This is a genomic window from Sphingomonas floccifaciens, assembly GCF_042681125.1.
In the GTDB taxonomy this organism is placed as follows: domain Bacteria; phylum Pseudomonadota; class Alphaproteobacteria; order Sphingomonadales; family Sphingomonadaceae; genus Sphingomonas; species Sphingomonas floccifaciens.
Window position 1 is genome coordinate 1 of record NZ_JBHUFC010000002.1, and the last position, 57,671, is coordinate 57,671.

Annotated in this window: 47 protein-coding genes and 1 pseudogene; 32 read left to right on the plus strand and 16 right to left on the minus strand. The window is 64.1% G+C overall.

The annotated features are described in order from the left end of the window. Nucleotides 1–122: 122 nt before the first annotated feature. The 3 genes from ACFSC3_RS02875 (at nt 123) to ACFSC3_RS02885 (ending at nt 3,369) form a co-directional block, all read left to right on the plus strand. Complete coding sequence (locus ACFSC3_RS02875) at nt 123–701, plus strand: TetR/AcrR family transcriptional regulator (protein ID WP_198382195.1); 579 nt, start codon at nt 123–125, stop codon at nt 699–701. Nucleotides 702–962: 261 nt separating this feature from the next. Continuing rightward, nucleotides 963–1,720 (plus strand): IS5 family transposase gene (locus ACFSC3_RS02880; RefSeq protein WP_380938576.1). Its coding sequence is split into 2 segments (ribosomal slippage): nt 963–1,296 and nt 1,296–1,720, totalling 759 coding nucleotides; the frame shifts between segments, so codons are not numbered across the junction. A gap of 134 nt (nt 1,721–1,854) precedes the next feature. After that, complete coding sequence (locus ACFSC3_RS02885) at nt 1,855–3,369, plus strand: tryptophan halogenase family protein (RefSeq protein ID WP_380938578.1); 1,515 nt, start codon at nt 1,855–1,857, stop codon at nt 3,367–3,369. On the opposite strand, the gene ACFSC3_RS02890 is transcribed toward ACFSC3_RS02885, so the two are convergent. Beyond that, the gene (locus tag ACFSC3_RS02890) at nt 3,333–4,607 is read right to left on the minus strand and encodes an MFS transporter (RefSeq protein WP_380938580.1); all 1,275 of its coding nucleotides are present in this window, start codon (nt 4,605–4,607) and stop codon (nt 3,333–3,335) included. The two genes, ACFSC3_RS02885 and ACFSC3_RS02890, sit on opposite strands and share 37 nt — an antisense overlap. 106 nt (nt 4,608–4,713) lie before the next feature. On the opposite strand from ACFSC3_RS02890, the gene ACFSC3_RS02895 reads away from it, so the two are divergent. After that, entirely contained in the window at nt 4,714–6,882 is a 2,169-nt protein-coding gene (locus tag ACFSC3_RS02895) for a glycoside hydrolase family 65 protein (RefSeq protein WP_380938582.1), read from the plus strand. Next, nucleotides 6,879–7,526, plus strand: coding sequence for a beta-phosphoglucomutase (gene pgmB / locus ACFSC3_RS02900; RefSeq protein ID WP_380938584.1), 648 nt, complete (start codon nt 6,879–6,881; stop codon nt 7,524–7,526). Before ACFSC3_RS02895 ends, pgmB begins: the two co-directional genes overlap by 4 nt. Before the next feature lie 3 nt (nt 7,527–7,529). Here the strand turns inward: pgmB and ACFSC3_RS02905 are convergent, their stop codons facing one another. Beyond that, a complete protein-coding gene (locus ACFSC3_RS02905; RefSeq protein ID WP_205498065.1) occupies nt 7,530–8,555 on the minus strand; it encodes a LacI family DNA-binding transcriptional regulator in 1,026 nt (341 codons plus the stop codon). Between the two features lie 160 nt (nt 8,556–8,715). Here ACFSC3_RS02905 and ACFSC3_RS02910 point away from each other — a divergent pair, with 160 nt between their 5' ends. From ACFSC3_RS02910 to ACFSC3_RS02920, 3 genes are all read left to right on the plus strand, one after another. Further along, nucleotides 8,716–11,334 (plus strand): TonB-dependent siderophore receptor, encoded by a 2,619-nt coding sequence (locus ACFSC3_RS02910; protein WP_380938586.1) that lies wholly within the window; start codon nt 8,716–8,718, stop codon nt 11,332–11,334. Nucleotides 11,335–11,399: 65 nt separating this feature from the next. After that, nucleotides 11,400–13,418 (plus strand): hypothetical protein, encoded by a 2,019-nt coding sequence (locus tag ACFSC3_RS02915; RefSeq protein ID WP_380938588.1) that lies wholly within the window; start codon nt 11,400–11,402, stop codon nt 13,416–13,418. Continuing rightward, nucleotides 13,408–15,651: a glycoside hydrolase family 3 N-terminal domain-containing protein gene (locus tag ACFSC3_RS02920; protein WP_380938590.1), complete on the plus strand. Its 2,244-nt coding sequence runs from the start codon at nt 13,408–13,410 to the stop codon at nt 15,649–15,651. The genes ACFSC3_RS02915 and ACFSC3_RS02920 overlap by 11 nt, the downstream gene beginning before the upstream one ends. Nucleotides 15,652–15,705: 54 nt before the next feature. On the opposite strand, the pseudogene ACFSC3_RS02925 reads toward ACFSC3_RS02920, so the two are convergent. Next, nucleotides 15,706–15,879: pseudogene (locus tag ACFSC3_RS02925) on the minus strand (IS630 family transposase); the annotation flags it as partial. A gap of 57 nt (nt 15,880–15,936) precedes the next feature. On the opposite strand from ACFSC3_RS02925, the gene ACFSC3_RS02930 reads away from it, so the two are divergent. The 9 genes from ACFSC3_RS02930 (at nt 15,937) to ACFSC3_RS02970 (ending at nt 25,353) form a co-directional block, all read left to right on the plus strand. Beyond that, nucleotides 15,937–17,057 (plus strand): IS3 family transposase gene (locus ACFSC3_RS02930; RefSeq protein ID WP_380938592.1). Its coding sequence is split into 2 segments (ribosomal slippage): nt 15,937–16,186 and nt 16,186–17,057, totalling 1,122 coding nucleotides; the frame shifts between segments, so codons are not numbered across the junction. 293 nt (nt 17,058–17,350) lie between these two features. Next, the gene (locus tag ACFSC3_RS02935; protein ID WP_380938594.1) at nt 17,351–18,547 is read left to right on the plus strand and encodes a tyrosine-type recombinase/integrase; all 1,197 of its coding nucleotides are present in this window, start codon (nt 17,351–17,353) and stop codon (nt 18,545–18,547) included. Between the two features lie 147 nt (nt 18,548–18,694). After that, nucleotides 18,695–18,916 (plus strand): helix-turn-helix transcriptional regulator, encoded by a 222-nt coding sequence (locus ACFSC3_RS02940; RefSeq protein ID WP_380938596.1) that lies wholly within the window; start codon nt 18,695–18,697, stop codon nt 18,914–18,916. Between the two features lie 301 nt (nt 18,917–19,217). Next, complete coding sequence (locus tag ACFSC3_RS02945; protein WP_380938598.1) at nt 19,218–20,591, plus strand: hypothetical protein; 1,374 nt, start codon at nt 19,218–19,220, stop codon at nt 20,589–20,591. A gap of 755 nt (nt 20,592–21,346) precedes the next feature. Continuing rightward, nucleotides 21,347–21,955 (plus strand): PEPxxWA-CTERM sorting domain-containing protein, encoded by a 609-nt coding sequence (locus ACFSC3_RS02950; protein WP_380938600.1) that lies wholly within the window; start codon nt 21,347–21,349, stop codon nt 21,953–21,955. Between the two features lie 391 nt (nt 21,956–22,346). After that, complete coding sequence (locus tag ACFSC3_RS02955) at nt 22,347–22,889, plus strand: Ros/MucR family transcriptional regulator (protein WP_380938602.1); 543 nt, start codon at nt 22,347–22,349, stop codon at nt 22,887–22,889. 37 nt (nt 22,890–22,926) lie between these two features. Then, nucleotides 22,927–23,463, plus strand: a complete 537-nt coding sequence (locus tag ACFSC3_RS02960; protein ID WP_380938604.1) for a hypothetical protein — start codon at nt 22,927–22,929, stop codon at nt 23,461–23,463. Between the two features lie 570 nt (nt 23,464–24,033). After that, on the plus strand, nt 24,034–24,225 hold the full coding sequence (locus ACFSC3_RS02965) for a DUF6771 family protein (protein ID WP_380939652.1): 192 nt from the start codon (nt 24,034–24,036) through the stop codon (nt 24,223–24,225). Nucleotides 24,226–24,762: 537 nt separating this feature from the next. Further along, nucleotides 24,763–25,353 (plus strand): zinc ribbon domain-containing protein, encoded by a 591-nt coding sequence (locus ACFSC3_RS02970; protein WP_380938606.1) that lies wholly within the window; start codon nt 24,763–24,765, stop codon nt 25,351–25,353. 3 nt (nt 25,354–25,356) lie between these two features. Here ACFSC3_RS02970 and ACFSC3_RS02975 read toward each other — a convergent pair whose 3' ends face one another. Next, nucleotides 25,357–26,055: a recombinase family protein gene (locus ACFSC3_RS02975; RefSeq protein WP_380938608.1), complete on the minus strand. Its 699-nt coding sequence runs from the start codon at nt 26,053–26,055 to the stop codon at nt 25,357–25,359. A gap of 46 nt (nt 26,056–26,101) precedes the next feature. On the opposite strand from ACFSC3_RS02975, the gene ACFSC3_RS02980 reads away from it, so the two are divergent. Both ACFSC3_RS02980 and ACFSC3_RS02985 read left to right on the plus strand, forming a co-directional pair. Beyond that, entirely contained in the window at nt 26,102–27,085 is a 984-nt protein-coding gene (locus tag ACFSC3_RS02980; protein WP_380938610.1) for a DUF4238 domain-containing protein, read from the plus strand. 277 nt (nt 27,086–27,362) lie between these two features. Next, nucleotides 27,363–28,424 (plus strand): GTP pyrophosphokinase, encoded by a 1,062-nt coding sequence (locus ACFSC3_RS02985; RefSeq protein WP_380938612.1) that lies wholly within the window; start codon nt 27,363–27,365, stop codon nt 28,422–28,424. Nucleotides 28,425–28,549: 125 nt separating this feature from the next. On the opposite strand, the gene ACFSC3_RS02990 is transcribed toward ACFSC3_RS02985, so the two are convergent. Then, on the minus strand, nt 28,550–28,936 hold the full coding sequence (locus ACFSC3_RS02990) for a DUF6998 domain-containing protein (protein WP_380938614.1): 387 nt from the start codon (nt 28,934–28,936) through the stop codon (nt 28,550–28,552). A 949-nt stretch (nt 28,937–29,885) separates the two neighbouring features. Between ACFSC3_RS02990 and ACFSC3_RS02995 the strand changes: the two genes are divergently transcribed. Continuing rightward, entirely contained in the window at nt 29,886–30,338 is a 453-nt protein-coding gene (locus tag ACFSC3_RS02995; RefSeq protein WP_380939653.1) for a DNA/RNA non-specific endonuclease, read from the plus strand. Continuing rightward, on the plus strand, nt 30,325–30,744 hold the full coding sequence (locus ACFSC3_RS03000; RefSeq protein ID WP_380938616.1) for a hypothetical protein: 420 nt from the start codon (nt 30,325–30,327) through the stop codon (nt 30,742–30,744). Before ACFSC3_RS02995 ends, ACFSC3_RS03000 begins: the two co-directional genes overlap by 14 nt. 253 nt (nt 30,745–30,997) lie before the next feature. Here the strand turns inward: ACFSC3_RS03000 and ACFSC3_RS03005 are convergent, their stop codons facing one another. From ACFSC3_RS03005 to ACFSC3_RS03025, 5 genes are all read right to left on the minus strand, one after another. Continuing rightward, the gene (locus ACFSC3_RS03005) at nt 30,998–32,227 is read right to left on the minus strand and encodes an NAD(P)/FAD-dependent oxidoreductase (RefSeq protein WP_380939654.1); all 1,230 of its coding nucleotides are present in this window, start codon (nt 32,225–32,227) and stop codon (nt 30,998–31,000) included. A 217-nt stretch (nt 32,228–32,444) separates the two neighbouring features. Then, the gene (locus tag ACFSC3_RS03010; RefSeq protein WP_380938618.1) at nt 32,445–33,437 is read right to left on the minus strand and encodes a DUF2891 domain-containing protein; all 993 of its coding nucleotides are present in this window, start codon (nt 33,435–33,437) and stop codon (nt 32,445–32,447) included. Beyond that, nucleotides 33,434–34,339 (minus strand): DUF979 domain-containing protein, encoded by a 906-nt coding sequence (locus ACFSC3_RS03015; protein WP_380938619.1) that lies wholly within the window; start codon nt 34,337–34,339, stop codon nt 33,434–33,436. Before ACFSC3_RS03015 ends, ACFSC3_RS03010 begins: the two co-directional genes overlap by 4 nt. After that, on the minus strand, nt 34,336–35,004 hold the full coding sequence (locus tag ACFSC3_RS03020) for a DUF969 domain-containing protein (protein WP_380938621.1): 669 nt from the start codon (nt 35,002–35,004) through the stop codon (nt 34,336–34,338). The genes ACFSC3_RS03015 and ACFSC3_RS03020 overlap by 4 nt, the downstream gene beginning before the upstream one ends. Further along, entirely contained in the window at nt 35,004–38,558 is a 3,555-nt protein-coding gene (locus tag ACFSC3_RS03025; RefSeq protein ID WP_380938623.1) for a hydantoinase B/oxoprolinase family protein, read from the minus strand. The genes ACFSC3_RS03020 and ACFSC3_RS03025 overlap by 1 nt, the downstream gene beginning before the upstream one ends. A gap of 83 nt (nt 38,559–38,641) precedes the next feature. Here ACFSC3_RS03025 and uvrC point away from each other — a divergent pair, with 83 nt between their 5' ends. Then, nucleotides 38,642–40,558, plus strand: coding sequence for an excinuclease ABC subunit UvrC (gene uvrC, locus ACFSC3_RS03030; protein WP_380938625.1), 1,917 nt, complete (start codon nt 38,642–38,644; stop codon nt 40,556–40,558). Nucleotides 40,559–40,798: 240 nt separating this feature from the next. Here uvrC and ACFSC3_RS03035 read toward each other — a convergent pair whose 3' ends face one another. Continuing rightward, a complete protein-coding gene (locus ACFSC3_RS03035) occupies nt 40,799–41,050 on the minus strand; it encodes a hypothetical protein (protein ID WP_380938627.1) in 252 nt (83 codons plus the stop codon). Here ACFSC3_RS03035 and ACFSC3_RS03040 point away from each other — a divergent pair. From ACFSC3_RS03040 to ACFSC3_RS03055, 4 genes are all read left to right on the plus strand, one after another. Then, nucleotides 41,049–42,002, plus strand: a complete 954-nt coding sequence (locus ACFSC3_RS03040; protein WP_380938629.1) for a polysaccharide deacetylase family protein — start codon at nt 41,049–41,051, stop codon at nt 42,000–42,002. The genes ACFSC3_RS03035 and ACFSC3_RS03040 overlap by 2 nt on opposite strands. A 164-nt stretch (nt 42,003–42,166) precedes the next feature. Further along, complete coding sequence (gene recO / locus ACFSC3_RS03045; RefSeq protein WP_380938631.1) at nt 42,167–42,898, plus strand: DNA repair protein RecO; 732 nt, start codon at nt 42,167–42,169, stop codon at nt 42,896–42,898. Nucleotides 42,899–42,951: 53 nt separating this feature from the next. Continuing rightward, nucleotides 42,952–43,995 carry a 3-isopropylmalate dehydrogenase gene (gene leuB / locus ACFSC3_RS03050; RefSeq protein ID WP_380938633.1) on the plus strand — a complete coding sequence of 348 codons (1,044 nt, stop codon included), beginning with the start codon at nt 42,952–42,954 and terminating at the stop codon, nt 43,993–43,995. After that, on the plus strand, nt 43,992–45,095 hold the full coding sequence (locus ACFSC3_RS03055) for a glycosyltransferase (protein WP_380938635.1): 1,104 nt from the start codon (nt 43,992–43,994) through the stop codon (nt 45,093–45,095). Before leuB ends, ACFSC3_RS03055 begins: the two co-directional genes overlap by 4 nt. 258 nt (nt 45,096–45,353) lie before the next feature. Here ACFSC3_RS03055 and ACFSC3_RS03060 read toward each other — a convergent pair whose 3' ends face one another. Continuing rightward, nucleotides 45,354–48,083, minus strand: coding sequence for a TonB-dependent receptor (locus ACFSC3_RS03060; RefSeq protein ID WP_380938637.1), 2,730 nt, complete (start codon nt 48,081–48,083; stop codon nt 45,354–45,356). 307 nt (nt 48,084–48,390) lie between these two features. Beyond that, a complete protein-coding gene (locus tag ACFSC3_RS03065; RefSeq protein WP_380938639.1) occupies nt 48,391–49,620 on the minus strand; it encodes a glycosyltransferase family 39 protein in 1,230 nt (409 codons plus the stop codon). Between the two features lie 46 nt (nt 49,621–49,666). Here ACFSC3_RS03065 and ACFSC3_RS03070 point away from each other — a divergent pair, with 46 nt between their 5' ends. The 6 genes from ACFSC3_RS03070 (at nt 49,667) to ACFSC3_RS03095 (ending at nt 53,987) form a co-directional block, all read left to right on the plus strand. Further along, on the plus strand, nt 49,667–50,875 hold the full coding sequence (locus ACFSC3_RS03070) for a trans-sulfuration enzyme family protein (RefSeq protein ID WP_380938641.1): 1,209 nt from the start codon (nt 49,667–49,669) through the stop codon (nt 50,873–50,875). A gap of 16 nt (nt 50,876–50,891) precedes the next feature. Next, on the plus strand, nt 50,892–51,290 hold the full coding sequence (gene apaG, locus ACFSC3_RS03075) for a Co2+/Mg2+ efflux protein ApaG (RefSeq protein WP_380939655.1): 399 nt from the start codon (nt 50,892–50,894) through the stop codon (nt 51,288–51,290). A gap of 114 nt (nt 51,291–51,404) precedes the next feature. Further along, complete coding sequence (locus tag ACFSC3_RS03080; RefSeq protein ID WP_380938643.1) at nt 51,405–52,193, plus strand: LysR family transcriptional regulator; 789 nt, start codon at nt 51,405–51,407, stop codon at nt 52,191–52,193. Beyond that, nucleotides 52,190–52,726, plus strand: a complete 537-nt coding sequence (locus ACFSC3_RS03085) for a GNAT family N-acetyltransferase (RefSeq protein ID WP_380938645.1) — start codon at nt 52,190–52,192, stop codon at nt 52,724–52,726. Before ACFSC3_RS03080 ends, ACFSC3_RS03085 begins: the two co-directional genes overlap by 4 nt. Continuing rightward, nucleotides 52,723–52,974 (plus strand): hypothetical protein, encoded by a 252-nt coding sequence (locus ACFSC3_RS03090; protein ID WP_380938647.1) that lies wholly within the window; start codon nt 52,723–52,725, stop codon nt 52,972–52,974. The genes ACFSC3_RS03085 and ACFSC3_RS03090 overlap by 4 nt, the downstream gene beginning before the upstream one ends. A gap of 179 nt (nt 52,975–53,153) precedes the next feature. Then, nucleotides 53,154–53,987: a TIGR00266 family protein gene (locus ACFSC3_RS03095; RefSeq protein WP_380938649.1), complete on the plus strand. Its 834-nt coding sequence runs from the start codon at nt 53,154–53,156 to the stop codon at nt 53,985–53,987. A gap of 173 nt (nt 53,988–54,160) precedes the next feature. Here ACFSC3_RS03095 and ACFSC3_RS03100 read toward each other — a convergent pair whose 3' ends face one another. The 3 genes from ACFSC3_RS03100 to parE form a co-directional block, all read right to left on the minus strand. Then, entirely contained in the window at nt 54,161–54,628 is a 468-nt protein-coding gene (locus ACFSC3_RS03100; RefSeq protein ID WP_380938651.1) for a hypothetical protein, read from the minus strand. A gap of 165 nt (nt 54,629–54,793) precedes the next feature. Next, entirely contained in the window at nt 54,794–55,489 is a 696-nt protein-coding gene (locus ACFSC3_RS03105) for an aspartate/glutamate racemase family protein (protein ID WP_380938653.1), read from the minus strand. 107 nt (nt 55,490–55,596) lie between these two features. Next, entirely contained in the window at nt 55,597–57,573 is a 1,977-nt protein-coding gene (parE, locus tag ACFSC3_RS03110; protein ID WP_380938655.1) for a DNA topoisomerase IV subunit B, read from the minus strand. Nucleotides 57,574–57,671: the final 98 nt, after the last annotated feature.

Here is a 57,671-nt window from a genome sequence, read left to right on the forward strand (position 1 = left end):
ATTGAATGATCGTTCTGTAAGGGAGAAGACCACCCGTTTCAAGATATTATTTATCGATCGTTCCATATCGTGCACCAGAGATGACAGAGACGAAAGCCCGTCGCCGCGCAGGCCGCCCTCGTGTGTTCGACACTGACGCTGCGCTCGACAAGGCGGTGCGGCTGTTCTGGCAGCGCGGCTACGAGGCGACATCGATGGCCGATCTGGTGGCGGAGACTGGCGTCGCCGCTGCCAGTCTCTATGCAGCGTTTGACAACAAGGCGGGGCTGTTTGCGGCGGTGATCGAGCGCTACGCCGCGACATTCAGCGTCCACCTCTATGCACCCATCAACGATCCGGCGTTGTCCACCTACGAGGCCGTCAAAGGCCTGCTGGAACGAGCGGCGTCATCATTCTCGGAACCTGGAACGCCGGCCGGCTGCTTCATGTATTCGGCAGCGGCAGCCGTTTCGCCGGCGTCCGCCGCCATCGAATGCCTGCTGCGCGACAAGCGTATCGCGGCGGAGGCCCTCCTGATCGAGCGTCTGCAACGCGGCGCCGCGCAGGGCGAGCTTGCGGCCAACACCGATCCGGCCGTGCTAGGCAAATTCATCAATACGGTCATGGAAGGCATGTCCGTTCAGGCGCGCGACGGCGCTACGATCAACGAACTGCTCTCCATCGCCAAAATGGCACTCGATCGATGGCCGGCCGCGATATGATCGTTACATGGTGGTCATCTGCCAATCCGCCTCCCGCGACCGAACAGTCGAACTCATCTCATTGGACGAAAGCACATGAAACACGTGACATTGCTCGGCGGGGAAGTGGTTCCTTCAATGGGTCAAGGCACCTGGAAGATGGGTGAACGTGCTGAGCGGCGATCCGATGAAATCGCCGCGCTACGCGCCGGTGTCGAGCTAGGGTCAGGACCCATTGATGTGAGTGCCGCGATCTGATTCAGACTCCGTGAGGAGACTGCAATGAGCGACCTGCTTTGGCTGACGGACGAGCAAATGGAGCGGCTGCGTCCGTTCTTTCCCAAGAGCCATGGCAAGCCTCGGGTGGACGACCGGCGGGTGCTGAGCGGCATCGTGTTCGTCAACAAGAATGGGCTGCGCTGGCGTGATGCGCCGAGCGCTTACGGTCCGCCCAAGACGCTCTACAATCGGTGGAAGCGCTGGGGGGCGGCAGGCGTGTTCACGCGCATGATGGAGGGGTTGGCGACCGCGGGCGCGGAGCCAGCAACGGTCATGATCGACGCTACCTATTTGAAGGCGCACCGCACGGCATCGAGCCTGCGGGTTAAAAAGGGGATCTCGGCCGCCTGATCGGGCGCACGAAGGGCGGCATGAATACCAAGCTCCATGCCCTCGCCGATGCGAACGGACGCCCGCTGAGCTTCTTCATGACCGCGGGCCAGGTCAGCGACTACACGGGCGCGGCAGCACTGCTGGATGACCTGCCCAAGGCACAGTGGCTGCTTGGCGACCGCGGCTACGACGCCGACTGGTTCAGGGACGCCCTGCAGGCCAAGGGCATCCAGCCCTGCATCCCGGGCCGCAAATCGCGCAATGAGCCCGCCAGGTACGACAAGCGCCGCTATCGCCGTCGCAGCCGCATCGAGATCATGTTCGGCCGCCTCAAAGACTGGCGACGCGTCGCTACCCGCTACGATCGCTGCCCAACCGCCTTCTTCTCTGCCATCGCCTTGGCAGCAACCGTCATCTTCTGGCTGTGATCAACGAGTCCTGACCCTAGCCATGAATAAACTTCAGGTCCAATGGCCCGTTGGAGCAGCCATGGAAGACGTCGGGTTTTTCCCCGCTTACGAATGATTGATCCAGCCTGCGCGCTGCGACACAATCGCCTGCCATGACAACCGAACCTCGCCCGACCGGACCCGACTCCACAGCAGATGCACTTCGCCGGATCGTCATCGTCGGTGGCGGAACGGCGGGGTGGATGGCGGCGGCGGCGTTTGCACGGTTTCTGGGGCCACGGATGACGATCACGCTCGTCGAATCAGACGCGATCGGCACGGTCGGGGTCGGCGAGGCGACGATCCCCGGCATCCGAACGTTCAACGCCGGGCTCGGGATCGACGAAGCCGATTTCCTGCGCGCGACCGGCGGCAGCTACAAATTGGGGATCGAATTCGTCGACTGGGGCGTGCCGGGCGAGCGCTATGTCCATGCGTTCGGCGAGATCGGCCCGTCGCTCGGCCTGATCGGCTTCGTCCCCTATTGGCAGCGCTGGCGGGCGGCGGGCGGGGCGCTCGACCTGTGGGACTTCTCGGCCGCGGCACTGGCGGCTCGCGCCGGGCGGTTTGCCCCACCGCAGGGCGCGACGCCGTTGGCCTGGGCCTATCATTTCGATGCCTCACTCTACGCCGCCTATCTGCGTCGGCGGGCCGAAGGACAGGGCGTAGTGCGCCGCGAGGGGCGGATCGTCGAAGTCCTGCGGGACGGCGAGGGCGGCGACATCACGGCGGTCCGGCTGGACGGCGGGGATACGGTCGCCGGCGACCTGTTCGTCGACTGCTCGGGCTTCGTCGGGTTGCTGATCGAACGTTCGCTCGCCAGCGGATACGAGGATTGGACGCACTGGCTGCCTTGCGACCGCGCGCTGGCGGTGCCGAGTGAACGCGCCGCGCAGATCATCCCGCTAACCCGATCGACGGCGAAGGTGGCCGGGTGGCAGTGGCGCATCCCGCTGCAGCATCGCACCGGCAACGGGCTGGTCTATGCGAGCGCCCATCTGTCCGACGAGTGTGCGGCCGACACGCTGATGGCCGGGCTCGACACGCCGGCGATCGGCGATCCGCGGCCGATCCGCTTCACGACGGGCATGCGGCGGACACAGTGGTCGCGCAATTGCGTCGCGCTGGGGCTGGCGGCGGGGTTCGTCGAACCGCTCGAATCGACCAGCATCCACCTGATCCAGCAAGGCATCGCCGAATTGCTGCGGCTGATGCCGGCGACGCGCGACTGGGCGGCCGAGCGTGCGCAGTTCAACCGCCGGATGCGGTTCGAATTCGAAAGCGTCCGCGATTTCGTGATGCTGCACTACCACGCCACCCGGCGCGAAGGGCCGCTGTGGGAGGCGTGCCGGTCGATGACGCTGCCGGATACGCTCGCCGCCCGCCTGGACCTGTATCGATCGGGCGGCCGCGTGATCCGGTTCGACGAGGAACTGTTCAGCCCGGTCGCCTGGACGCAGGTGCTGCACGGGCAGGGGATCGCGCCCCGCGGCTGGCATCCGATCGCCAATGCCGCGAGCGATGCCGAAGTGTCAGCGGCGATGACCCGCGCCGCGCGCGAGGCGGCGGCGCTGGCGGCATCGCTACCCGATCACACGGCGTGGCTGGAGCGGCTGTCGGTGTCCTGATCGCGTGTGCGCAGCCGGCCCAGCAGGCCGACGAGAACCAGCAACGCCGCGATCGGCACCAGCATGGCGTAGATCGCCTGGATGCCGCCGACCGCGGCGAAGGCCCGCCCGACGATGAACGACCCGGTCGTGCCGCCGAGCGCGGAGAAGACGACGATCAGCCCCACGACCGACGCCTGCGTTCGCTTCGGCATCGCCGACAGGATTGCCGAATTGAGTGTGGGATAGATCGGCGCCATGCACAGCCCGATCAGCGGTAGCAAATACGCGACCGGCGGCGCATCGGCCCAGCTCGTCACGGTCCGGCCCCCTTCTGCCTCCGCCAGCGGGAGGACGAGGACCAGCAGCATCGCCATCGCGACGAGGCATCCGATCAGCAGCGCCTGCCAGCCCGTCCGACGGACGACGACGCCCGCACCCAGGCGTCCCGCCGCCAGGCCCGCGGCGAAGATCGACGCCGCCTGCACACTCATCGGCGCGGACAGGCCGAGCACTTCGCGGTTGATCGTTGGCAACCACGTGCCGACGCCCTGTTCGACCAGGACGTAGAGGAAGGCGCTGGCGACGAAGACCAGGATCAGCGGCGTCGCGACGAGCCGGAGCATGGCGACGAACTCGCCGGACGGTGTCGCGGGTCGGGCGTCGGCGTCATCGGCGGCGAACGCGGCGCGCTCGTCGAAGCGGACGGTCAGCAGCAGCAGGATCGCCGCACCCGCGATGCCGGCCAGCCACCAATAGACGCGAAGCCAGCCCGCCCCGGCGGGGTCGGCGGGGTCGATGAACAGCGCGAACAGCCAGTAGCCCGCCAGCACGCCGAGCATGAACACGCCTTCGATCGCGTTGAGCAGGGCGGCATGCGCGTGTGGGGTATCGGTCAGCAGGCCGACGAACGAGTATATCGCGACCTTGACCAGCGCGAACGACACGCCGGTCGCCAGGAACAGCAGCCGGGTCGCCGCGAAGCTGTCGAGCATCGGCATCGCCAGACAGGCTACCGACACCAATGCGAGCCCGGCGATCATTCCGCGGCGCAGGCCGATGCACGGCAGGAACGATGCGACCAGGAAGCTGACCACCGCGATCGGCAGGTCCTTGAACGCCTCCAGCGTGCTGGCCGCGACCTTGTCGACGCCGAAATGCGCGATCGATTGCAGTATGACCGTGCCGACGCTGTTCAGCAGGATCGCGAACACCGCGTAGGTCAGGAACAGTGCGAGCTTCAGCCGTGCGTGCGTCACCAGACACTCCCCTCCCAAGCTCGGCACATCGCGTTTGCCGGGTTGCGCCTCTCGCATCAGCTATTATGAAACGGATTTCAAAGCAACGTCGCGCGAGGGAGGGGTAATGATGGAGGCACGGCCGCTGCCGGTACCGGACCCGGATGCCTCGCCCTATGGTGGCGACAGCTGGCGGCTGACGGCGGATGCGGCGGCCCTCGCGTTCGAGCAGACGCCTCCGCTGCTGTCGCTTGGCAACGGCTTCATCGGCCTGCGGGGGCCTGGCGGGCGGGACGAGCCGACGCTCTATTTGAACGGCGTCTACGAAGAACAGCCGATCCCCTATCACGAGGCAGCGCACGGCTATGCCCGGTCGAGCGACACGCGGTTGGCGACCGCCGATCCGACGCGTTTGAGAATCCTGGTCGACGGCCGTCCGCTGCGGGCGTGGGACGAGGCCGAGCTAGACATGGCTGCGGGACGCCTCCGACTGTCGGCGTCGCTGGGCGCGGTGCGGGTCACGCTCGACCGACTGGTGGCGATGGACCGCGATGCGGTGTTTACCCGGATCCGCGCGGAGGGGCCGGTCGGAACGCCGCTGTCGGTCGTGCCGCACATCCTGCCGCCGCCCGGTCCCGAAGCGCCCGACGCCGACGCACCGTATGACCCCCGCGTCGGTCCCGCACTCGCCCGATCGCCGTGGCAGGCGCTACTGACCGCCGACCACCACCGCGTCGATCGCCTGCCCGTGAGCGGATGGCAGGTCGCGGTCTGCGTCTCCGGCGGCGGCGCGATCGATATCGGGGCGGCCGGCATCGCGCAGATCGATGTCGTCGCAGGCATTGCCGCGGCCCGCGATGCGTCGCCCGACACGCTGATCGCGACCGCGCGCGCGGTGACCGCGATCGATTTCGATACGGCCTGTACCGCACAATGCGCGTGGTTCGACGCGATCTGGCGCGTCGTGGGGATCGACCTGCCCGACACGGTCGGCGGCACCCGCGCGATGCGACATGCGCTGTTCCAGCTCATACAGGCGGCCGGACGGGACGGGCGCACGTCGCTCGCCGCGAAGGGGCAGACGGGCGAAGGCTATGAAGGCCATGTGTTCTGGGATGCCGACAGCTATGCGCTGCCCGTCCTGGCCTTGGTCGCGCCCGACATTGCGCGGGCGATGCTGCGTTGGCGGATCGCAGGCCTCGACGACGCGCGCGCCAATGCACGGGCGATGGGGCAGACGCGCGGCGCGCTGTACCCGTGGCGCACGATCGGCGGACGCGAATGTTCGTCCTTCTTCCCGGCGGGATCGGCGCAATATCACATCAACGCCGACATCGCGCACGCGCTGCGCCTCTATGTCGCGACGACCGGCGATACCGCGATCTTCGACGAGGGCGGGGCGGAGATGCTGGCGGAGACCGCGCGCATCTGGCTGCAGATCGGCTGGCACGATCCGGCCCGCGGCGACGCCTTCGTCATCAACCGGGTGACCGGGCCGGACGAATATTCGGCGATCGTCGACAACAACCTCTATACCAACCTGATGGCGGCCGAGCATCTGCGCTTCGCCGCGACAGTCGCCGGCGCACATCTGTCCGCGGACGAAGTGGCGGCGATGCGGCGAGCGGCCGATGCGATGGCGGTACCGTTCGATGCGGAGCGCAACATCCCCGCGCAGGACGACCGGTTCTTCGCACTCGAACCCTGGCCGTTTGCCGCGACGCTGCCCGACAAATACCCGCTGCTGATCCATTACCACCCGCTGACGATCTACCGCCACCGCGTCGCCAAACAGGCCGATGCGGTGCTGGCGGCCGCGATCCTGCCGAGGCGGTTCGATCGCGACACGCGGACGCGGATGCTCGACGTCTATGAAGCGGTCACCGTCCACGATTCGACCCTGTCGGCCGCACCGTTCGCGATGCTGGCGGCGTCGGTCGGAGATGCCGATCGCGCGCTGGCCTATTGGCGCCGGTCGGTGATGACCGACCTGTCCAACCTGTTCGCGAACAGCGGGCACGGGCTGCACATGGCCGCACTGGCCGGGGCGTGGAGCGCACTCGTCTATGGGTTCGCCGGGATGACGGTGCTCGACGGCCTCGGCTTCGCGCCGATCGCAATGCCCGCCTTGGGCGGCTACGCGTTCGGTATCCTCTGGCACGGCAGCGCGCTGAAGGTGACGGTGTCGGACACGCGGGTGCGATACACGCTCGACAGCGGCGGGCCGGTCGCCTTCCGTCACAGTGACGAGGCGCTAACGATCGCATGTGGCGAAACGATCGAGCGCGCGCTGTGAATGGCCCATTCCAGCTCGCGGTCTTCGACCTGGACGGCGTCCTCGCCGACAGCGCGCGGCTCCATTTCGTCGCCTGGAAGGCGATCGCCGACGAGCTTGGCATCCCATTCGGCGAACGCGCGAACGAGGCGCTGAAGGGCGTCGACCGCATGGGCTCGCTCCGTGCGATCCTGGCGATCGGGGGCGTGAACCTGCCGCCGGACGAGATGGAGCGGTTGGCGACGCGAAAGAACGTCGCCTATCTCGACGTGGTCGAGACGATGGGGCCGCAGGACCTGTTGCCGGGCGCGCGGCGGCTGCTCGACGCGGTCCGCGCCCGCGGGATGCCTGCGACGTTGGCGTCCGCCAGTCGCAATGCGCCGCGCGTGCTCGAACGGCTGGGGATCGCAGACGTCTTCGCGCATGTCGCCGACCCCGCGCGGCTGGCGCCGAAACCCGCGCCCGACCTGTTTCTCGATGGCGCACGCTTCCTGGGTATCGATCCGCAGGCATGCGTCGGGTTCGAGGATGCCGGAGCCGGGGTCGTCGCGATCAAGGCGGCGCGCATGCGCGCGATCGGCATTGGCGCGGCGACCGACTTGCCGGGCGCCGATCAGGTCTATCCGACGACTGACGCCATCGACATCGACCGCGCGTTCGGCTGATCCTCAGGTATCCCGGACTATCAGCCGGGTCGGCAGCATCGTCGATTTCGCGCGGCTGCCTTCGATCTGCTGCATCAGCTTTTCGACCAGGATCGCGCCCGCCAAATGCGTCTCCTGCTCAATCGTCGTGATCGCCGGTGTGAAGTCGGCGGCGGGGGGAATATTGTTGTATCCGACCAGCGCATAATCGTCGGGGGCGCTAAGCCCAGCGTCGCGGAACGCCGCGATGACCGCCATCGCCGCGGTGTCCGAAAAGGCGAAGACGGCATCTGGGGCGGGGTGGCGCGTCAGCCAGGCGGCGGCCCCGGCATAGACCGCGGAATAGGCCATATGCTCGACCAGTAGCAGGTCGATGCTGGCGTCGGCGGCATCGCCCGCCTGCCGCAACCCTTCGTGTCGCAGGCGGATTTCCTCATGCTCGACATTGCCGACGAACAGCCAGCGCCGCGCGCCGCGCGTGACGAACAGGTCGCCCGCCAGCCGTCCGCCCAGGCGATTGTCGCTGCCGACGGCGCAATAGCTGTTCTCCGGGTTCACCGCGCCCCACACGACAAACGGCGTCGCGCTGCGGGAGAGGTCGCGCAGCATCGGTTCGCGTCCGCCTTGGCCCAGGAAGATGAAACCGTCCGCCGCCCGCCCGGCGATTAGGTCGATGCACGCCTGCGCGTCGCTCAGCCCGGGGGGCGACAGCAGCAGGTCCTGGTTGCGGACCGACAGCGCCTCCGACACGCCCGCCAGCAGTTCGAACACGAACGGATCGGCGATGCGGCCGTGGCGGTGCGACCCGAAATCGAGCATCACTGCGATCGTCTCGGTTCGCGCCTGGCGCAGCTTCTGTGCGTTGCGGTTGACGGCATAGCCGTGCGCGCGGGCGACCTGCAGCACCCGCTCACGCGTTGCCTCGCTCACCAGCGGGCTGCCGTTCAGCACGCGACTAACCGTCGGCTTCGACACCTCTGCCAACCGCGCGATATCGTCCATGTTGACCGTCATCGACCGGCCGCGTGTCGTGCCCGCTTTCCCTGCCATCGCTAGCAGCCTAGGCGGTTGGTGAGAGCGGTGCAACGGCTGGACGCAGTTCGACTCAAACAACCTTGAAATGCATTTCATGATCGCATAGCAGTGACCGTCAAGGCGCCCGACCAGCGAAGGCGTCAGCAGTATCAGCACTCAGGGGAGAGGATCAGATATGTCCCGCACCTTCACTCTCGGTCTGGCCACGTCGCTCGGCGCTCTGGCGTGGGCCAGCGTGGCCGCCGCGCAGACGGCGCCCGCCACTACCGGCACCACCCAGACCGACGACGCCAGCAACCAGCGCGGCGTGAACCCGACGCCCGATGCGGCCGATCCGCTGAACGAAATCATCGTGACCGGCACCCGCACGCGCGGCGCGACCGTGCTGACCTCGTCATCGGCGATCACAGTCGCCGATCGCCTGGACCTCGACCGCAAGGCGCCGCGTTCGACCGCGCAGGCGCTGGAGCTCATCCCCGGCATCTTCGTCGAAGGGTCGGGCGGTGAGGCGTCGAACAATTTCTCGGTCCGCGGTCTCGCCGGCGGCGGGCAGCAGTTCGTGCAGTTGCAGGAAGACGGTCTGCCCGTCTTCTACATCAACGCGCTGAGCGACACGGTGCTGAAGCAGGGTGTCTACATCGACCGGCTGGAGGCGGTGCGGTCCGGCTCGTCGGGCATCCTGACGGTCAACGGTGCCGGTGCGACGATCAACTTCATCAATAAGAAGCCGAACTACGACCGTGCCGCCGGGTCGGTCCAGCTCGGTACGTCGAGCTATGGCACGGCGCGCTTCGAGACGTTCATGACCCAGCCGATCGCGGAGAACACCGCGATCTCGATCGGCGGGTTCTATCGCTATTCCGAAGGACTCAGAAACACGGGCTACCCCGCCGACCACGGCTTTCAGTGGCGCGGTGCGATCGCCCAGCGGTTCGCCAGCGGCGGCGAGTTGATCCTGTCGGCGAAGGTCATCGACGATCACTCGACCTTCTACCTGCCGGTGCCGGTTACGGGTGTGGGCAGGCCGCGGTCGATCCCCGGCATCAGCGCGCTTGACGGCACGATGGCGGGTCGTGACGTGTCGTTCTTCCGCAATTTCACGTCGCCGCGGACGGGATCGAGCACAAAGGACGTCGACCTGCGCGACGGGGTCGCGACCAAGGCGTACACTCTCGGCTATGACCTGACGAAGGACCTGTCCGACCAATTCTCGTTCTTCGCCAAGGGGCGCTACACGTCGTTCGGCACGAACTTCAACGCATTCTTCAGCTATGACAACGATGCCCTGCAGCTGGGTAGTCAGCGGTTGAACCCTGCGGCAACCGACACGTCGGACAGAGCCAACGGGACCCGCGCAGCGCTGGCACGATTCCGCGCGTCCGGCGCCACCCGGCTTGCCTACCGCTATGTCGACACCGGTCAGATCATCGACGGGACCGCCGCGCAAAATGCGCTGAACGGCAACGGCCTGGTGTCTGAGAATGTCGCGGCCAACAATCGCGCCAGCGTGAAGGAGTTCAACAGCGATACCGGCGTGCGCTGGCAAGCCGACAAGAACTCGCTGACGGTCGGCGCGCTGTTTACCAAGTCGAGCCGCTACAACGATTCGATCGGCACGGCGACCGTCCTGACAGATGTCCGCGACAACGCGCGCCGGCTGGACGTCGTTGCCCTGAATGCCGCGGGGCAGATCGTCGGATACCAGACCGATCGCGGTGTGCTGAACTACGGCACCTGGGGCGAGGGTTCGAACAATCTGAAGTTCGAATCGATCTCGGCCTATGCCCAGGACGAACTGAAACTGTTCGACGACCGTCTGCGCATCGACGGCGGCATCCGCTACGAGCATTTCAACGTCGACCGCCGTTTCGGCAACACGGTGCGTACGCCGATCGCTGGGTCGGGTACCTATGATGCGAACGGCAACCTGCTGGTCGATGCCGACAACATTATCGCCAACAATTACATTTCGGGCGGCTTCGACGGCACTTTCGGCACCCAGACCAAGACTTGGGACAAGGTGGCCTACACGCTGGGCGCCAACTTCCTGGTGACCGATCGCTTCGCGGTGTACGGCCGCTACGCGACAGGCTTCCAGGGGCAGGAGCAGAACGACCCGACCGAGCTTGAGTTCGCCGAGGCCGGCGTTCGCTACGGCGCGCCGTGGTTGCAGGCGACGCTTGCGGGCTTCTACACCCGGTTCAAGAATTATCCGTTCAGCCGTGCCAGCCTGGTCGTCACCGGTCGCAACGTCGTGACCGATTCGGATATCGAGGTGTACGGCGGCGAATTCGACATCACCGTGCGGCCGGTCGACTGGTTCCGCATCCAGGCGACCGGCGTGCTCCAGCGCTCGCGTCTGTCGGTCAATCGCGCCTATCTGGACGACGGTCGTGAATCGGCACCGCCGGCGCGCGACATCCAGAACATCGACACGTTCAACGGCAATCGCCCCGAACGCACCCCGGCGACCAACGTCACCGTCACGCCGTCGTTTGTCCTGCCGAACGGCATGGGCGAAGTCTATGGCAGCTGGAAGCGGATCGGGAAGATCTATGCCGACATCTCCAACTCGCTGGTTCTGCCGGGGTACGACCTGTTCTCGGCCGGCGTCCTGTTCAACGTGGCGCCCAACGTCCAGCTGAACATCAGTGTCGAGAACATCACCAACGCGATCGGCCTGACCGAAGGCAATCCGCGCGGTGGCTTCACCGAGAACACCGGTTCCAACTTTTATTTCGCCCGACCGATCTTCGGGCGGAATGCGGTGGCCAGCGTTCGTATCGACTTCTAGACTCCTCCCACTGGGCGGGCATGGTTTCGGCCGTGTCCGCCCGTCTTGTTTCGGGAACGCCTGATATGCGCCTGCCCCTGATCGCGACGCTCGCCCCCCTGACCCTGGCGGCGGCCGCGCCGCAGGCGGCGCCGATGCTTGAATTCCGCATCGACGAGGGGCGCAACATCAACGCCTTCGTCCGGCAGGGGCCGGCGGCCGCACATCTGTTGCTGCGATCGGGGGCGCACCCCCGCATCCTCGCCGGCTTCCCCGCCGGAAACAGCGGTGTCGGCCTGTGGTTCGAGGATAGCGCGCCCGTCACCTGGACGATCGTCACCGCACCACGACCGGTGACGCTGCGCGATGCCAGGGGGCGTGCGCTACACGGGTTCGAGACGACCGTATCGACCGGTGCGAAGGCGCTGCGTATCCGCCAGGCGGTGCTGTCGTCGATCCGCGTGCTGCGCGATTACGAATTGCTGAAGACCGCGCCGGCGGAAGTGCTGACGTCGCCGCGGATGAACGGCGACACGCTGGTCTGGGCACGCGACCGGCTCGACGGTGCGGCGGGCTACCGGCTCGCGCTGACCGGGGTGGCTGGCACACGAGTCGATACGCGCGAACTGCGCAGCGGAAGGAACGGGCGGATCACGCTCAAGGTCGTCGGCCTGACCGGAGAGCGACCGTTGACGCCGCTGCAGGGCGCGACCCTGCTGACCGCCGCCGCCGCACCCGACGCGAAGACGCGCAACGCGCTCGCCTTCCTCAGCTACGAAGAGAAGTTCCTCGCCGGGTCGTGGCGGTTCGACACTTATTTCGGGCGCGACACGCTGATGTCGCTGCGGCTGCTGATGCCGGTGCTCCAGCCGGTCGCGGTCGAGGATGGCATCGCCTCCGTCCTCGCGCGTCTGGCGCCCAACGGCGAGGTCGCGCACGAGGAGGACATCGGCGAGTTCGCAGTGTTGCGCAACGCCAAGGAAGGCCGCGGGCGGGTCGATACGCCGATCTACGACTATGCGATGGTCGACGACGATTTCATGCTGCCGCCGGTCGCGGGGGCCTGGCTACTCGATCGACCGGGCGGACAGGCGCGGGCGGCGGCGTTCCTCGCCCGGCGCAATGCCGGCGGGACGACCAATGGCGCCGCGCTGGCACGCAACTTCGCCTGGGTCGTCGAGCGCACCGCCGCCTTCGCCCGCGACCCGCGTGTCGCCAATCTGGTCGGTCTGAAGGGCGATCGGCTGACCGGCCAATGGCGCGACAGCGAGGAAGGGCTCGGGCGCGGCAAATATGCCTATGACGTGAATGCGGTGTTCGTGCCCGCCTCGCTGACGGCGATCGCGCGGTTCGCGCGCAGCGGTCTGCTCGATCGCTATCTCGATTCCGCACAGCGTGCGCGCCTGGCCGCGGCCGATGCCCAGGCTGGCGTGTGGATGGCGAAAGCGCCGCCGCTGTTCACTGCGACGATCCCTGCCGATGCCGCACGGCGCAGCGTCGCCGCCTATGCCCGCACCGCGGGCGTCGATGCGGCCGCTGCACTCGCGACCCTGCCGACCGGCCCGCTCGCGTTCAACGCGCTGTCGCTCACAGCAGACGGTCGGACGGTGCCGGTGCTCCATTCCGACGATGGATTCGCGCTGCTGTTCGGCCTGCCGAGCGCAGGCGAGCTCGACCGGTCGGTCGGTGCCATGCTGCGCCCGTTTCCGGCGGGGCTGCTGACGCCAATCGGTCTGCTGGTCGCCAATCCGGCCTATGCCGACGCGTCGACCCAGGCTCGGTTCGGGCGTACCGCCTATCATGGCACGGTGGTCTGGTCGTGGCAGCAGGCGGTGCTCGCCGCCGGTCTGGCACGACAGCTGGAGCGGCGCGATCTGCCGGCGGCCACGCGTACTGTGTTGCAGCGCGCGCAAGGCGAGTTGTGGCGGGCGATCGGTGGCGGTGGTGCGGTTCGCACGTCGGAACTGTGGTCGTGGGACTACAGGAACGGTCGCTACAGCGTCGCGCCGTTTGGGGCGTCGAGCGGCGACGCCGACGAATCGAACGCGGCACAATTGTGGAGCACCGTCTATCTCGCGGTGAACCCGCCTGCCGGTGCGCGTTGATCGCCGCCAACTGATCGCCGGCGGCGCGGCGGCATTGGGTGTGTCGCTGCTCGTGTCGGTGGGGCGTGCCGCGCCATCCACGCGGGTTGCCGGCCTGATCGCGCGGATGACGCTGGCGGAGAAGGCGGGACAGCTCAGCTGCTACAGTGACGCGATCCGACCCGTCGGCGCGGTGTTCAATCCCGTGGTCAATCCGCAGGACGCCGCCGCGCAACTCGCGGCGATCCGGGCGGGGCAGGTCGGCATGATCTTCAACGGCCTGGGCGTCGCCGGCGCGCGGCGCGCGCAGGCGGCGGCGCTCGACAGCCGGTTGCGCATCCCGCTGGCGTTCGCTGCCGATGTGCTGCACGGCCATACGACAATCTTTCCGATTCCATTGGCCGAGGCGAGCGCGTTCGACCCCGTGCTGGCCGAGGCAAGCGCGCGGATGATCGCGCGCGAAGCGGCGGCGAGCGGGCTGCACTGGACGTTCGCGCCGATGGTCGATCTGGCCCGCGACCAGCGGTGGGGGCGGGTCGCCGAAGGGGCGGGGGAGGACGTGCTGCTTGCCTGCCATTATGCGGCGGCGCGCGTGCGCGGGTTCCAGGGCAGCGACCTGCGGCGACCCGAAACGATCGCCGCCACGCCCAAGCATTTCGTCGGCTACGGCGCGGTCACCGGCGGCATGGAATATGGCGCGATCGAGCTGTCCGACGCCACCTTGCGCGAAACTCAGCTGCCGCCGTTCGCGGCTGCCTTTGCCGCTGGTGCTGCCAGTACGATGTCGGCGTTCGGCACGCTGAACGGCGTCCCGCTGAGCGGAGATCGCCGGGTCCTGACCGGGTTGCTGCGCGACACGCTCGGCTTCGCCGGACCGGTCGTGTCCGATTATGATGCCGACCGCGAACTCGTCGCCCATGGCTATGCCCGCGACGACCGCGATGCGGCGCGGATCGCGATCTTGGCCGGAGTCGATATCTCGATGCAGAGCGGCCTGTACGAACGCTGGCTCCCGGACCTGGTCACTAAGGGCGACGTCCCGCTGGCCCGTGTCGACGACGCGGTCGCGCGGGTCCTGATACTGAAGGAACGGCTCGGCCTGTTCGACGATCCGATGCGCTCGCTTAACGCCGGTGTCGAACGCCGAACGGTCGGCAGCGCCGCGATCCGATCGGCGGCACGCATGGCGGCGCGGCGCTCGATCGTCCTGCTGAAGAACGACGGCGGGCTGCTTCCGCTGGCGCGTACCGGCCAGCGGATCGCGCTGATCGGTCCCTTCGGCGCGGACCGCAGCCAGGTGAACGGCCCATGGTCGTTCGCCTCGACCGGCACGAACGCGATCGACCTGGCGACCGGCATCCGCACGCGCATGGGCGTCGATGCGCGGATCGAGGTCGTCGCGGGTTCGGGCATCGAGGCGCCCGTCGCCGACGGCGTCGCTGCAGCCGTTGCCGCAGCCCGCGCCGCCGATATCGTCGTGCTGGCGATCGGCGAGGGAGCCAGCATGTCGGGCGAAGGCAACAGCCGCGTCGACATCACGATCCCAGCGCCGCAGCGCGAGCTGGCCGCTGCCGTCGCCGCGACAGGCAAGCCGATCGTCGTCGTGCTGACGCACGGACGCGCCCTGGCGCTCGACGGAGCCGTCGCCGCCGCGCCGGCGATCCTCGCGACCTGGTTCCTCGGCAGCGAAGCCGGCCATGCGATCGCCGATATCCTGTTCGGCATCCATGAACCGACCGGTCGCCTGCCGGTCAGCTTTCCGCGGGCGACCGGGCAACAGCCCTGGTCCTACGACCGGCCGAGCGTCGGCCGCCCGCTCCTGCCGCCGCCCGCACCCCAGGATGGCCGCGCAGGTTGGCGCGACGCCCGGGACACCGTCCTTTATCCGTTCGGCCACGGCCTCGGCTACGCGACCTTTGCGACCGGGCCGACGCGGGCGACGATCGACGGCGCGACCATCGCCGTCAGTGCGGAGGTACACAATCGCTCGAACCGCACCGGCGAGACAACGGTTCAGCTTTACGTCCACGACCTGGTCGCGTCCCGCACCCAACCGCGCCGCAAACTGGTCGCCTATCGCCGGCTGACGATGAGGGGGGGGGCGGCCGATCGGGTCCACTTCGTGATCGATCGCGCGCAGCTGGCGATCATCGGCCCTGACGGGTCGCCCATGTTCGAACCCGGCACCTTCCGCTTTTGGATCGCGCTGTCATCGGCAGATGGCTTGGCGAGTGACATAGAGGTTCCGGCGTAACCCCACCGGACCAAAGTTCTGCGGATATCGCTCCTCTCCTAGAGTTTGATTCGTCTAAGCTGAATCGTATCCGCTGTTGCGGAGGTAGTTGGTGAATTGGTGAGGTGGGAAGGCCTCGAGTAGTGAACCAATCTGCCTCCGTGTTGCCTCGACCGATCTGGTGTCGGCCTTGCGGAGCAGCGTTTTGAGTTTGGCGAAGACCTGCTCGATGGGATTGAGGTCGGGGTGACGTGCTCCCCGGAAATCATGCCATCGATAAGTTAGCTCGTCAGATGGAGACGAGCGATGCGGCGAGGCCGTTTTACCCAGGATCAGATCATAGGCGTGCTGCGTGAGCACGAGGCTGGCGTGAAGACCGCCGAGCTGTGCCGAAAGCATGGCATCAGCGATGCGACCTTCTACAACTGGAAGGCGAAATACGGTGGTATGACCGTGTCGGAAGCGGCGCGGTTGCGCACTCTGGAGGATGAGAACCGGCGGCTGAAGAAGCTGCTGGCGGAGTCGATGCTGGACGTGTCGGCGCTGAAGGATCTGCTGGGAAAAAACTGACCCGGTCTGTGGATCGCTACGCTGCGGTGGAGAAGCTGATGACCGACCACGGCTTCTCCGAGCGTCGCGCCTGCAGGCTGGTCGGGGTCAACCGGTCGGCGTGGCAATATGAGCCGCTTCGCGGAAAGGATGATGCTGTCCGCGAGCGGATGCGCGAGCTTGCCAACGAGCGTCGCCGGTTCGGCTATCGCCGGTCTGCAGTCCTGCTCAGGCGCGAAGGCAAGGGCATGAACCTGAAGAAGGTGTACCGGCTGTATCGCGAGGAGCGGCTGACGGTGCGCAAGCGTGGCGGCCGGAAACGGGCGCTGGGCACGCGGGCGCCGATGGCGATCCCGCAGGGTCCCAACCAGCGCTGGTCTCTCGACTTCGTGTCGGATGCACTGGCCTGCGGCCGGCGGTTCCGCATGCTCAACGTCATCGACGATTACAGCCGGGAGTGCCTCGCGTGTATCGTCGACACCTCGTTGTCAGGTCGGCGTGTCGTCCGCGAGCTCGCCGCCATTGCCGAGCGACGCGGGCTGCCGTGCATGGTGGTCAGCGACAACGGAACCGAACTGACCAGTCATGCCGTTTTGGCCTGGTGCCAGGACACGGGCGTCGAGTGGCATTACATCGCCCCGGGCAAGCCGCAGCAGAACGGCTTTGTGGAATCGTTCAATGGTCGCTTGCGCGACGAATGCCTGAACGAGCACCTGTTCCCCTCGCTGGCTGCGGCGAGACGGATCATCGAGGCATGGCGGACGGACTACAACACCGTGCGTCCGCACAGCAGCCTCGGCGGCATGGCACCCGCCGAGTTTACCAACCGCCCGCGCCACGGGCACGAGGACACCGAAGCTAACCTATCAGCGGCCTGAAAACGGGGAGCACGTCAAGACTGGCGGAGTTTCAGGGGAGCACGTCAAGTCGGAGATAGAGTGCGTCATAATTGAACTAAAATCTCCCAGCAATCCGAGTGCCCTATAGGGTGGTGCACGGGGCACCACCTTCCGATCCGACCTGATCCCAAAATCATTGAAAAACTGGCTGATTTCTGCCATTTTTGACTAATGATTTTCCTTTTTGATCCGATAGCGTCTGACGAGTTCCAGCAGCCTAAAGGGGCCAATTTTGGGGCCAACTGGCTAGCCTGTGAAACGGTGGCCACCAAATGCCGCTGACCGACAAGGCTGTACAGAGTGCGAAGGCTGGTCCTAAGCCACGTAAAATCGCGGACGAGAAGGGGCTGTTCGTTCTCGTTCAGCCTTCCGGCGGTAAGCTTTGGCGGCTAAAGTACCGACACCTTGGCAAAGAAAAGAAGCTGTCTCTAGGGCGGTATCCCGAGGTTTCCTTGAAGGAAGCGAGGGAGCGGCGGGACGCTGCACGAAAAATAATTGCTGATGGGATCGACCCTTCGCAAACCGCCCGCGCCGCAAAAATTGCGGCGGTTCAGCGCGAAGCCATGACGTTTAAGCTGGTCGCCACCGAATACATCGACAAAATTGAAGCCGAAGGCAGGGCGGCGGTTACGGTCAGCAAATCGCGGTGGTTGCTCACGCTCTTGGAGCCGTCAATCGGCCATCTAGCTGTAGACGCGATAACTCCTGCCGAGTTGCTGGCAGCGCTAAGGAAAGTCGAGCGAAAGGGGCATCTGGAAACTGCACGTCGAATGCGTTCGCTCGCGAGCCGGGTGTTTCGATACGCGGTGGCAACGTCGCGGGCAGCCGGCGACCCCGCGTCGGTGTTGCAAGGTGCGCTGACTGCGCCTGTTGTCAAGCATCATGCGGCTTTAATCGAACCCGCAAAGGTCGGCGCATTGCTACGTGCAATCGATGGATACGATGGTCAGCCAATGACCAAGCTAGCGCTAAAACTTGCACCACTCGTACACCTTCGCCCAATCGAACTAAGGACGGCAAAGTGGAATGAGATAGATATCGAGCAAGCAATCTGGCGAATACCCGCATCGAAAATGAAAATGCGAAAGATGCATCACGTTCCTCTATGTAAACAAGCGCTGTCCATCTTAAAAGAGGCTAAATCTCTTACGTCACGTTTTGAATACGTCTTTTCATCCCTTTACCCCGGTACGCGACCAATGTCAGAAAATACGCTGAATGCGGCGCTCCGTAGGCTTGGATACAGCGGGGATGAAATGACAAGTCACGGATTCAAGTCGATAGCTAGTACGCTGTTAAATGAAAGCGGCTTGTGGAGTTCGGACGCCATTGAACGAGCACTTGCCCATAACGACAGGGACACTGTTCGGGCAGCCTATCACCGTGGTCAGCATTGGGACGAGCGTGTGAGAATGGCGCAGTGGTGGGCCGACTATCTCGACGGTCTGCGTAGCTCTATTCCGACATAATCCGTCGTTTTTGGCGTAGGCATGTAGATGGGCAACGCTCAACCTTTCGGACAAAAAATCGTTATTTTGTAGATGCCTAGCGGTCTTTTTATGCGTTAGCGCGGCCATTTCGCTCGCTCGCAACCTAAGGTCCGCTAATTTGTTTGAATGAGCGATTTTACTGAGAGCGCCGCGATCGACCGCATCCTTCGGCGTGCGGAAGTCTGCCAACTCATCGGCCTGTCACGGTCGAGCCTGTACCTAATGATGGAGGAAGGACGCTTTCCGCGTCCTATTCGTCTTGGTCGTCGAGCCGTTGGCTGGAAAGCGCGGGCCGTAGATGAGTGGATTAATCAGCGCGAAATTGCTTGCCGTACCAACGGGTCGTGAGCTTTCGCGTTTCCGATCGCGATCACTGAGCGACGTGTCTTTCCAACCGACAATACCATGCGGACTTCCGCCGATTATCGCCCGGTCTGTCAAAGCCGCGATCTTAAGTGCCCGGCCTACGCTCGCCAATTTCGGCCAGAATAAACACCTTTCTTAATATATTTTGAAATATACCTAAACGCCGAATAAACAAAAATAAACAAGACTGGTGGAAAGAAGCTTTGTAAGAGGGGTTGCAGCCATTTCTCGGCTCGATATTCTGTCTGCACTCGCCCAATTGGCGAGCCAAATAAGGTGAAAAATGAAAAATACCGAGACGCCCCACATTGGGGCGACTGATGCCGCATGCCCAAGCGCGGCAAATGATAGAGTCATTGACTTCGAAACGGTCGAGGTCGTCGACCTTAAAAGCGTGCCATCCGTGAATATGTCGTTGTTGCGTGTCGCTGCATCGGCGGAAGCGGATGCCTTCATCACGACGTTCGCCACCCAACTCTGTCAAGCAGCAGGACCAAAAACACGCTCGACTAAGGCGTATCGAACCGCGTTGGCAGCTATAATAGCGGACCTACTCAAGTCTGCCTCATACGACCCGATACGGCCATGCTACCGTCCTATGGCGTGTGGCGACTTCACCGGCCGCCGCATAGCCTACAAGGCGTTTAAACGGCCAATACGGCACCTTCTGGATAGCGGCTTCATTACTATCGAGAAAGGGTGGTGTGAACCGGGCCGGGTCTTCGCCAAAGAGGGGCAGGTCACCCGCATCTGGGCCACCGCCAGCCTTATTAATTTGCTATCGGAAAGCGGCCTTTGCGCAGATGATTGGCGCCAGCATTTCACGTTGCCGACCAAACCGACCGACTGCGATTTTCCGATCCGATTGAAGGTTACGCGTCCAAAGCGGAAGCCCAACGGTGACCATCCGAAGGCGCAGTATATGGCTTTCGACAAAACCGATCCGAGGGTTGTCGTGCTTGCCAACCTGATGAACGAATTTAACCGCCTCATGGCACCCCACGTACTCGGTGGTGCCGAGCATGACGCATTCTATCGCACGTTCAATTGCGGCGACGATCCCGACTTCGCTTGGAATATGAGTGGTCGGATATATTCGGCCGGCGGGTATCAGAACGTTTCGAAGGCGGATCGAAAGAAGCTGACGATAAACGGTGAACCGGCGGTGGAAGTCGATATTCGCGCTAGCCATTTGACCATCTTGCACGCGCTGGAAGGCGTTCCGCTTCCCAGTGGCGATAATGATCCCTTCGACCTCGACCCCGCTATTCATCGGAAAGTTATCAAGGCTTGGGTAGCGATGACTCTCGGTCATACCGGGTATCACCATATGTGGTCGCCCGATATCAAGGAGCGCCTTGGCGCAGACCTACAGAAGCGGCACCCTGTTCGGACGATCGAAGCTCTTGTAAGAGCAAAAATCCCTTTGCTCGATAAGTGGGAAACTAGCAGCATCCGGTGGCAAAAGCTTCAACATATCGAAAGCGAGATTATCCTGCGTGCCGCATTAGGACTCGTTAAGAATTTCAACTGCCCTTGTTATCCGCTTCACGATTCACTTATCGCTCCGGCTTCTAAGGTTGGAATTGTAAAGCTTAGACTAAAATCCTCATTCCATCATTATCTAGGTATTTATCCTTATCTAAGTGTAGAATGATATATAAAAGAGATAGAGGGAATTTGAAACCATACGAGTTACCCTTGTGAGGTTCATGATGATTCCGGGCCAAAATTAGAAAGGCAAAGGGTGAAAGGTAACTCCGTCCGTCTAAGGGTTACCTACCTCCATAAGTGACCAACTGCTGCCGCGCTGGCATGTACCGCGATAGCTTCGGCTAATCTGTACGTGCCATCACGCTACGGACAGGTCGCCGTTGCTAGCGTTCTGCCCAACACCTGCCCCATCTAACCGTGCGAGTAGGTCGTCGAACGCACCATCATTGTCGTTAGCGCGGTAACAGCGCTTTAGCTTGTCACCGACGATATCTAGGTCGCGTTGGCTATGGCGGCTAACAACCACAACGTCGTCTGCTGCCATGCTACTTGTCCCGCTGTTTCGAAGGCAACGCAGATTAGTGGATACGGTGCCAACCATTCCGGGCGCGATCCGGTTTAATCGGTAGAAAGGCATGGGGGTAGGACAAATTGTGGCGGTGAATGGGTGTTAGAAGCCGCTCGGAAGGCCATAGAGGGCAAGGGTGGCGCTCGGCGGGGGACGGTGTGTCGAAGGTTTGCAAGCGCGCTAAGCAGCATTTGCGCAGGGAATAAGCTCGCCGGTCGAACTGCCCCATTCTGGCACTCTGTGTGGCTTCGTTTGTCGTCAACTTTATTTGCGCTGTGGACCGCCAGCGCCCATTCTGATAACGATCTGTTTAGATTGATGCGCGGAAGGGGCCGCGTAAAGGGGGGAATATGAATTTCACACGGATCACGACGATCGCCGCTTGTGCATTTTTTGTGACAGTTGCAGCGCCCGCTCAGGCAGAAGTCCTCACTTTCGATGATGTAAACACGAACTCTTACGTTTTCCCTGTGGCCAGTTATCAGGGTTTTACGATGACCAATGTTGGCATTGTTAAAGGGTCTTCTCAGGGCGCTGGTTACTCCGCTGGCGTCGTTTCCTCGCCGAACGTTATGTTTAACGGTAACGCAAGTTTGGCGTCGATCTCTTCCGCCTCTGCATTCACCTTGAACAGTGCGTACTTTACTGCGGCTTGGTCGGATCGTGCGGTCACTGTGGCTGGGTTTAACGGCTCTACCCAAGTATTTAGTGAAACGTTCAATGTAGTGAGTTCTGGACCGACGCTCAGGAATTTTAGTTTTGCCCCAATTACTAGCTTTACGTGGGTATCGCCGAATAATTCGGATGGCCTAGGCCATATAGCAATCGATAATTTTACATTTAATGCTGCAAGTGCCGTCCCAGAGCCTACGACGTGGGCTATGATGCTTATTGGCTTCGGGTTCATTGGCTGGTCGCTTCGCCGCGTGAAGCAGGTTGCCACCGTCAACTTTGCCTAAGCGTCCGCGCAGATAATGCAGAGAGCCGTCAGTCGAGAGACTGGCGGCTTTTGTTTTGCCCTAGGAAGTCCGTACAGTGCTGTTTTCCAATTAGGCTAGGCGCGTAGCTAAATTTTCACCATTGGCGCCCTACGCCCTTCAAATCGAAGATTTGGGCATAATGATACAGCAAGGGTTTGCGTGGCGTCACCGGCTAGCGACTGTTCCGGGGTTTTATCGCTACTGATGCTAACACGTTCCCTAACTGGCGCGAACTTGTTAAGCGTTTAGACCGGTCAGCGGAAAGCCAGCCCATCACCGCGTCGTTCGATAGAATATAGCGGCGTTTCAAAGGCGGGCCGTTGCGTGGTTGTGCCCGCTATGCGTACCTGTCGGTAAAACGGAGGTTGCTATGTCCAACACGATTAACGCTGAACTCGCTACCGAGCTTACCGTCGCTTGGCTATCTAACCCATCGACGCGAGCGGGCGCTGAGGACGTAAAGACGTTCCTCGCTTCGATGAATAAGGCGGTAGGCGAGTTAGCATCGCCCGCACTGCCAGCTATAGAAACTGGCGCGCGGACCTATGAACCGGCGGTGTCGGCGCGAAAGTCGCTGGCTAACCCTGACTTCATTGTGTCGATGATCGACGGGAAAAATTATAAGACGTTGAAGCGGCACCTGTCGCGTCACGGATTGACGCCGGACGAGTACCGCGAACGGTTCGGGCTTAAGCCTTCATATCCAATGGTCGCGCCGGCCTATTCGGACGCGCGTAAGGCTATGGCGAAGACGCTTGGGCTTGGCCGGAAGCCCGGTCAGAAGGTGGGTGCAAAGCAGCCCGTAGAAGGCACTGGGGGCGCCGTAGAGAGCAAGGTTGGCACGAAGCGGGGTAAGTCCGTCGCGGAAGCGCGTGCTGCTGCTAAGGCGCATCTGGGCGAAAAAGGCGAGTAATGACGAAGCTAGCGACCAGCGATAGAATGGGAGCCGCATGGAAAAAATAATTGCATGGTTAGAGCTTCACAACGGGCTTTCTGGTTGGGCGCAGTTCATTGGTGCGATGGTTGCGCTAATCGTCACCTATCTCACTGCATTTATGCCAATTTGGCATCGTAAGAGGCAGCTTAAAAAGGCTGGTGGCCGATTGCTAATGAACGGCTACGAAATTTTAGAGAGTTATCATCGTACAACGCCTAATTTTCTACCCGTTTCTTTAACGTTGCGTGGAGGGGCGCTCGCCATTGGCGCCGTGATAGATGAAATAGCGAGATTTCCAATTTATGAATTGGATGACCAAGGTAGTCGCTCTCTAGCTCGAAATTTAATCGCATTGAACGCGACGTTAATAGGGACAAAGCTAGTTTTTGATGATGCTTCCGAGCGCATCGTGGATCGCGAGGCGACCGAAGAAGAGCGTGACCTTATCGTCGAGTTCCTGGCGGCTCGGCTTGATCTAGTGCGAAAAATTCTAAACGGTGAAAATCTCGAAAGACCTATTTGGTCGGACGCTATGAGTGCGGGCAGTTAATCACTTACAACCCTCGCCGTTCCCATCGCGTTCAAGGTATCGACCATAACCGAGGCTTCCGCCCCTAACCGGCGCTGGCCCTACTTTGTGTACAACCACCACGAATGAACAAGTGCAGCAAAAGCCGTAATCGGTCCAATTCGGCGGATCAGCATAGCTAAGAGGGCTTCTCGATAGCGCCCGCGTTTATTGAAGCTCTCGACGAGCTTGTCCTCGCCTTCATTCGGATTAGGTAGACCCAACATATCGCCTTCTCGCGCTAAAATTCTGAACCCGATTACAGACGGGAAGAGAGTTACAGCGCTCGACGATGGTGACCGAGCTAGAGCCGAAGTCCTGCGGACTATGCATCCGATTTTTGACTCGGGATCAAGAGGGCTACACGTCAGAAAATTAAAATATACGCGATTGACTCACGGATTCGCGTCAGGAAAATAATTTGCCGTTATAAGCCAAAGGCTTGCCTAACTTTTGAACATTGATGCCACGACGAATCGCGGTTGAATCGTTCGACAATCAGGCCGCCACAAGCCGCTTGCGAATCATGTTCACGTTATGTTCCAAGGCGGGATGCAAGCCTTAGCCCCCGATCCGCTCGCCAGTGCCGTTTTGAATGCGCCCGCGTGGCAAAGGCTAGGCATAACCGTTCCCGACCGGCGATTGAGGGAGAAGGCCGCACGGGCATTGGCCGTCTCGATTATCAATCAACTCGACCGCGACCAGCCGCCATATGACCCCAGACAGCTAAGCCTGTCGCTGTGACACGATGGGCGCGAACGCGAAGCTGGAAACCTTGCTCGATATCACCGGCAAAGGCGCGAACTTAGAGGTTGGCTGTGCGTGCGGGAACACGTCCGTAATTGACAGCCATAAGACCGCTAGGTGGTTCATGGCGCATAGGTTCGATATGCATCTGGCGCGCATAGGAAAGCGGCTACGGTGTTCGCGCTGCGGGGGAAGGCCAAACCATCTTCGACCCTCGTTTGCGCGACCTACCGCCCCGTCAAGGTTTCCGCGTGATGAGGCGGGATGGGCGCGGTTGATAAAGCGGTTGCGGGATTAGGATCGCTATCGGGGTTGATCCCGCTTCGTCTCTGCATCATCGTAGCCCCGCGTTCTGGCAAAATCCGGGACGTGGGGCTGGTTACCCCACCGATGCTAGGTCCGGTCGAACAGGTTTCGGCCGGGTGCCGTCGTGCTGTCCAAGGACTCGTCCCAAAAGCGACGGGCCTTGCCCTAGCGCTTGGTAACCACACCCGGCTTTTCGCCGGGACGCCCCTAACACAATCTGGGGGCGTGATGACCGATACTGATACCAAGGTTTGTCCTGATTGCGCCGAAACGGTTAAGGCAGCGGCTAAAGTTTGCAAACATTGCGGAAAGCGGTTTGAGGCGACTGTCTACACACAGCCGTTAGCGCGGGCAGATAATACAGAAGAGCTTACTACACGTCAGATCGTAAAGACCGTGTTGGCTGTCCTAGCTATCCTAGGGACGGCTGCCGCTTTTATGATCGCTACCCAGCGTGATCCAAACGCAACGCCGCGAGAATATCTGGCCCTTGAGGAAAAGGGCAAAGAGTACATTCTGCGGGGATTTGTTGATCCGAGTTCGGCGCAATTCAGAAATATGAAGACTACCGAAAACTGCGTAACCGGCGAGGTTAACGGCAAGAATCGAATGGGAGGATATGTAGGTTTTTCGAAGTTCTATTACAACGAACTAACCGGAGTCGGCGGTATCGCTCCCGAAGAGCCGACGTTTCGTACTCTGAATCAGCGCCGAGCAGAAGGACGCGATTCCGTGGCTGAAATGCAAGCGATCAACGAATTTGCGTCGTGGCAGAACAAGGAAGGGGAGTGCTTCTTGGGGTTACAGCCTAAGGGATAAACCCTAAGCCACAGCGCGGCGCTCAACCCGTTGGATAGCCGCCCGCGACACACCATGCCGTTTAGCCAGCACGCCAAGCGACACGCCTTCCTTTCGAGCGGCTACAATCGCCTGTTGTTGATCGCCGGTAAGGGTCTGTGGACGGCCTAGGCGCTTCCCTTCCGCCTTAGCGCGCTGCAACCCTGCCTGAGTGCGCTCTATCAATAGGTCGCGTTCAAACTCGGCAACGGCTGCAATGACGCCCATCGTCATTTTGCCGGCAGCGCTGGTCAGATCGACACCGCCAAGCGCTAAGCAGTGAACGCGGACACCCTCGGCAGCTAGTCGCTCTACGGTCCCACGCACGTCCATCGCGTTTCGCCCGAGCCTGTCGAGCTTCGTGACGATGAGTACGTCTGACGCTTCCAACCGATTCAGAAGCCTCGCGAAGCCATTGCGCTCGATAGCGGCAACAGAACCCGACACGGTTTCGACGACGATGCGCTTGGGATCGATCGCGAAGCCAGCAGTTTCAATTTCGCGCACTTGGTTGTCGGTGGTCTGATCGGTCGTGCTGACGCGACAGTATGCGAAAATTCGGCTCATCTGGTCGGCTCTCTGTATCGAATCGGTAGCTCGATAGTGCCGTTGTAAACTAATGCCGTCGAGTCCTAATTTCGATACAGCATAGGCGTGTGTATCGGAATCGACCGTTTTGGACATGGCTGTGCGATTGGCTGTCGCGCCCCCGTAGTGCTATTTGTTGACTATGAGAATCAACGGGCAGGTGAAGCGCACAAAAGACCAGCACTACGTGCCACAGATGCACCTTCGGCACTTTCGGGGCGATTCCCCAAAAAATATGATTTGGACCTACAGTAAAAGCCGGGGCACAGTGCGTCCCTCTCGGGTGGAGGAAACGGGTTTTAAGAAGAATTTCTACTCAGTGCGTGCCGGAAATGGGGATTACGTCGACGATCTAGACACACTTCTGGGCGGTATCGAAAGCAAGGCAGCACCGGTCTATGAGCGCTTGCTTGCCGGCGAGATACCCGATGGCCAGGATCGCGCAGACTTCGCCGCGTTCGTTGCGACTTGCTATTCTCGTTCTCCAGCGCTCATCAGGGCCTATGCCGAAAGCATTGCTCGTATGGAGGTACTAGAGCTTAGGGTGCGTGCTCAAAATCCGGCGAGCTTCAATCAGCTTATGAATGAATTGGAGCGTGAAACGGGCTGTGCGGTGGAAGATCGGGCCGCCGTAATGAAGTTTATCAATGACCCATCCCGATACAGCATCGGGGTCAGCGAGAAGCTCGGTCTGCGCGCTATCGCCATTGCTGACGAACTGACTCCGATTCTATTCGAGCGGACTTGGAACGTAGTTACAGCCTTGGACGGATACTTCATTACCTGCGACAATCCCGTTTATCGTTGGGTGCCAGCCAACACCGCGCATGCTATTTATGGTGACGGCGGGTTTATGAATGGTCGCGCGGAGATAACGTTGCCGCTGTCTGCGACGAAGATGCTTCTGATAGGCGGTCATACCAGTGAAGGGGGCGATCATGCTATCGGATGGCGTACCTTAGAACAGCTTAACCGCATGCGCGCGGCTAATGCCGAAGAGTTTTTATTTGCAAATTGTAAGGATGACCGCATCGCTACGCTAGCGCACGAATTTTCCAACAGCCGGCCCCGGATGCGAATTGGTATGAAGGCAGCGAACGACTTTGAAGTCAAAGTTCGGCGGTGAGATTACCTAGGGCGTCCATTTGCTGCTGACGCGGCTGGGGTTCGTCAGTGCGGTAGGTGAATGGGGGGGGGCATTGCGGCGACGGCGTAAAGCTTTGCTTCGTCCACGGCGACAATAAAACGGTGTTGGTGCACACCTTGCCTCTAGCCCGCCCACCATCACAAAGCGCCCGACCTGGATTTTCGTTAGGCTGGCGTTTTCCATTCGAACCGGCCGATTTAGGAGTCGCGATCGCCGGTGAATTGTGGAAGCTTCAAGCGTGATTGGAGAGCGTAATATGACAGGCAAGCCGCAAACGCCGAAAAAAGCTTCGGAGCGAGGCTTAAGCAAAGCCCCCCCCGTTGGCGCAGGTGATATGCGACAAGAATACGATGCAAAAGCGTCACTTGGCGAAGCGCTGATTAACTTCATTAAATTGCAAATGGAAACTTTTATTGCCGAGGCCGATATAGCTATAGGCTTTCCTGTCTCAGGAAGAGTTAAAGATTTCGACTTGATCATAGAGAAATCAACACGGAAAAACCTTGATCTTATAAACGTAGACCAATTCCATGATTTTGTTGGTATAAGAGTTGTTCTCTTATTTAAACGCGATATAACAAAATTTGATGAATTTATCAAATCGACATTTGATGTGATAGAATTCGAAGATACGGGCCGCCGATTGTCGGATAATTCGTTTGGTTATCAATCTAATCACTATGTAGTTCATCTTCCCGAGGGGTGGATGAAGATACCTAGTTTGAAAAACCTAGCAAATTTTAAGGTCGAAATCCAGGTGAGGACAATCGCTCAACATATGTGGGCGGCTGTGTCACACAAGCTTCAATATAAGGTTCAGGATGCAGTCCCGTCGGAATTACAACGGGCGATAAACCGGTCGTCTGCGATCTTGGAATTGATTGATTTGGAATTTGACCGGGTTATGGATCAAAGAGAAACGTACGAGGCCGATATTAATATAAACCTGCCTGATAGCCTACCTCTAAACGTCGATGTTGTAAGAAAAGTTATGCAATTATCGCTTCCGAAGGAAAATCAGGTGCGAAGTGACAGACACGACGTTGTTGCTACTGAACTAGGACGGCTGGGCGTAAAGACTGTAGGAGAATTGAAGAAAATAATCGCCGAAAATCTAGAAAGGTCGCTAGAGGTCGATAAGTCGCTATACGATGATAAGGATCTTCATGATTTCACAAGCTCAAAGTTGCTAAGTCTTGGAAAATTCTTAAATGGCACCGGACTAATGAGGCAAATATTAAGGGAGGAATTCGGAATGGAAGCCGTAAGAGATATTATGGTAGATGACGGTGAAGATGATGACTACGATAATGACTGATACAATTGCAATAGACAATTCTTCGAAACAATTTGTATAGCTAGTAGCGCGATAGGCTTATGTTATGCAGAACCTAGTCACATTTAATCAGCTTTACACCGCCAGGCTCAGGCCGGTCCAAAGCTTTACAAAGCGAAGAGGCTAAGCTGCCGCTGACCGTTCTTCTGCATCTTACCTGCCCGGTCCCAAGCTGGTTGGCCGGAACCATCGTAAACGACCTTTGCTTCTGCCGGACTCACCACACTGAGGACGACAACGGTCAAAGCAGGAGTAGATCGAAACAGACTGTCCGCCGTCACCTTAATCTGCACGTCGCCAGCGGCATCGTAGGCGTCGTGGATCGCCTTTGATGGCGGGTTTAAGGTAATACCGAGCGCTTCGGCCGCGACCAGTTCGCCTATCGAAGCGTCCATATGCCCGTCCGGGGTGAAGGGCATGCCGGGGTACATGGCTTTGAGCTCTTCTACAGCGGCGTAGATACCTGCGACGGGTTCGGGGAGTACGATCCTCATACTGCGACTATGCCATCGATTAGTGCGTCCGCAACCGCCGTGGCCCGTCTGCCGTCGCGTGTAATTCGCGGGTCATCGGTTCGGGAAAGCGCAGGGAAAGCCATGAATATCGATGGCGGCACTCTTCATCGTGAAGCGAAACTTTCTACCGGCGGTCAGATTATTTTGGGGGCCACGACGGTGGCCAAGCGATATCCGCTTCGAAAAGTCAGACTATGTTACAACATGTTGGCGATAGGATTCGGGTGCGGCCAGGGGCACCATACTCGTGAAAGCGAGCCTCGTAGCGGACAAAACGGGGCACCATCCCAGGTGCCGAGCTACTCCCTCCCCCGGGGGGCTCCCACTTGACATGTTGGAGAATGTTGCTCAGATGTTCTTGCCGCGTGGATAGCGGGGCAGCAGCATGATCGACATTTCAGACGACGAACGGCGACGCGCCTTCTCGGTGTGGCTGCGGAGCGGTAGGCTGCCATCGGTCAGAAGTGCTGATGGGATAGAGCTTAAATTCAATCCGTGGCATGACACTGAAACCGGACGGTTCACCTTCGCCGGTGCTGGGCGGCATTACGATCAGTGGGGCGGCGGTGGTTTTTCCGGCGGTGGCGGCGGGAAGGGCGGGGGTGGGGGTGCGACCGGATCAGGGGATCGGCCGGCTCGACCATTGCAACCGAGATCGCAGAATTCGGCAAATCACACGACTTCAAAAAGCTCGATGCAGACTGCTTCTCCGAGCAAGCGGCCGGCACCTTCGCAGCCGTCCGCTCGAGGCACATGGACCGGTGGTGGGTTCACGGGAGGTGGCGGTGGTAGCTTTGGTGGGGCGGGAGCATCCGGCACGTGGGGACCCCCCGAGGCGACACGTCGGCCGGTTTCACGCGGTTCGGCGACTGCCATCGGGTTTTCGGATCGTTACGGCGCGACGAACACGGCATCGCCACGACCTGCAATCGCACAAAGCGAGCAATTCCGTACGGTCGTTCGCAACGGCTATACGTATCAGATAGACGCGCGAGAGCGGACACGGAGAGTATCCGGCACGTTGACGGTTGCCGATGCCCCATCGCGGTCTCGTACGTCACAGCGACACGCTGGTGGAGCAGAGCGCCGCACGAGCGACGACGGTGGCCATTACATCGCGGCGCGCTTCAACGGTCCGACCGAGGCGTTCAACCATTTCGCGCAGGATGCCAACTTCAATCGGGGCGGTTATCGCCTGCTCGAGGATGAGTGGGCGCGGGACAAGCGTGCCGGACGGGTGGTTACGGTGAAGATCGTTCCACAATTCAGCGGCGGTTCTGTGCGGCCATCGACGATCAATGTGTGGTGGACAGTCGATGGGGAAAGAAAGAGCGTGAAATTTCCCAACGAACGATCGGAGAAGCGCCGTGGCGGAAACTGAATCGGAACGTCTGCTGAAGGAGATCGGCGGATTGCTGATGGAGGATGGCGAATATCCTTCAGAACCTACGCTGCTCTACGCCCAACTCAATTACAACATGATCGGAGAGTCGATCTTCAAGGAGCTTGGCAATCAGCTCCTTTTTCGGTGGCCGGTGAACGAACGCCTTCCCTACGCACTCCTCGAATTGTGGGAGGCGCAGGACGGTCAGGACCGATGGTCGGAACTGGAATACGTGCTTCGCGACGGCCAATTCGAAGTGGCCTATTTTTACCCGGACGAAATCGATCCGCAGGAAAACGTGATCGAGCGCTGCGAGCGTGCGCTGCGGCGACATTTCGGAGAGAAGCCGATCGTCTACCCACCCTTACCCACGGACGACGAACTTCAGAGCTATGGCTTGTAGGTCACATCCTGTTGGGCGTTTGGCGCGAGATCGAAATTCTTCAATGATTTGAGTGCCCAGTTTTGTTCCCTGTGGGGCACCACTCTGAGGAAATCGCTCAAAAGCGCGGATTTTCACGAGATGATAGGACTGGCCTAGAAACGAGGCTTGGTTTCAGGGTGAGTTGGCGGCACAGAGGCCGTCACCTGCCGGCTCGGACTGCGATTGCGGAGATTGAGCCGTAACTGCGGCATGGGCTGACTGTCGACAGAACCTAAACCGCAAGCGCCTTGAGCGGTGTCGATACATCCGCCAGTCGGTCCGGATCGACCTGCAAACCGGTTTCGACGAGCTTTCGGCCCTGCACGAAATCCTTGACCGAATTGACGCAATCGAGCGCGATGACGCGCCCGGCTTTGAGATAGACGATCGAAAAGCTGCGCGAGGCCGGGTCACCTCGTTCGATCGCCTTGTCGTGTCCGCTCGACAGGCCCACGGTCTGCAGGCGCAGGTCATATTGGTTCGACCAGAACCACGGCGTGGCGTCATAGGACACCGTCTCGCCCAATATCGTCCGCGCGGCGATCGCGGCCTGGTCGCTGGCGTTCTGGACGGATTCGAGCCGAACCCGCGCGCCATCGGCGAAGCGGTTATGGTGCGCGGCGCAGTCGCCGATCGCGAATATGTCGGGCAGGCTCGTCCGGCACTGAGCGTCGACATCGACGCCGTTCGCACCGGCCGCGCCCGCCGCGATCAGCGGCTCGACGGCGGGAATGATGCCGATGCCGACGATCGCCATCTGCGCCGCGACGACTTCGCCGTCCGCCATTCGCACGCCCGCCAGCCGGCCGTCGACATGTTCGAAGGCCTGGACCTGCGCATCGAGCCGCAGATCGACGCCGTGCGCGACATGCTCGGCCTCGAAGAAGCGGGACAGGCGCTCACCCGCCACCCGCGCCAGCACGCGCGGAAGCGCCTCGAACAGGGTCACCTGCTTGCCCAGCTTGGTCAGGACGGCGGCAGCCTCCAGCCCGATATAGCCGCCGCCGACCACGGCGACGCGCTCGACCCGGTCGAGCTTGGCCATCACCGCATCGGCATCGAAGCGCGTGCGCATCGCATGGATGTCGCCGCCGTCGCCACCGGGGCAGGGCAGGCGCCGCGCATGACCGCCCGCAGCCCAGACGAGCGTGCCGTAACCGATCGTCTCGCCGCCCTCGACGGCGACCGTGTGCGCGAGCGGGTCGACGGCGATCACCCGCTTGCCGGTCAACATGCGGACGTCGCGTTCGGCCCAGAATGCCGCCGGGCGGATCTGGATGCGCTCGAAGCTCTTGTCGCCCGCCAGATATTCCTTGGACAGCGGGGGGCGTTCATAGGGGAGTTCCGGTTCCTCGCCGACGATCGCGATCGAACCGGCGAAGCCTTTCTGCCGCAACGTGATGGCGGTCTGCGCCCCGCCGTGGCCGGCGCCGACGATCAGAACATCGAACCTCTGCAAAATCGCCTTCCCTCTCGTTCGCGTGGGCGGTGTCACTTTACCGAGCCGCCTTGCCTGCGTGCCGCAGTCCGTAATCAAGGACCGGTCGGGCGTCCAATCCGGGCGTTGTCTGCAGGTCCTTCACCGCCGTTCGCCCGGGGCGACGTCGAAGGGCCGCCCACCGCCGGGTGCTAAGATTGCGCTTGGAAGAAATGGTGGGAGAGGCTGATCGAAACCGGCCCTAGGTATCGAGGGCGAGCAGGGCGAAGGTCGCCAGCCAATGCTCGCCCATATAGTCGTCGCCCAGATGCGGCAGGCTGGCGGCGAGGTGCTCGTCCGCCGCCGCTGCCGCCCGCGCGGCGACCGGGTGATCGGCCCCGAGCGCCGCGGCGATCGCGCGCCAGCACCAGGCGCGGCTGAGGTTCAGTCCGTCGAGGTGCGCGATCTTGCCGTCGCTACGATCCGACACGACGGCGGGACGGAACAGGGTGGCCGGCTCGCCCGATGCGACGCGCGGCAGGAACGCGTCGAACCAGTCGCGGAACGTCGCGGCGTCGAACACGCGGCTCATCAGCAGCGCTTCGCAGAGGGCGGGCGACAGGAATTCGTCGCCACCCGGCTCCCACGCCGGGCAGTCGCGGTCGTTCGCGAACCATCCGACCGCGGCCCGCGCGATCGCGCGGCGCAGGGGCTGGTCGCGCGTCTCCGCCCAGTCCCACGCCAGCGTCAGCGCGAACGCGATGTTGAAATGCGTGCCAACCCTTAGCGGATAGGTCAGCCGCGGCAGGAAATCGCAGAACCGCGCCGCCAGCGTCGTCGCCAGGGGCTCCAGCGCCGCGCCCCAGGCGGCATCGTGCCGACACGCCTCCTCATGCAGCGCCAGCGCCCAGGCCCAGCCATAGGGCCGCTCGAACGACCCGCGGTTGGGTGCGGTGAAATAGGCGACCTCCCGCGCGACCTTGTCGGCGGTAAACAGCGCGTCGGCCCGCGCGCGCACGTCCCCGGCGACGCTCAGGTCGGGGAAGCGGCGGATCAGCCGGAGCAGCTGCCACCAGCCATGCACGCAGCTGTGCCAGTCAAGGCTGCCGTAGAAGATCGGATGGAGTTCGGCGGGCGACCGCACATCCTCCGGTCCGTTCAGCACATGCAGCAGAACATTCGGATATTCGCGCCCGACATGGCCGAGCGTCAGCGTGGCGAATTGTTCTGCGGTGCTGCGGTCGATCCCGGTCATGCGATCATCGCGTAGAGCAGCACGATGTTGAACGCGAGCAGGGGGAGGGCGGTCGGCACTTGCGCGCGGATGACGCCATATTTGTCCTTCAGGTCGAGCAACACCGCGGGCAGCAGATTGAAGTTCGCCGCCATCGGCGTCATCAGCGTCCCGCAGAAGCCCGCCAGCATGCCGACCGCGGCGACGATCGCCGGGTCGCCGCCTGCCTGCCTGATCAGCAGCGGCACGCCGACCGCCGCCGCCATCACCGGGAAGGCGGCAAAGGCGTTGCCCATAACGATCGTGAACAGCGCCATGCCCAACGCATAGGCCAGCACCGCGCCGATGATGCTGCCGGCGGGAATGACCTCGCCGATCAGGCGTCCGACGACGTCGCCCACCCCCGCCAGCGCGAACACCGCGCCGAGGCTCGCCAGCATCTGCGGCATCACCGCCACCCAGCCGATGTCGTCGATCAGGCCACGCCCGGCCGCGAAGGGCTCGGTCGGGCGGGCCTGGAGCATCAGCCGGGTCAGCACGAGCGCGATCAGCGTCCCGCCGGTCAGCGCGACCAACGTCGCCTGCTTCGGATCGACGATGCCGGGCATCTGCTTGAAGAGCAATGTGCCGGTGAGCGCCGCGGCCGGAATGACCAGCGCGGGGACGAACACCTTCGCGCCATGACGATCCTCGGCCGGCTCGGTCGCGACCGCGCGCCGCATCCGCCCCGACGCCGCGATGCCGACCAGCGCCAGCACCAGCACGCCGTTGGCGACGTCGCCCAGCCGGTCGCCGGCCAGGAACGACAGCGCGATGAGGGCGTGGAAGGCACCGTTCGCCCAGCGCCGGTCGCGCAACGACAGCGCGGCGAAGGCGGCGAAGGTCAGCCCCGCGACGGCATAGACCAGGTTCAGCCCGATCATGCGCCGCGCCCCTTCCGCGCCAGCCGCCGGTCGAGCAGCATCAGGCGGACGCCGTGGATCAGGAACGCGGCGATCGCGGTCGGAATCGCCCAGACCGCGAGCTGGAACGGCTCCAGCACGATGCCGTACCCCTCCAGCACCCCCTTCATCAGCAGGATCGATCCGATCGCGATGAAGATGTCTTCGCCGAAGAACAGCCCGATATTGTCGGTGCCGGCCGCCAGCGCCTTCACCCGCTCGGCCTCGTCGCTGGCGCCCCCGCGCTGGCGTTCTGCCGCGGCCTCCGCCATCGGCGCGACCAGCGGGCGAACGGTCTGCGCCGGCCCGCCGACCGAGGTCAGGCCCAGCGCCGCGGTGATCTGGCGGAACAGCAGATAGCCGATCAGCAATCGCCCCGCGGTCGCACCGCGCAGTCCCGCGACCAGCGAGCGTGCTCGCGCCTGCAGGCCCCGCCGCTCCAGCAGGCCGATCACCGGCAGCACCATGTAGATGGCGGTGACGTAGCGGGTCTCGTTGAACGCATGGCCGAAGGTGGCGAGTACCCGCACCGGATCGAGCCCCGCCGCCAGTCCGGTCACGAGGGCCGACACCAGGATGACCAGCAACGGGTTGAACCGCAGCAGAAAGCCGCCTGCGATGACGACGATGCCTGCCAGGACCAGCATCAGCCAACCTCCCCATATCCGCCGCCGCCCGGCGTCTCGATCACCAGCACGTCCCCGGCCGCCATGTCGATCCGCGCGGTCGACGCGAGCGGCTCGATCGATCCGTCCGCGCGCTCGACGCGATTGACGCCGACCCGCCCGTCCGCGCCGCCGGCCAGCCCGAACGGCGGCACGACCCGGCGGTTGCTCAGGATGCCGGCGCGCAAGGGCGCGAGGAAGCGCAGTCGGCGCACCGTCCCGTCGCCGCCGCGCCATCGCCCGGCGCCGCCCGATCCGCGGCGGATCGCGAACCGTTCGACCAGCACCGGATAGCGCGTCTCCAGCACTTCCGGATCGGTCAGCCGGCTGTTGGTCATGTGCGTCTGGATCGCGTCGGCGCCGGCATGGCCCGGCCCGGCGCCCGCGCCGCCGGCGATCGTCTCGTAATATTGATAGGCCTCGTCGCCGAAGGTCAGGTTGTTCATCGTCCCCTGGCTCGCCGCCATCGCGCCGAGCGCACCGAGCAGCGCGTCGGTGACGACCTGGCTGACCTCGACATTGCCCGCAACGACCGCGGCCGGGGCGCGCGGGTTGAGCATCGACCCCTCCGGCACGATGATCGTCACCGGACGCAGGAAGCCTTCGTTCAGCGGCACCGCGTCGTCGACCAGCAACCGCAGGACATAGAGCACCGCCGCGCGGGTGACGGCTAGCGGCGCGTTGAAGTTGCTCGGCCGCTGTTCGCTGGTACCGGTGAAGTCGATCGTCGCCGTGCCGCCCGCGCGGTCGACGGTCACGCGCACCTCGACGACGGCACCATCGTCGAGCGCATAGCGGAACTGCCCGTCCGACAGCCCTGCGATCATCCGCCGCGCGACCCGCTCGGCATGGGACTGGACATGCGCCATGTAGCGGGTGACGACCGCCGCCGCCTGCTGGCGGGCGAGCTGGCGCAGGCCGTCCGCCCCGCGTGCGCAGGCGGCGACCTGCGCGGCCAGGTCGGCGATATTCTGGTCGATGTTCCGCGCTGGATACGGGCCGTTCGCCAGCAGGTCGCGGATCGCGGCTTCCTGCAACACCCCGCCGTCGACGATCGTCACATCGTCGAACACCACGCCCTCCTCCGCCAGCGTGCGGCTGTCGGGCGGCATCGATCCGGGCGTCGTCCCGCCGACATCGGCATGATGCCCACGCGCCGCGACGAACCAGGCGGGCGCGTCGCCGCCGGCGAAGACCGGCATGATGACGGTGATGTCGGGCAGGTGCGTGCCGCCGCGATAGGGATCGTTCAGCGCATAGACCTGCCCCTCGCGCATCGTGCCGGCGCGCGCGGCGATGACGGTGCGGATGCTTTCGCCCATCGACCCCAGATGCACCGGGATGTGCGGCGCATTGGCGACCAGTGCGCCATCGCCATCGAACAACGCACAGGAGAAATCGAGCCGTTCGCGGATGTTCACCGACGCGGCACTGCGCTGGAGCGCGGCGCCCATTTCCTCGGCGATGCCCATGAACAGGCCGGCGAAAATCTCCAGCCGGATCGGGTCGACCGCGCCGTCCGCGGCGGCCTCCGCGCGCGCCTCGCTCCGGTCGAGCAGCAGCGTGCCGTCCGTCAGAACCCGCGCCCGCCAGCCCGGCTCAACTACTACCGTCGAGACGGGATCGATGATCAGCGCCGGCCCGGCGACGATCGCGCCTACCGCCAGCCCGCCGCGTCGATGTACCGGCGCAGTGCGGGGCGCACCGGCAAGATACATCTCGGCCTGCCCGACCGGATCGGCGGATACGTCGGGCAGGGCGGGGGCGGGAAGGGCCTGTGCCCCGTCGCCCGCGCTCGCCTCGACCCGCAATTGCTCGACCACCAGTCCGTCGTCGCCGACGAAGCCGAACCGTTGGCGGTGCGCCGCCGCGAACGCCGCTGCCATCGCTTCGGGCGTATCCCAGTCGACCGCGATCGTCTGGTCGTTGCGTGCATAACGGATCTGCACCAGCACGGTCGTCCGGCGCGTGGTCACGCCCTGAGCCGCCAGCGCCGCCGCGGCCTCCGCCTCCAGCGCGGCCAGCGCCTCGGTCAGGGCGGCATCGGCCAGCGGCAAGGCGACCGTCGCCTCGCGCACCACGCTGCGTTCCGCGAGACCGATCCCGACCGCCGACAGCACGCCCGCCAGCGGATGGATCAGCACCTGGCCCATCCCCAGCGCATCGGCGACCAGGCAGGCGTGCTGCCCGCCCGCCCCGCCGAAACAGGCGAGCGCATAGGCCGCCGGATCTTCGCCGCGCGCGACCGACACCGCACGGATCGCCCGCGCCATGTTGGCGACCGCGATCCCGACCAGCCCCTCCGCCGCCGCTTCCCGCGCCAATCGCTCGCCGGTCGCCGCTTCGACCTCGTCGAGCAGCGTATCGAGCGCCGCGACCGAGGCCGCCCGGTCGAGCGGCTGATCGCGTCCGGGTCCGAACAGCGCGGGGAAATGTTCGGGCTGCAACTTGCCGAGCACCAGATTGCAGTCGGTTACGGTCAGCGGCCCGCCCCGGCGATAGCAGGTCGGCCCCGGATCGGCCCCCGCCGATGCCGGCCCGACCAGCAACCGCCCGCCGTCGAAGTGACAGATCGATCCGCCCCCCGCCGCGACCGTGTCGATCCGCATCATCGGCACCGCGACGCGCACGCCCGCCAGCACCGCATCCGACCGCCGGTCATAGGCCCCGGCATAGAGCGACACATCGGTCGACGTGCCTCCCATGTCGAAACCGATCACCCGGTCGAACCCGGCCGCAGCCGCGGTCCGCGCCATGCCGACGATCCCGCCGGCCGGCCCCGACAACAGCGCGTCCTTGCCGCCGAACCGCTCGCCCGCGACCAGCCCGCCGCTCGACTGCATGAACAACAGGCCGTCGCCCAGCGACGCCTGCAAGCCGTCGACATAGCGCCCGAGGACCGGCGACAGATACGCATCCGCCAGCGTCGTGTCCCCGCGTGCGACCAGCCGGATCAGCGGCGCAGTGCGATGGCTGACCGAAATCTGCGTGAAGCCGGCGGCGGCGGCGAGATCGGCCAGCGCCGCCTCATGCGCCGGATGCTTCCACCCGTGCACCAGCACGATCGCCACCGCACGCAGTCCCGCCGCATAGGCGCGTCCGAACGCCGCCGCCGCCGCCTCGCGGTCGAGGGGGCGCAGCACGGTGCCATCCTCCGTCACCCGCTCGTCGATCTCGACCACGTCCGCGAACAGCGGTGCCGCCCGGCGGATGGCCCGCGCGAAAATGTCCGGCCGGTCCTGATAACCGATCGTCAGCGCATCGCCGAACCCACGCGTGATCGCCAGCAGCACCGGCTCACCCTGCCGCTCCAGCAGCGCATTGGTCGCGATCGTCGTGCCGATGCGGATCGCGCATTGGGGCAGCGGCCCATCGCCCGCGCCCGTCACCTGCCGGATCGCCGCCTCCGCCGCGTCGTACCGGCGGTCAGGATCGATCGACAGCAATTTCGCCGTCGTCAGCGTCCCATCGGGGCGCCGCGCCACGACGTCGGTAAAGGTGCCCCCGCGGTCGATCCAGAACTGCCATTCGCTCATGCGGCGATGAATGTCATCGATCCACCGCGACGACCAGCCGTATCGACGTTGCCCTATGCGTCTGGGATTCCTAAGTCGCATCCGTGATCGATCCCACATCCCCCAACCGGTTCAACGAGGAAGCCGCCACTTATACCGTCCGCGGCAGCGATACGCCCGACCTGGATGCCGGCGTCGCGGCGATCCGCAACGTCGTGCAGACATTGCCGGTCCGCCCCGGCGTCTACCGGATGCAGGATACGAAGGGCGAAGTGCTGTACGTCGGCAAGGCGCGCGCGCTGAAGAACCGCGTCGCCAACTACACCCAGGTCGCGCGGCTGACGAAGCGGCTCCAGCGCATGGTGTCGCAGACGCGGTCGATGACCATCGTCACGACCAACAACGAGGCGGAGGCGCTGCTGCTCGAAGCGCAGCTGATTAAGCGCTATCGCCCGCCGTACAACGTGCTGCTGCGCGACGACAAAAGCTTCCCCTTCATCTTGCTGCGCGCCGATCACGATTTTCCGCGCATCCAGAAGCATCGCGGCGCGCGCCGGGCGAAGGGCAATTACTATGGTCCGTTCGCCAGTGCAGGCAGCGTCAACAACACGCTGAACGCGCTGCAGAAGCTGTTCCTGCTGCGCTCCTGCACCGACGGTTTCTTCAAGACCCGTGACCGGCCGTGCCTGCTCTATCAGATCAAGCGCTGCTCGGCGCCGTGCGTCGGGCGGATCGACAAGGATGGCTATGCCGATCTGGTCGAGGATTCGAAGAAATTCCTCGCCGGCAAGGCGACCGACGTCCAGGCGAAGCTCGGCAAGCAGATGGAGGCCGCGGCGGCGGCGATGGACTTCGAGCTTGCCGCGATCCTGCGCGATCGGCTGCGCGCGCTGACCTTCATTCAGGGGACGCAGTTCATCAACGCCGAAGGGGTGGGCGACGCCGACATCTTCGCGCTGGCCAGCCATGAAGGCGTGATGGGCATCCAGGCCTTCTTCATCCGCGGCGGCCAGAACTGGGGCCACCGCAGCTTCTTCCCTGCGCACACCGGCGAGGTCGCGGAAGACGAGGTGCTGACCCAGTTCCTCGCCCAATTCTACGAAGACGTGCCGCCCGCGCGGGCCATCCTGCTCGACCGCGAACTGCCCGAGGCCGAGCTGCTCGCCCAGGCTTTGGGCGACGCGGCGGGCTACAAGGTCGGAATCGCGGTGCCGCAGCGGGGCACCCGGAAGCGGCTGATGGAACAGGCGTGCCGCAACGCGAAGGAGGCGCTCGAACGCCGCCTCGCCGAAAGCACGACCCAGGCGCGGCTCAACCGCGAGCTTGCCGAGCTATTCGAACTGGCCGAGCCGCCCGACCGCATCGAGGTCTACGACAACAGCCACATCCAGGGCACCAACGCGCTGGGCGCGATGGTCGTCGCCGGGCCCGAGGGGTTCCGCAAGGGCCAGTATCGCAAGTTCAACATCAAGCAGGCCCGCACCGACGACGACTATGCGATGATGCGCGAAGTCCTGACCCGCCGCTTCGCCCGCGCGCTGGAAGAGTCGCCCGACCGTGATTCCGGCGAATGGCCCGACCTGGTCCTGCTCGACGGCGGGCGCGGGCAGCTGAACGCGGCGAAGGCGGTGCTGGAGGATCTGGGGATCGAGGATGTGGTGCTGGTCGGCGTGGCGAAGGGGCCGCACCATGGCCGCGAGGGGCGCGAGGTGTTCCACATGATGGACGGCCGCGAACTGACGCTGCCGGTCAATTCGCCGCTGCTGTTCTACCTCCAGCGCCTGCGCGACGAGGTCCACCGCTTCGCGATCGGCGCCCACCGGGCGAAGCGCGCGAAGGCAATCGGCGCGAGCCCGCTCGACGAGGTGCCGGGCATCGGCCCGGCGCGGAAGAAGGCGTTGCTGATGCACTTCGGCACGGGCCGGGCGGTGCGCAACGCGTCGCTGGCGGACTTGCAGAAGGCGCCGGGCGTGAGCGCGGCGGTGGCGCAGCAGGTGTACGACTATTACCACACGCGCTGACGCGCGGGGTGTTTGTTGGGCAAGATTCGCGAGCGTCTCTCAACCCCGTTCGTGTCGCCCAACCTCCCTTCAGACCGCCTAAACCCCCGTTCGTGCTGAGCTTGTCGAAACACCGTTCTTCGAGCCGCAAGGTCGTAGCGGGCGTATCGCAGTACGGCCCTTCGACAGGCTCAGGGCGAACGGGGAGGGGGCACCATTCAGTGCTCCCGCGCAGGCGGGAGCCCAGGGTGATGGAGGACATCACTCGTCACCCTGGGCTCCCGCCTGCGCGGGAGCACGTTTCGTTTGCAGCGTGAGCCAGCGTATCAGCAACTCACCTCGCTCGCCCTGAGCGAAGTCGAAGGGCAGCGCGCCGCCAGGTGCGTCGACGTCGCTGAGCGCAACGGTTGAACAAAGCCGATCGAAACCGGCCCAAAAGCGACGAACCGCCTGCGATGGCAGGGCGATATTTCCATTTCGTTCATCGCCGATCCGGTACCGCGAAGGTGCCATGGCGACCCGCGTTTTCCTCACCATCGATACGGCAATGGCGTGGCGCCACCACGCTGCCGGGCTGTCGGGTGCGGAGGTCGCGCGGCGTTCGTTCGATCCGGCCGGCGTCGGGATCGGCTATCAGCTGGAGATGTTCGCCCGGTATGGCTTGAAGGCGAGCTTCTTCGTCGATCCCATGTCGGCGCTCGTCCATGGCATCGCCCATGTTGCGCGCGTGGTCGACGAGATCCTGATCGCGGGGCAGGAGGTGCAGCTTCACCTCAACCCCGGCTGGAGCGGTGCCGACATCGACGACCGCAGCCGGCATGACCGCTTCGAGCTGAGCGACTATTCCGCCGCCGAGCAGCGTGCGCTGATCGAACAGGCGAGCGATCTGCTGACGACCGCCGGCGCACCGACCCCGATCGCCTTTCGCGCCGGCAACTACGCCGCCAACGACGACACGCTCGCAGCCCTTGCCGCGCTCCGGTTTGCCTATGACAGCAGCCACAACGGCGCACGCCATTCCGAAGCGAGCGCGATCCCGCTACCGCCCCGCCAGATAGCGCCACTGGCACGCGGCGGCCTGACCGAAGTCCCGGTAACGCTGATCGAAGACCATGCCGGCATGATGCGCGATTTTCACCTCGGCGCCGTGTCGGTGGCGGAGATGCGCGCCGCGCTGGACCACGCCGCGCGCGAAAACCACGCGGCGGTAACGATCGCCATTCCCGGCGCCGACCTCGCCAATTGCGCAGGCACGGCGGCAAACGGCCTCCATGTCCGCCGGTTCGAGGCGCTGTGCGTCCTGCTCGCCGAATGGGCCGGGCAGATGCCCACCACCCATTTCGCCGACCGCCCGCCGCTGCGCCTCGATGCCGCCGACACGCCGCTCGGCCCCGATCCGCGGCGCACCCGCTGGCGACAGGCCGAGCAGCTCTGGTCGACGTTGGTGTCAGGGCGCGCGGCATAGGCTGGAAGCGCCCTCTCCCCGTGGGAGAGGGAGGGAGCGGCGCAGCCGCGGAAGGGTGAGGGCAGTGCGTTAAGAGAGCGCCATCGGCCTCATCCAACTCCGACCAGGCAGCACGCTGCCAAGTCTTCGTATCCTTCTCCCTCCGGAGAAGGTTAGAAAGGCCTATGCACCTGCGCACCCCCGCGATCGTCCTGGCCGTCCGCGCGCATGGGGAACATGGCGCGATCGTGCGGGCGCTGACCCCGGATGACGGCGTGCGGCCCGGTTACGTCCGCGGCGGGCACGGGCGGACGTTGCGGCCGGTGCTGCAACCCGCCAACACGATCCTCGGCGAATGGCGCGCGCGGACTGAGGATGCGTTGCCCAGCCTGACCGTCGAGCTGATCGCCAGTCGCGCGGCGCTCTATGCCGAGCCGCTTGCCGCCGCCGCGCTCGACTGGGCGACCGCACTGACCGCTGCCGCGTTGCCCGAGGCGCAGCCATACCCCCAGGTCCACGCCGCACTCGCCGCCGTTATCGACGCGGTGGAGGCGGCGCCTGGCGCGCGGGGCTGGGCGGTGGCACTGGTCCGCTACGAGCTGCTGTTGCTGGCCGAGCTCGGCTTCGGGCTCGACCTGTCCGAATGCGTCGCGACCGGCGCGACCGGGGATCTCGCCTATGTCAGCCCCAAGAGCGGCGGCGCGGTCAGCCGGGCGGCGGCGGTCGGGTACGAGGCGCGCCTGCTGCGCTGCCCGCCGTTCCTGCGCGAGGGCGGGGCGGCGGAGTGGGACGCTATCCTCGACGGGTTGGCGCTGACCGGCCATTTCCTCGAGCGGGATCTGTTGCATGGCCGCGCCGCCGACCCTTTGTCGGCACGCAACCGTCTCGTAGAGAGAATGAAACGCGCCCTCTCTTGACAGGCGGGCGCTCGGAAGAGAGGGCATGCCCGCCTTAACGGGGGTTTTTACCAATGCCGCTGATCGCCCTGCTGCCCGGAGACGGGATCGGACCCGAAGTCGTTGCCGAAGCGCGGCGTGTGCTGGAGGCGCTCGACCTCGACCTGACGTTCGAGAGCGCGCCGGTCGGCGGTGCCGCCTATGAAGCGCTCGGCCATCCGCTGCCGCCCTCGACGCTCGACCTCGCGCAGCGTGCCGATGCCGTGCTGTTCGGCGCGGTCGGCGATGCGCGTTACGACAGCCTGGAGCGGGCCTTCCGCCCCGAACAGGCAATCCTTGGACTGCGCAAGGCGCTCGGCCTGTTCGCCAATCTGCGCCCGGCCAAGCTGTTCGCGGGGCTGGAGGACGCCTCCGCGCTCAAGCCCGAAGTCGCCGGCGCGATCGACCTGGTCATCATCCGCGAGCTGAACGGCGACGTCTATTTCGGCGAGAAGGGCCAGCGCAAGACCGCGGACGGTCGCCGCGAGGGCTATGACATCATGTCCTATGACGAGGACCAGGTCCGCCGCATCGCGCATGTCGGCTTCCAGACCGCGCGCGGCCGCACCGGCAAGCTGTGTTCGGTCGACAAGGCGAATGTGCTGGAAACCTCGCAGCTATGGCGCGACGTGGTGATCGAGGTGTCGGCCGAATATTCCGACGTCCAGCTGACGCACATGTACGTCGACAATGCCGCGATGCAGCTGGTGCGCAATCCCGGCCAGTTCGACACGATCGTCACCGGCAATCTGTTCGGCGACATCCTGTCCGACCAGGCGAGCATGTGCGCGGGCTCGATCGGCATGCTGCCGTCGGCTTCGCTGAACGGGACAGGCAAGGGCATGTACGAGCCGATCCACGGTTCCGCGCCCGATATCGCGGGGCAGGGCAAGGCCAACCCCTGCGCCACCATCCTGTCGGCGGCGATGCTGTTGCGCCATTCGCTGAACGCGGCGGCGGCGGCCGACCGGGTCGAGGCAGCGGTGACCGCTGCGCTCGTCGCCGGTTCCCGAACGCCCGACCTTGGCGGCGCATTGTCGACCTCGGCGATGGGCGATGCGGTAGTGGCAAAGCTGTGAGCGACCTGCTCGACATCGCCGTCGTCGTGCCCGTGTTCAACGAGCGCGACAATGTCGCCACCCTTATCGCAAAGCTCGACCAGGCGCTTGCCGGTTACGTCTGGGAAGCGATCTTCGTCGACGACGATTCTCCCGACGGTACCGCGGACGTCGCGCGCGAACTCGGCCGGATCGACCGGCGGGTGCGGGTGATCCAGCGCATTGGCCGTCGCGGCCTGTCGTCGGCCTGTATCGAGGGGATGTGCGCGACCGCAGCGCCTGTCGTCGCGGTGATCGACGGCGACCTCCAGCATGACGAAACCGTGCTGCCAAAGATGCTGGCGGCGTTTGCGGAGGACCCGACGCTCGATGTCGTCGTCGGATCGCGCTTCGTTGCGGGCGGCGGACTGGGCGATTGGGACAGTGACCGCGTGGCCAAATCGGCGTTCGCGACCAAGCTGTCCCGCCGCGTGCTCGCGCAGGATCTCAGCGACCCGATGTCGGGGTTCTTTGCGATCCGTGCCGATCGACTGCGCGCCATCGTGCCCAAGCTGTCGGGGATCGGCTTCAAGATCCTGCTCGACATCATGACAGCAAGCCCCGAACCATTGCGCTTCCGCGAACTTCCGTACGTCTTCCGTTTGCGCGAGGCGGGGGAGAGCAAGCTCGATCACGTCGTCGCGATGGAATATCTGATCGCGCTCTACGACCGGATGTTCGGCAAGGTCGTGCCGGTCCGCTTCGCGATGTTCTCCGCGATCGGCGCGCTGGGGGCGGCGGTGCATCTCGGTACCGTATGGCTGGCGTTTCAGGCGGTCGGGCTGGGCTTCATCACCGCAACCGTGCTGGCCACGCTCGTCGCGATGACGTTCAATTTCTTCCTGAACAACGCACTCACCTATCGCGACCGTCGTCTGACGGGGGCGAAGGCATTGCTCAGCGGCTGGGTCAGCTTCTGCCTCGTCTGCTCGGTCGGGGGTGCGGCGAACGTCGGCGTCGCGTCGTTCCTTCACGAGATGCGCGACGGCGGCTGGGCGGCCTCCTCGCTCGCCGGCATCCTAGTCGCCGCGGTGTGGAATTTCGCGCTCAGCTCGCGGTTCACCTGGGGGCGGTACAAGTAAGTCCTGCTCTCAAGTCCGTCATTCCCGCAAAGGCGGGAATCAATTCTGGCTGACTTCAGTGAGTCTCACGAAAGTCAGCCAGAATGTATCCCCGCCTCCGCGGGGATGACGAAATAGAGGTTGGGACCAAATCGCTCCCCAATCCCGTTCGCCCTGAGCCTGCCGAAGGGCTGCCCTTCTTCGTGCCACAGGCGATGCGGCACGAAGGCAGGACAGGGCTTCGACAGACTCAGCCCGAACGGGTGAGGCGCGATCCCGTCAGAACCGGAACCGCACCCCGCCGTAGAAGCGGCGGCCGTAGGTCTCCAGCAGCGTCCGGCGATACACGCTGTTCGCATTCTCCGCGCGCGTCGCGTCGGTCAGGTTCACGCCCTCGGCGAAGATCGAGACCTTGGGCGTTAGGTTGATGCTGGCGGATGCGTCGAGCTGGCCGAACGCTTCCCCGAACTCCGGATTATTGCCGCGGCCCAGCGCCGTGATCAGGTAATTAGAGCGCCAGTTGTACGACCCGCGCAGGCTGAACAGGCTGTCCTCATAATAGGCCGACAGGTTGTAGCTGTGCCGCGACAGGCCCGGAAAGGGCAGTGCCCCGCCGGTGAAGAAGTCGCGACCGGCATAGCCCGTGTCCTTCGAATAGGTGTAGTTGGCGATCACACCCATGTGGTTGAGCACGGGTACGTTCAGGAAGTCGAACGCCACCTGCGCGCCGACTTCGGCACCGTTGATCGTCACCCGCTGCGCGCCGTTGACCGGCAGGGTGATGGCATAGGTCACGCCGTCGACCACTTCGGCCTGGGTCCGGTTTTCGATGAACGAGCTGATCTCCTTGCGGAAATAGGTCGCCGACAGGAAGCTGGTGCGGTTGATGTAATATTCGAACCCGGCGTCGTACTGGCGCGCACGGAACGGCTGCAATTCCGGGTTGCCGCGCGAGCCGGTCAGGCCGACGACGTCGATCGAGAAGCGCGGCGCGAGCTGCTGCGGGGTCGGACGCGCGATGACTTCGGTCGCGGAACCGCGGAACAGCAGCTTTTCGGGGATCAGGTCGGCGCGGACGTTCAGCGACGGCAGGAACTCGGTCCCTTCGCCACGGAACTGCACCGGCAGGGTGCGCCCGGTCTGCGTGCGATAGCCGTCGGCGATCGTCCGCGTGTTGACGACGCGTGCGCCGACCGTACCGCGAACCTTCACGCCCAGGTCGAATTCGAACGACCCCTGCGCATAGCCGGCGATGTTGCGCTCGCTGACCTTCCAGGTGTTGAGCAACGTCGGCGTGCCGAACGGGTTGGGCAGGCCGATCGAGTCGACGAAGGCATAGCCCGGCTGCAACCAGCCGCGGATACCGCCGTCATAGCCCAGGTCCCCGGTCTTGAAGAACGGCGTATCGTCCAGCGTCATCAACCCGGCGACCTGCTGGACGCGGCCGAGCAGTGACGGGGTGGTAAAGCCGTCGATCGTCGTCGTCGCGTTGAATTCGCGGCTGTCGGCAGTGCCCTGGCGGATCTGGTATCCGGCCTTGAGCGAAGTCAGCCACGGGGCGGCGCCGCGATATTCGATGTCGCCCTTGGTCGCCGCTTCGGTCTGGACGTTGATGACGGGGCGGTACTGCGCCGTCACGCTGTTGATGCCGGCGGTCGTCGTCGGGTCCATCGGCAGCGTGATGTTCGGCGCCTGCTGGCCGTTCGAATAGTCGACGATGACGCGGCCGATGCCGATCGCGTCGGCGGTGGCGTTGATGTAGTTGTTGTTGATCTTCGCCCGGGTGTAGGACGTCATCGTGTTCAGCTTCCAGTCGCCGACTTCATAGTCGACGCCGCCGGCCGCGTTCCACTGGGTGCGATCGATCTGACCCAGGATGTTGCGGTGCGAGACCTGGAGCCGGCTGCTGCGCGCGACCGCGGGATTGTCGACGAATTCGACATGGCTGACCGTATCGTCCGGGCCGATCCGGGTGTTGGCGCGGTCCAGCGTCGAACCGGCGGTAGTGATCTGCAGATACTGCGAATTCACCTCCTGGTCGCCACGCGCGTAATTGCCCTGCACATAGGCGCGCAGCCCGTCCTCCGGCCGCCATTCGACGACGCCGTTGAAGGCATAGCGCTTCGTGTCGAGCCGGTTGACGATGTAGCGCGGGATGTCGGGGAAAAAGTCGCCGCGGCCGTTGTTGTCGAGATCGATCGCCTGCAATCCGGCCAGCGCGGGGTTGCCGTCGATCTGGCGCCAGCCGGTGGTGCGCGCCTCATGGCTTTCGACGCGGCGGCGCTCGTAGGTGCCCGACAGCAGCACGCCCAGCGTGTCGTTGAAGAACTTCTTGCTGCCGATCAGCGCGAACTTCGGGTCGAAGGTCTTCGAGATATCGGTGTAGATGCCCTGCGCGGAGCCTGCGAGGAAGCTGTTGTCCTTGCTGTCGAACGGCCGGCGCGTGATGACGCGCACGGTGCCGCCCAGACCGCCTTCGGTCATGTCCGGCGTGACCGACTTCACGACTTCCAGCCGGTTGACGAATTCGACCGGCAGGTCGCGGAAGTCGACGTCGCGCTGGCCGGCGGTGGTCGACAGTGCGGTGATGCCGTTCACTTCGACGCGGTTCAGATTGGCGTCGGCGCCGCGGATGGTGATGCCCGAGCCTTCGCCGTTGGTGCGGGTCAGCTGGACGCCGGTCACGCGCTGCAACGCCTCACCGATGTTCTTGTCGGGGAAGCGGCCGATGTCCTCGGCGGAGATGGCGTCGAGCAACTGCGCGGCGTCGCGCTTGGCGCTCAGGGCGTTGGCCAGCGAGTTGCGGATGCCGGTGACGATGATCTCGTTCGTAGGCGTGTCGTCGCTCGCTTCGGCCGGGCTTGGGTTGGTCACCGGCGTCTGCGCGGGCGGAACGGGCTGCTGCACGGGGGCCGGCAACTGGCCCGGCGCAGGTTGGGTCTGGGCCGCCGCGACGCCGATGGTCAGCATCATCGACAGGGCCACGCTCGACACGGTGGTCCGTGCCACGACAGCTACGCTCGCCTTCATTTCAACATCCTCTCAGGCCACGCGGAACTTCCCCGGTTCCGCGGACACAACACGTTACCCCTCTATCGATCGCGATAGGGGATAACGGCCGCGGCGTCCAGAAAATATCGTATTGTGAATGCAAATCCCAAATAGCGGGATTACTAGGATTGGCGATATTTAGGCCAGACCGAGCCGAAAATGGTGGTTTTGCGTGACCCGGAGCGCAGCGTACTCAAGGTACGTTAGCACCGGAAGCGCGCGAAACCGCCATTTGCAGGCCGGTATGGGCTGAATATCGCCGATCCTAGCGCCAGCTGTCGAACCACATCCACCGATTGAACGCCTGCGCGTTCGGCAGGGCCGCCGCCGAGATGATCGGGTAGAAATAGAGGAACAGCGCGGTCGCCAGTACAGCGAACCAGAACAGGCATAGCCGCGCGCCGGCCAGGTGGAACGCCGCCGCAAGTGCGATGCAGGCGAAGATGCTGCTCGGATAATAATAGTAATAGAAGCCCAGGCTCTTGGGGATCACCGCCCAGATGCCGAGACTCCCCGCCCAGAGCATCGCGACGCCGGCCGCCGCACGGCTGCCGGTCCGCAGCCAGTGGACGCCCAGCCACACGATCGCGATCAGCGCGCCCCACATGATCGCCGGATTGCCGAGGTAGAGGATGCCGCGCACCGCCCCGTCGACCGGCTCGTACAGATACCATATCGGCCGCGCGTCGAACGGCCAGCCGATCCAGCTCGACTGATAGGGATGGGGGCTGAGAACCTGCGTCTGTTGCAGATACATGTCGCGATGGAACGGGATCAGCCGTGCCAGCGTCAGCGGATTGTCGCGGTAGAGGAACGCCGGCCAGAAGGTGGCGAAATAGGCGATCACGCTCGCAAACCCCAGCAGCGCCAGCGCCGTGATCCGCCCCAGTCCGGGCCACGCCTCCGGCTGCTTCTCGCGCACAACCAGAAAGGCGATCCCGGCAAAGGCGACATAGGGCGCCGCGGTCCATTTGACGCCGGTCGCCAGGCCCAGCAGCACCGCGCCCAGCAGCCACCGCCGCACGACCTGTCCACGCGGCGCCCGCATCGCCCACAGCAGCGCCGCGATGCCCAATGTCAGCAGCGCGCCCAGGAACGGCTCCAGCATCGCGATCCGGGCGTGGACGAACACCGTCATGCTGACCGCGGCGAACAGCGCGCCATAGCTCGCGGTCGCGACCGATCCGAACAACAGCAACAGGATCGCGAAGACGCCGAGCACCGTCGCCGTGCCCGCGATCGTCGACATCGCCCGCCAGCCGAGCGGCGTGTCGCCGAACACCGCGATGCCGCCCGCGATCAGCGTCTTGCCCAGCAACGGATGCTCGGTGTTGGCCGGCCGCGCCTCTGCGGCCAGCACCCGCGCGGCGGGGACATAATGGACCTCGTCGAACACCAGCTTCGACGGCCGCGTGACGCCGACGGAGAACAGCAGTTGCGCCGCGATTCCGATCAGCAGTGCGGCAAGGGCGGGGCGGGCTAGGGACAGGCGCATACGCACAAGGTTGCGCGCGGGCCTCGTGTCCGGCAAGGGCGATTTCATGAAGCGGCGAACCGGACAAGACCCCTCGATCACCCGCAACTGGCGCCCGGCGACGCAGGCCGTGCGCGGTGGCACGGTGCGCAGCGAATTCGGCGAGACGAGCGAGGCCCTCTTCCTCACCTCGGGCTATGCGTACGACTGTGCGGGCGACGCGGCGGCGCGCTTCGCCGGCGAACAGGCGGGCATGACCTATTCGCGGTTGCAGAACCCGACGGTCGAGATGCTCGAACATCGCATCGCGCTGCTGGAGGGGGCGGAGGCGTGCCGCACGATGGCGAGCGGCATGGCGGCGATGACCGCCGCGCTGCTCAGCCAGCTGTCGGCGGGCGACCATCTGGTCGGCGGGCGCGCCGCCTTCGGCTCGTGCCGCTGGCTGACCGACACGCTACTGCCGAAATTCGGGATCGAAACGACGATCGTCGATGCGCGTGACGCACAGGCGTTCGTCGACGCGAGCAAGCCGAATACGAAGGTCTGGTTCTTCGAAACCCCGGCCAACCCGACGATGGACGTGGTCGACCTGCGCACCGTCTGCGGCTTGGCGCGCGACCGCGGTATCACCACGGTCGTCGACAATGCCTTCGCGACGCCCGCGCTCCAGCGGCCGATGGACTATGGCGCCGACGTCACTGCCTATTCCGCGACCAAGATGATGGACGGCCAGGGCCGCGTGCTCGCCGGCGCGGTGTGCGGGACCGAGGAGTTCATCACCAACACGCTGCTGCCCTTCACCCGCAACACCGGCCCGACGCTCAGCGCGTTCAACGCCTGGGTGGTGCTGAAGGGGCTCGAAACCCTCGACCTGCGGATCCGCCGCCAGAGCGAGTCGGCGCTGAAGGTCGCGCGCTTCCTCGAAACCCGCGTGCCGCAGGTGCTCTTCCCCGGCCTGCCGAGCCACCCGCAGCATGATCTCGCCATGTCGCAGATGGCGATGGCCGGATGCATCTTCGCCATTAGACTCGATGGCGGCCGGATCCAGGCGCATGCCCTGCTCGACGCGCTGAACCTCATCGATATCTCGAACAACATCGGCGATTCGCGCTCGCTGATGACTCATCCGTCCTCGACCACCCATTCGGGCGTCGCCGAGGACAAGCGCATCGAGATGGGCGTGACCGAGGGTATGTTGCGCCTGAACGTCGGACTGGAAGACCCAGACGATCTGATCGAAGATCTCGACCAGGCGTTGAAGGTCGCCGGGTTGTAATGGAGAAAGCGGCATGATGGACGCCCTGTTCCCGCATGCCGCCGATACCGATGGCGTGGGCGTCCGCGTCTCCGTCAGCTATCTCGCCGACCAGTCCGAACCGGGCCGAGGGCGTTGGTTCTGGGCGTACCATATCCGCATCGAGAATGGCTCCGATCGCACGGTACAACTGCTTACCCGCCACTGGATCATCACCGACGGCCGCGGCGCGCGCCATTCGGTGGAGGGGGAGGGCGTCGTCGGCGAACAGCCGGTGATCGCCCCCGGCGCGAGCTACGACTATGTCTCGGGCTGTCCGCTCTCGACCCCGACCGGCGCGATGCAGGGCAGCTATCGCATGGTCGACGAAACCGGCCGCGCCTTTGACGTTGCGATCCCCAAGTTCGCGCTGATGGCGCCGGCGGTGGGGGCGTGATTATGAGCGTATCACCCTCACCCTTCCGGCGCTGCGCGCCTCCCTCCCTCTCCCGCTGGGAGAGGGAAGGGGCCCGCCCGGCGCAGCCGGGTGGGAAGGTTGAGGTTGAGTAAGATGAAAAGAACCCACCTCCCCCTGAACGGCCTGCGGGTGCTCGACGCCGCCGCGCGCCACCTGTCCTTCACCCGCGCCGCCGACGAGCTCGCGGTGACGCCGGCCGCGGTCGGCCAGCAGATCCGCGCGCTGGAGGAGACGCTCGGCACAGTCCTCTTCCGCCGCACGACCAAGGGCCTGGAACTGACGCCGGAGGGCGAGGCGGGCCTTGCCGCGCTGCGCTCCGGTTTCCTCCAGTTCGAAGAATCGGTCCGCGCGATGCAGGCGGGTCAGTCGTCGAAGGTGCTGACCATCGCCGCCCCGCGCGACCTGACCGCCAAATGGCTGATGCCGCGCCTCGCCGCGCTGACCGCCGGCGACCCCGACCTGCGCTTCGCGATCGTCGCGGATGAGGAGATCGACTTCACCCAGGCCAACCTCGACCTCGCCGTCCGCTGGGGCGCGGGGCCGGGCGAGCATGAGGGCGAGGCGCTGGAAAGCGACGGCATGGTCACGGTCGCGGCCCCTGGCGGCGGGGCCGATACCGCCATCGCCTGGCCCGGCTGCCAGGGCGAGGATGCCGCCGCACTCGTCCGCGTCGGTGATGCCGGCCTGGCGATCGACGCCGCCGCTGCCGGCTTGGGTCGCGCCTGCGTTCCCGAACTGCTCGCCCGCGGCGACATTGCGGCGGGACGTGTCGTCGTGATCGGCGAACCGCGTGCATCGGCGCAGGGCTATTGGCTCGTCGCTCCACTGCCGCAGTGGCGCCAGAGGAAGGTGAAGGCGCTGGTCGACGCGCTGGCGGCATGATCGACGCCGTTGCGGACACGCATTTTGCGAGCGAGCGGCTCGCCATGCGTCCGCAGACGGTCGACGATGCCGACTGGCTGTTCGAAGGCTATGGCGACGCTGACCTGATGACCTGGTGGTCGAGCGCCCCGCATGCCGATGTCGCTGAGACCCGCGCTTACCTCGCCCCTCGCATAGCCAAGCCCGATTGGCGCGGCTGGGCGATGATCGCACGCGACACCGGCACGCCGATCGGTACGCTGGCGGCAGGCGAGAAACGCGCAGGCGTTGCCGAGATCGGCTATCTGCTGCTCCGCTGTCATTGGGGCCGCGGCTATGCCCGCGAAGGCGTCTCGCGCCTGATCGATATGTTGTTCGCCGAAGGGTATCGCCGCATCATGGCCGATACCGATCCCGACAATATCGCCTCCAACACGCTACTCACCCGCCTCGGCTTCACCTGCGAAGGGCGGCTGCGCGCCGAATGGGAAACGCACATCGGCATCCGCGACAGCTTCATCTGGGGCCTGCTGCGCGAGGAATGGCCACGATGAGCGACCTGCCCGATCCACGGTCGGAGGATTACAAGCTTGCGCTCGCCCACGCCGTGTTAGGGCCGCACCGTCTGGGCCTCGTCCTCGCTGCGGTCGGTGTCGTGATCGCGGTCGTGCGCGGCACCGTCCTTCCCGGCATCCCGCGCGTCGTGCCCGTGCTGTGCATCGCGCTGGCGCTCGGCCTGATGGTCATCGGCACGATCCGCCGCATCCAGATGCAGGTGCGGCACATGCGCAACCAGCGCTGAGGGGTGGGGACCGTCATCCTGACGAAAGTCAGGATCCAGAGCCAAGCAGCATCCCCGTCAAAGCCGAGAAACCCTCGATTCCGGCTGTCGCCGGAATGACGGCAGATGGGCTTCGGTCGGTTGCGCCATCTCCCGCTGTGTCCTACCCTTCTGACACACCACCCGAGAGGACTCCGCCAATGCCCGCCCCCAGCCCCTGGTCCCACGCAAAGCGCAGCGGCCTTGCCGATGATATCGACTTCGAGATCAAGGGCCAGGAACTGCAATTCGTCGAGATCGAACTCGACCCCGGCGAAAGCGCGGTGGCGGAGGCCGGGTCGCTCGTCTGGAAGGACGCGAGCGTCGAGATGACGACCGTCTTCGGTGACGGTTCGGGCGGGGAGGGCGGCGGCTTTATGGGCAAGCTGCTCGGCGCCGGCAAGCGGCTGGTGACGGGCGAATCGCTCTTCACCACCGTCTTCACCCACCACGGCCGCGGCAAGGCCCGCGTCGCCTTCGCCTCGCCGACGCCCGGCGCGATCGTGCCGCTGAAGCTCGACACGGTCGGCGGCACGCTGATCTGCCAGAAGGACAGCTTCCTGTGCGCCGCAAAGGGCGTGACGATGGGCGTCCATTTCCAGCAGCGCATCATGACCGGCCTGTTCGGCGGCGAAGGCTTCATCATGCAGCGGCTGACCGGTGACGGCTGGGTCTTCGTCCAGTTCGGCGGCGCGATCATCGAACGCGACCTGGCACCGGGCGAGGAACTCCACATCGATACCGGCTGTCTGGCCGCCTACACCCCCAGCGTCGACTTCGACCTGGTCCGCGTGGGTGGGGTCAAGAGCATGATCGTTGGAGGCGAAGGCGCCTTCTTCGCCCGCATGACCGGCCCCGGCAAGGTGTGGGTCCAGTCGCTGCCGTTCAGCCGGCTAGCCGGCCGGATGCTGGCGGCCGCCGGATCCCGCGGCGGCCAGAACCGGGGCGAGGGGAGCGTGCTGGGCGGGTTCGGGGATTTAATCAGCGGGAATTGAGTGGGCGTGGGTTCCCCGTTTCCCGTCGATGACGGCCGCTTCGGGAATGCCGAATTGGGAACGGGTTTCGGGAAAGCTGATGCCGCAGGTGGTCGTCAGAGCGTCGGCGCGGCCGGCTTCCCGTCTTCGTTCCTGATCGAGAAATTAGACCTGCAGAAATCATTCCTGGGCGCTTATGGGGCGGGCAGAGTAGGGAGAGGCTCCTTGCCTAGCCTGACAATATCTGCGGCTAGATCATCGGAAGATGCTGCTGCCCTAGCGCAATAAATCATGTCGCAGACAGGTATGTTAGGGAAAGTACGCTCAAGAATACCGAGACAGAAGCTACTCCTTGGTTCGTCCGCGGCTTCGATAACGCCGATGCATTCCGCAACTTCCTGAACGGTAAGATCGGGGATAGCCGGAGGAGGTCCCATCGCTGCTAACGCGGCAAAATCACGTTCGCTGGTCCAACTGTGCAGGTCGCAAAACGTGACGCGATCATACCCCTGCGATCCCGCTAACGCATCGGCTTCGGCGATGAGCGCGTCACAGTCTTCGTCAGCATCCAAACAATCCACGATCCGGACAATGAGTTCTTGCAATGCGTCAATCCGCTCCGGCGGAGGCGTCGGTATCAGCGACTCAATCCTGCTGGGCATTGAACCTCCTGACCTTCGAATAATGTTCGGACATGAATTCCGCTGTCGAATAATCTCAATTCATCGAACCTAACTATTCGTTACCGACATTCCGTTTCCCAGTTTCGATCCGACCGGGAAAGCTCCGGGCTCCTCGCTGGCGGTTCGTTCGAGGGAACGTGGCGGTTAGCTGGATAACGCAATCTCGATCGCCGCTGCCGCATGGAGAGCGGTCGTGTCGAAAATTGGCACTTCACTGTCTTCTGGCCGAACCAGCAGCATGATTTCGGTACATCCCAAAATGACCGCTTCCGCGCCGTTCTTGACCAAGCGAGAGACGACTGCGCGGTACGCATCACGCGACGCCGGCAAAATCTTCCCGGCGACCAGTTCCTCATAGATGATGCGATGGACGGTAGCGCGGTCTTCGTCGTCTGGGACGATGACGTTGAGGCCATGCAGATCGATTAGCCGCCCCTTGTAGAAGGCGTGCTCCATCGTGAACGCGGTTCCGAGCAGTCCAACCGTCTTGAAGCCGGCCGCCTTGATGCGTTCGGCCGTGGGATCAGCGATGTGAAGGATGGGCACGTCAACCGCGGCTTCAACGTCTGCCGCCATCCGGTGCATGGTGTTGGTGCATATCAGCAGTACGTCCGCGCCCCCCGCTTCGAGGCGTTGTGCCGCGTTGATCATGCGCTTAGTCAAACCCGGCCAATTGCCCCTGTGCTGTAAGTCCTCGATTTCTGCGAAGTTGAACGACCACAGGAGGCACCGGGCCGATGCGGTCGGGCCGAGCCTGTCTCGCACCCCCTCGTTGAGGATGCGATAATACTCGGCGGAACTCTCCCAGCTCATGCCGCCGATCAGTCCGATCATCTTCATGCCTTGGTATGTCCCCACTTCACGCGCTTCTCGCCCTATGAATATGGGCTTTGAGAACCCCGTCACGTTCTCTTTGCACCATCATTTTCGGGAAATCGCGCTTCCCCTCAGGCGTCAATCGCCTCTTCCTCCAGCCGCGCCGCATTTTCCTGAATGAACGCAAAGCGGTGCGCCGGGTTGTTGCCCATCAGCCGGTCGACCAAGTCCTTCACGCCGGCGCGTTCCTCATATTCCTGGGGCAGGGTAATGCGGATCAGGCTGCGGCTTTTCGGGTCCATCGTGGTTTCGCGCAGCTGGGCGGGGTTCATCTCGCCCAGGCCCTTGAAGCGGGCGACTTCGACCTTCTTGCCGCGGAACTCCTTCGCCTCGATCTGCGCGCGGTGGGCGTCGTCGCGGGCGTAGAGGGACTTGGCGCCGGCGGTCAGACGGTAGAGCGGGGGCTGGGCGAGGTACAAATGCCCGCGCCGCACCAGCTCGGGCATTTCCTGGAAGAAGAAGGTCATCAGCAGCGTCGCGATATGCGCGCCGTCGACGTCGGCGTCGGTCATGATGACGACGCGTTCGTAGCGCAGGTTATCAGGCAGGCAGTCCTTGCGCGTGCCGCAGCCGAGCGCCAGCACCAGGTCGGCGATTTCCTGATTGGCGAGGATCTTCGCGCTGGTCGCGGATGCCACATTCAGGATCTTGCCGCGGATCGGCAGGATCGCCTGGGTCTTGCGATCGCGCGCCTGTTTGGCCGATCCGCCCGCCGAATCGCCTTCGACGATGAACAGCTCGGTGCCCTCGGGCGAGTCCGCGGCGCAGTCGGTCAGCTTGCCGGGCAACCGCAGCTTGCGGCCCGACGTCGCGGTCTTGCGCTTGACCTCGCGTTCCTGCTTGCGACGCAGGCGATCGTCCATCCGCTCCAGCACATAACCGAGCAGCGCCTTGCCGCGCTCCATATTGTCGCTGAGGAAATGGTCGAAATGATCGCGCATCGCGCGCTCGACCAGGCCGGTCGCCTCGGGTGAAGTGAGCCGGTCCTTGGTCTGCGACTGGAACTGCGGCTCGCGGATGAAAACGCTCAGCATCAGCTCGCTACCGACCATCACGTCGTCGGCAGTCAGGTCCTTCGCCTTCTTGTTGCCGACGAGATCGCCGAACGCGCGCATGCCCCGGGTCAGCGCCTGACGCAGCCCCTGTTCATGGGTACCGCCATCGGGCGTCGGGATGGTGTTGCAATACCAGCTGTACGACCCGTCCGACCAGAGCGGCCACGCGACCGCCCATTCCACGCGGCCTTGTGCGTCGGGGAAATCCTGCGAGCCTGAAAAGAAGCCGGCGGTCGCACATTCGCGCGTGCCGATCTGCTCCTTCAGATGATCGGCGAGACCGCCCGGAAACTGGAAGACGGCGTCGGCCGGCGTATCGTCGGAAATGACCTCGGCTGCGCATTTCCAGCGGATTTCGACGCCGGCGAACAGATAGGCCTTCGACCGCACCAGCTTGTAGAGCCGCGCGGGCTTGAACATCAGGTCGCCGAAGATTTCCTCGTCGGGCGTGAAGGCGACCGTGGTCCCGCGCCGGTTGGGGGTGCCGCCCAGATGCTCGATCGGCCCCAGCGTCTGGCCGCGGGCGAAGCGCTGGCGGTACAGTTCGCGGTTGCGCGCGACTTCGATCACCGTGTCCTTCGACAGCGCGTTGACCACGCTGATGCCGACGCCGTGCAGGCCTCCGCTCGTTGCATAGGCCTTGCCGGTGAACTTGCCGCCCGAATGCAGCGTGGAAAGGATCACCTCCAGCGCCGACTTGTCCGGAAACTTCGGGTGCGGGTCGACCGGAATGCCGCGGCCGTTGTCGCTGATCGTCAGGCGATTGCCTTCGCCCAGCGTCACTTCGATCCGCGTGGCGTGGCCCGCAACCGCCTCGTCCATCGCATTGTCGAGCACTTCGGCGGCCAGATGGTGCAACGCGCGTTCGTCGGTGCCGCCGATATACATGCCGGGGCGCCGGCGGACGGGTTCCAGCCCCTCCAGCACCTCGATCGACGAGGCGTCATAGTCGGTGACGGGGGCGGACTTACCGGCGAACAGATCGGTCGACATAGGCGGGAACGTATAGGGGCCAAACGCCCGCGCTGCAAAGCAGTCTCACCTAACCCGCTCGGATAGAATCGCTGTTGCCCGATTGTCACACTGCGGCG

Bases quoted from the DNA above. Each gene is read 5' to 3' on its own strand.
- ACFSC3_RS02950 (WP_380938600.1), top strand. From the start codon at position 21,347: ATGAATTTCACACGGATCACGACGATCGCCGCTTGTGCATTTTTTGTG.
- ACFSC3_RS02955 (WP_380938602.1), top strand. From the start codon at position 22,347: ATGTCCAACACGATTAACGCTGAACTCGCTACCGAGCTTACCGTCGCT.
- ACFSC3_RS03015 (WP_380938619.1), bottom strand. From the start codon at position 34,339: ATGATCGGGCTGAACCTGGTCTATGCCGTCGCGGGGCTGACCTTCGCC.
- ACFSC3_RS03095 (WP_380938649.1), top strand. From the start codon at position 53,154: ATGCCCGCCCCCAGCCCCTGGTCCCACGCAAAGCGCAGCGGCCTTGCC.
- ACFSC3_RS02915 (WP_380938588.1), top strand. From the start codon at position 11,400: ATGCGCCTGCCCCTGATCGCGACGCTCGCCCCCCTGACCCTGGCGGCG.
- ACFSC3_RS03090 (WP_380938647.1), top strand. From the start codon at position 52,723: ATGAGCGACCTGCCCGATCCACGGTCGGAGGATTACAAGCTTGCGCTC.
- ACFSC3_RS03065 (WP_380938639.1), bottom strand. From the start codon at position 49,620: ATGCGCCTGTCCCTAGCCCGCCCCGCCCTTGCCGCACTGCTGATCGGA.
- ACFSC3_RS02985 (WP_380938612.1), top strand. From the start codon at position 27,363: ATGACAGGCAAGCCGCAAACGCCGAAAAAAGCTTCGGAGCGAGGCTTA.
- ACFSC3_RS02895 (WP_380938582.1), top strand. From the start codon at position 4,714: ATGATGGAGGCACGGCCGCTGCCGGTACCGGACCCGGATGCCTCGCCC.
- ACFSC3_RS03010 (WP_380938618.1), bottom strand. From the start codon at position 33,437: ATGACCGGGATCGACCGCAGCACCGCAGAACAATTCGCCACGCTGACG.
- ACFSC3_RS03040 (WP_380938629.1), top strand. From the start codon at position 41,049: ATGGCGACCCGCGTTTTCCTCACCATCGATACGGCAATGGCGTGGCGC.
- ACFSC3_RS02980 (WP_380938610.1), top strand. From the start codon at position 26,102: ATGAGAATCAACGGGCAGGTGAAGCGCACAAAAGACCAGCACTACGTG.
- ACFSC3_RS03070 (WP_380938641.1), top strand. From the start codon at position 49,667: ATGAAGCGGCGAACCGGACAAGACCCCTCGATCACCCGCAACTGGCGC.
- apaG (WP_380939655.1), top strand. From the start codon at position 50,892: ATGGACGCCCTGTTCCCGCATGCCGCCGATACCGATGGCGTGGGCGTC.
- ACFSC3_RS02960 (WP_380938604.1), top strand. From the start codon at position 22,927: ATGGAAAAAATAATTGCATGGTTAGAGCTTCACAACGGGCTTTCTGGT.
- ACFSC3_RS02935 (WP_380938594.1), top strand. From the start codon at position 17,351: ATGCCGCTGACCGACAAGGCTGTACAGAGTGCGAAGGCTGGTCCTAAG.
- ACFSC3_RS02910 (WP_380938586.1), top strand. From the start codon at position 8,716: ATGTCCCGCACCTTCACTCTCGGTCTGGCCACGTCGCTCGGCGCTCTG.
- ACFSC3_RS02885 (WP_380938578.1), top strand. From the start codon at position 1,855: ATGACAACCGAACCTCGCCCGACCGGACCCGACTCCACAGCAGATGCA.
- ACFSC3_RS03105 (WP_380938653.1), bottom strand. From the start codon at position 55,489: ATGAAGATGATCGGACTGATCGGCGGCATGAGCTGGGAGAGTTCCGCC.
- ACFSC3_RS03085 (WP_380938645.1), top strand. From the start codon at position 52,190: ATGATCGACGCCGTTGCGGACACGCATTTTGCGAGCGAGCGGCTCGCC.
- ACFSC3_RS02905 (WP_205498065.1), bottom strand. From the start codon at position 8,555: ATGGCAGGGAAAGCGGGCACGACACGCGGCCGGTCGATGACGGTCAAC.
- ACFSC3_RS02940 (WP_380938596.1), top strand. From the start codon at position 18,695: ATGAGCGATTTTACTGAGAGCGCCGCGATCGACCGCATCCTTCGGCGT.
- ACFSC3_RS02975 (WP_380938608.1), bottom strand. From the start codon at position 26,055: ATGTCCAAAACGGTCGATTCCGATACACACGCCTATGCTGTATCGAAA.
- ACFSC3_RS02965 (WP_380939652.1), top strand. From the start codon at position 24,034: ATGCAAGCCTTAGCCCCCGATCCGCTCGCCAGTGCCGTTTTGAATGCG.
- ACFSC3_RS02990 (WP_380938614.1), bottom strand. From the start codon at position 28,936: ATGAGGATCGTACTCCCCGAACCCGTCGCAGGTATCTACGCCGCTGTA.
- parE (WP_380938655.1), bottom strand. From the start codon at position 57,573: ATGTCGACCGATCTGTTCGCCGGTAAGTCCGCCCCCGTCACCGACTAT.
- ACFSC3_RS03025 (WP_380938623.1), bottom strand. From the start codon at position 38,558: ATGAGCGAATGGCAGTTCTGGATCGACCGCGGGGGCACCTTTACCGAC.
- ACFSC3_RS03035 (WP_380938627.1), bottom strand. From the start codon at position 41,050: ATGGCACCTTCGCGGTACCGGATCGGCGATGAACGAAATGGAAATATC.
- ACFSC3_RS03080 (WP_380938643.1), top strand. From the start codon at position 51,405: ATGAAAAGAACCCACCTCCCCCTGAACGGCCTGCGGGTGCTCGACGCC.
- ACFSC3_RS02945 (WP_380938598.1), top strand. From the start codon at position 19,218: ATGAAAAATACCGAGACGCCCCACATTGGGGCGACTGATGCCGCATGC.
- ACFSC3_RS02970 (WP_380938606.1), top strand. From the start codon at position 24,763: ATGACCGATACTGATACCAAGGTTTGTCCTGATTGCGCCGAAACGGTT.
- recO (WP_380938631.1), top strand. From the start codon at position 42,167: ATGCACCTGCGCACCCCCGCGATCGTCCTGGCCGTCCGCGCGCATGGG.
- leuB (WP_380938633.1), top strand. From the start codon at position 42,952: ATGCCGCTGATCGCCCTGCTGCCCGGAGACGGGATCGGACCCGAAGTC.
- ACFSC3_RS03100 (WP_380938651.1), bottom strand. From the start codon at position 54,628: ATGCCCAGCAGGATTGAGTCGCTGATACCGACGCCTCCGCCGGAGCGG.
- ACFSC3_RS03020 (WP_380938621.1), bottom strand. From the start codon at position 35,004: ATGCTGGTCCTGGCAGGCATCGTCGTCATCGCAGGCGGCTTTCTGCTG.